Below are 56,079 nucleotides of genomic sequence, written 5' to 3'. Positions count from 1 at the left end.
TCCCCGAACTTGTCCTGCATGGCGGACGAATTACGACGCTCGACACCGGCAAGCCGGCCGCAACCGCAGTGGCCATGGCCGGCGGGCGGTTCACGGCGGTCGGAAGCGACCACGATGTCATGGCGCTGGCTGGATCAGGTACGCGCGTCATCGACCTCAAGGGCCGCTCGGTATTGCCGGGTCTGATCGACAACCACCTGCACATCATTCGCGGCGGCCTCAATTTCAACATGGAGCTGCGCTGGGATGGCGTGCGCTCGCTGGCCGATGCCATGGCCATGTTGCGCCAGCAGGTTGCCATCACGCCACCACCGCAATGGGTGCGTGTCGTGGGCGGGTTCACCGAACACCAGTTCGCGGAGAAGCGGCTGCCAACTATCGATGAGCTCAATGCCGTGGCTCCCGATACGCCGGTGTTCCTGTTGCACCTCTATGATCGTGCCTTGCTCAACGCCGCCGCCTTGCGCGCCGTGGGCTATGCCAAGGACACGCCGGAACCTCCCGGTGGGCAGATCGTACGTGACGGCGACGGCAACCCGACCGGCTTGCTGCTGGCAAAGCCAAACGCGGGCATCTTGTACGCCACGTTGGCGAAAGGGCCCAAGCTGCCGTTCGAATACCAGCTCAATTCGACGCGGCATTTCATGCGCGACCTGAACCGCCTGGGCGTAACCGGCGCGATCGATGCAGGCGGAGGGTTTCAGAACTATCCCGAAGACTACGAAGTCATTCGCCAGCTTTCCCAGGACGGACATCTGACCATCCGGCTCGCCTACAACCTGTTCACGCAAAAGCCCAAGGCCGAGAAAGAGGACTTCCTCAACTGGACGAAGACCTCCAAATACAAGCAGGGCGATGATTATTTCCGGCACAACGGCGCCGGCGAAATGCTGGTGTTCTCGGCGGCGGACTTCGAAGACTTCCGGCAGCCCCGCCCGGACATGCCCTCGTCGATGGAAGGCGAGCTCGAAGATGTGGTGCGCGTGCTGGCGGAGAATCGTTGGCCGTGGCGCATGCATGCGACGTACGACGAAACGATTACACGTGCGCTCAATGTGTTCGAAAGGGTCAACCGTGATATCCCGCTCAAGGGCCTGCATTGGTTCTTCGATCACGCCGAAACCATCACCGAGCGGTCGATGGACCGGATTGCCGCGCTCGGAGGCGGCGTCGCCGTACAGCACCGGATGGCGTATCAGGGCGAATACTTTGTGGAGCGCTACGGTGCGGCCGCTGCGGCCGCCACGCCGCCGGTTGCACGCATGCTGGAAAAAGGCGTTCGCATTTCCGCCGGTACAGACGCGACGCGCGTCGCCTCCTACAACCCCTGGGTATCACTCTCGTGGCTGGTGACGGGCCGGACGGTGGGCGGCATGCGGATCTACCCGCAGCACAACTGTGTCGATCGCGAAACGGCGTTGCGCATGTGGACGCAGTACGTTACCTGGTTCTCCAACGAGGAAGGATCGAAGGGCCAGATCAAGGTGGGGCAGTTGGCCGACCTGATCGTACCGACGCGGGATTTCTTCTCCTGTGCCGAGGCGGACATTGCCGATATCACTTCCGATCTGACCATCGTGGGCGGAAAAGTGGTCTATGGTGCGAACGGGTTCCAGCAGTTCGACGATCGGCCGCTGCCTCCGGCCATGCCGGAATGGTCGCCAGTGCGACGCTACGGTGGCTATGCGGCATGGGGCAATGGCCAGGCGCCCGCTGCGATGAATCAGGTCCATGCCTGCGACTGCGGCGGCTGCGCGATCCATGGCCACAATCATCCACGCGCGTGGTCGACGAACCTGCCGATCGCCGAAGCGGATTTAAAATCCTTCTGGGGCGCCTTGGGCTGTGCCTGCTGGGCGGTATGACATGACGACATCGAGCCTCACTGGCGGTACGCCCGAACTGATCCGCGCCATGCTGGACTGGAAGGGAACGAACGTCCTGGCCAGAATCGGACTGACGCTGCCCTATTGGTGGAGCGGTATCGAAAAGTTGTTCCATCCCATGGCGGCGTTGGCCGAGTTCCAGGCCACCGGGCTGCCGCCCTCATGGGCAATGTATGGCCTGCTGCTGCTGGTGCAGCTGGGCGGCTCGCTGGCGATCATCACTAATCGCCTGGCGTGGCTTGGAGCAGGCGCGTTGGCCGTATTCACCGCCATGGCAACGTACCTCGCTCACGCGTTCTGGAAGCTGGAAGGCGCGCAGCGGTTTGCCGAGATGAATACCTTCATGGAGCACATCGCCCTGATCTCAGGCATGGTTTTCGCGGCGATGTTCTTGCACAAGATCCGGAGCCGCCAGGAACCGGCCCGTCATTCCAACAGTGGGGCATAGCATGTTCACACGATCGTTCAAACTCGGCTTCCCGACAGCCGCCGTGGCCGCCATGGCCTTGTCCATGTCGATCCTTGCACCGGCCAGCGCCAAGGAAGCCTCCGCGCTACAGGGCGTCTCGGTAGGCCCGCAATACGACACCACCCACGTCTACGTGGCGCCCGCCGATTTCGACAGCTTCGTCAACAGCTTTACCGCGACATTTGGCGGCAAGCCGTCCAAACGGGGCACGACCAATGTGCTGCCCGTGCCCAGCAACGCGGATCTGCAGTACGTCTGGACGCCCGCAGGCACGCTTTCGACATTCGGTTTCCTGACGCCGATTCCTTATCCGTTCGGTCAGGAGCGTACCGGCTATCTCGTTACGGACATGGATGAAGCGATCAAGCAGGCGCGCGACGCCGGTGCGGAAGTCATCGTCGACAAATTCAAGGATCCCATCGGCCTGGATACGGTGATCCAGTGGCCCGGTGGCGTAAAAATGCAGCTGTATTGGCACTTCACGGCTCCGCACTACGACCCGCTTCAGACCGTGCCTGACAATCGCGTCTATGTTTCGGCGGATGAGGCGGACCGCTTCGTGAAGGATTTTTTGCGTTTCTCGCACGGCAAGGTCGTATCCGACGATCGCAAGGCGGATGCCGTCGAAATCGGCAAGGCCGGTCAAACCTACCGGCGCATTCGTATCGTGTCCGGCTTCGGCAAGATGCAGGTGAACGTGACCGATGGGCATCTGCCGTATCCCTACGGCCATGAGATCTCTGGTTACGAAGTGAGCGATCTCGATGCGACGCTCGCCAAAGCGACAGCGGCCGGCGCCAAGATCCTGGTGCCTCGTTACGAGGCTGCTGACCGCAGCGCGGCCATGGTGCAATTTCCGGGTGGTTACATCGCCGAGATTCACGCCTCCAAGACGCATTGAGCAGCTTCCAGGCGTTGCAGGCTTGCCGGAGCCGGCGCGTTCCCAGCGTGCCGGCTTTTGTAGGCTGGGATGACAATCCCAGCTTCCATGTGGCCTTCCAGAGCTGGGATTGTCATCCCAGCCTACTCACTTGGAGAGATTCGTGGGAATGGGGTGCCTGCTACTGCTGACCATGGCGTGCGCCAATGGCGATAGCCCGTTCACCCTCGGTCAGGTACCCCAGGCCGCCGAAGTCCAGCCTGTGCCACTGCGTCCGGCGATTGCCTTCTATCGATGGGAAGAGGATTGGTCCGTACTGGCCGATCCTCGCGTTCCGCGGCAGCCAGGAGATGCCCTGAAATACCTGCCGCTGGCGGCCGCCGATCCGTACCGCTACCTGTCGTTCGGGCTGACCCTGCGCGAGCGATTCGTGAGCACCGATCCGCCGCTGTTCGGTGTTACGCACGGCCGGCATCAGGACTACCTGCTGCACCGCCTGGAGTTGCATGCCGATGCTCACATCACGACCGATACGCGCGTGTTCCTGCAACTGGAAAATGCCCTGGCGCCCTGGCTCTCACGGCCATCGCCGGTCGATGCCAACCGTCTGGACCTGCGCTTGCTGTTCCTGGATACGCGGGCAAAGCTGGGCGATGGCGCGTTGAAGTTGAGAATCGGACGACAGGAAATTGCGTTCGACCTGCAACGATTCGTGTCCGTCAGGGATGGCCCGAATGTACGGCAGGCCTATGACGCTATTTGGATGGACTACGAAAACAAGGACTGGCGCTTCACGGGATTCACCAGCCAGCCCGTGCAGTATCGCAATCAAACCGCCTTCGATGACTTCAGTAATCGCCACCTGACTTTCAGCGGTGTTCGTGTGCAGCATCGCATGAGCGCCACGAGTGAATTGAGCGTCAGCTATTCCCAATTCAAACAAGACAACGTGCACTTCCTCGCAGGCTCGGGCAATGAGACCCGGCAAAGCGTCGACCTGCACTACAACGGCAACTATCGAGGGCTGGATTGGGATATCGAAGGCATGCGCCAGGGCGGAAGCATCGGCTCCAGGGACGTGGATGCCTGGGCGTTCGGGTCGCTGGCCGGCTATACCTTTTCAGGCCTGGGCTGGACGCCGCGACTTGGGCTGCAATGGGACGCCGCATCCGGCGACCGCAACCTGTCCGACCGGCATATAGGCACCTTCAATCCGCTCTTCCCGAACGGGTACTACGTAACCTTGTCCGGCTATACCGGCTACACGAATTTCATCCACGTCAAACCCTCCATCACGCTCAATCCACGGCAGCCGTTGAAGCTGATCGCTGCCATCGGCTTGCTGTGGCGCCAGACGACGCACGACGCCATCTACGCGCAACCGGATATCCCGGTACCTGGTACGGCGGGGAAGGGTGGAAAACGCAGCAGTACCTACGTACAACTGCAGGCGAGCTGGACCGTCTCGCGCAGCCTTTCGTTCGACGCTGAATGGGATCGCTACTGGGTGGCCCAGGCGCTCAGACAGAGCGGCGGACACGACTCCCATTACCTGGAACTTGAACTTCGCTGGGGATGGTGATGAAGGAGAAACCATGTTGAAAATGCCAAAGCTTCCAACCGTGCTCAGCTTCAATGCCGGTTACATCGATACGGCCGGATTTCTGGCGCTGCACGGGCTCTTTACTGCGCACGTAACCGGCAACTTCGTGACGCTGGGGGCCGCGCTCGTGTTTCGATCGAGCGGCACGCTGGCGAAAATATTGGCGTTGCCCGTCTTTTGCATCGTGGTGTTGGGCGTGCGCCTGCTGCACTACAAGCTGGCAGAATTGGGCCGGCCTATCCTGCGTACGCTGTTTCTGTTGGAGTGGCTGCTGCTGATCGTGGGAGCGTCGCTGGCGTGGACGCTCGGTCCTTTCCCTGCCGCAGATGAATTCGGGACGGTCGCCGTCGGCATGATCTTCGTCACCGCCATGGCGGTGCAGAATGCGGTCCATCGGGTCCATCTGTCCTACGCGCCGCCGTCTACGCTGATGACCGGAACCACCACGCAAATCATGCTGGACCTGGCGGACAAATGGCATGGAGGCCTGAGCGCGGAGCAAAGGTCGGCGATCGATGCCCGCCTGATCAGTTTCAGCTTCAATGTTGCCGTGTTCGCGCTGGGCTGCGGTTGCGGCGCGCTGCTGTTTGCCATCTTCAGCGTCAAGTGCTTCGTGCTGCTCCCGCTCACTGCGACCTTGGCCTATCTGCACAACGAAGCAAAAACAAAATAATGACAAGACAGTGACCAGGCCGGTTCCGGTTAGACGGCTTCGGGTGGCGGCACAATCGTTCTCACGGTGATGGTTTCGTCCAATACGGCAATCGACCTTCGCGGCATGGTAGCGGCACAGCCCTGAGCGCCTGTACCCGAAGGAGAAGTGACATGTCCCCTAACAAGCCCATCCGCCGGGTTGCGATCATCGGCACGGGGGTGATTGGCGCCAGTTGGGCAGCACTCTTCCTTGCCAAAGGTCTGGATGTGGTAGCGACAGACGTTGCACCGGATGCAGAAGCAGCGTTGAAGCGCTTCATTGCAGCAGCTTGGCCGGTGCTGCAGCGGCTTGGACTGGCCGCGGACGCTTCGCAGAGCAGAGTGTCGTTCACGGCCAACCTTGCTGATGCCATCAAGGACGTCGATCTGGTGCAGGAGAACGGACCGGAGAGAATCGAGTTCAAGAAGACGCTCTATCGCCAGCTGGATGAGTTGTTGCATCCCGGTGTCATCATCGCCTCAAGCTCGTCGGGCTTGACCATGAGCGAAATCCAGTCGGCGTGCGAAAAGCATCCTGAACGTTGCGTCATCGCGCATCCCTTCAATCCGCCGCATCTGGTTCCCCTGGTCGAGATCGTCGGCGGTGCAAAGACATCCCGAGAGACGATCGAGCGCGTGGCCGAATTCTATACGAGCCTTGGCAAGCGAACCGTCCGCTTGAACAAGGAAGTGCCCGGGCACGTAGCGAATCGCTTGCAGGCCGCGCTGGCGCGGGAGGTCTACCACCTTGTCGCCGATGGCGTCGTCAGCGTTGCGGACGTCGATACTGCCTTGTGCTGGGGCCCTGGTCTGCGCTGGGGCATCATGGGCCAGGTGCTGCTCAATCATCTCGGTGGCGGCCAAGGCGGCATCGAGCACTTCTTCCAGCAATTCACCGGGCCGATGACCGCCTGGTGGAAAGTGCTGGGGTCCCCGGAGCTCACGCCTGACGTCCAACAGAAGCTGATCGACGGCCTGCATGCCGAGATCGGTTCGCGTTCGATCGACGAACTTGCGTCGGAGCGCGATGAAGTGCTGCTCGGACTGCTTGAGCTGCGCAACAAGGTTGAGAAGTCTAGCCAAATGAAATCGGCGGCGCCGGTCACGTGAGGCTGAGTGTTGGCGCACGTTCGATCACACGTTTTCACTTTTTCCGGCTAGCGAGCCGAAGAAATCGGAGTCTGAAATGTCTACAGCAGCAACTGCAGCAAGCAAGGACGGCGGCGCGAAGCCCATACCGATACCGAACGGCGATTTCTATCTGCTGGTCGAGCTTCTCACGGCGGAGGAGCGGGCCATCGTCAAAAAAGTGCGGACGTACATGGAGACCAAGGTCCGCCCGATCATCAACAAGTATTGGTCGGATGATGCATTTCCGTTCGAACTGCTGCCTTCGTTCAAGGAACTGGGCATCGGCGGGCTTGGCTATGAAGGCTATGGCTGCGCAGGCGGCAGCCAGAAGCTGTTCGGTTACGTTGCGATGGAACTGGCGCGCACCGATGCATCGATGTGCACGTTTTTCGGCGTGCACAGCGGCCTTGCGATGGGCTCGATCTACCTGGACGGATCGGAAGAGCAGAAACAGAAGTGGCTGCCGCCGATGGCGCGGTGGGAGAAAATCGGTTGCTTCGGGCTGACCGAGCCCTTGGTCGGGTCGGGAACGGCTGGCGGCATGACCACTACGGCGAAGCGCAACGGCGACTGTTGGGTTCTCAATGGCCAGAAGCGATGGATCGGCAACTCGCCATGGTGCGACATTTCTATCATCTGGGCGCGCGACGTGGACGACAACCAGGTCAAGGGTTTCATCGTCGAGAACAAGACCACGCCGGGCTTCAGTGTGGAGAAGATGGAGCACAAGATCGCGCTGAAGGTGGTCCAGAACGGACAGATCACGTTAAAAGACGTACGTGTGCCGGAGGCGAACCGCCTGCAGGGCGGCAACTCGTTCCGCGATACGGCGCGCGTGCTGCGGATGACTCGCTACATGGTGGGTTGGGCTTCCACCGGCATCCAGATGGGCGCGTTCGAGGCAACGCTCAAATACACCCAGGAAAGATTGCAGTTCGGCAAGCCGATCGCTTCCTTCCAGATGGTGCAGGACATGCTTGCAAAGATGCTCGCCAACGTGACGGCTTGCCAGTGCCTGATGTTGCGGCTTGCGCAACTCGATGACGAAGGGAAACTCAGCGATCACCAGGCGGCGCTTGCGAAGGCCTTCTGCACGTCCAAATCGCGCGAAACCGTCGCGTGGGGGCGCGAGTTGCTAGGTGGCAACGGCATTCTCGCCGACTACGACGTTGGCCGTTTCTTCGCTGACGCTGAGGCACTCTATTCGTATGAAGGCACGTATCAAATGCAGAACCTGATCGTCGGTAAAGCCATCACCGGTTATGGCGCCTTTGTTTGATGCGCGCCGCGGCAAGCAGACAAGAAAATCCAGGGAGAGGGAAATGCAGGAGATCGTGACCGACTTGGAAAGGCGCCAGCCCGAGTTCATTAGGTTCAAAGCTGCAGCTGGAGGATCCTTGCAATGACCTCTCCCCTATCCGCCTCGACACCCGAGCCATCTCCAGCGACAGGGTTGAGCCTCCAAAACGTTCTGTACGAGAAGAAGGATTCGATCGCCTACGTAACGGTCAATCGTCCCAAGGTGCTCAACGCACTGAATACGTCGACATGGGCCGATTTGCAGACGGCATTCGAGGATGCGAAGGCTGACACCTCGGTGCGCGGCGTGATCCTTACCGGCGCAGGCGACAAGTCATTCATTGCCGGCGCCGACATCAGCGAACTCGCGCATTTGGGTGCCTACGAGGCAGAGCAATCCAGCCGGCTCGGGCAGCGTGTGCTGGATCTGGTGGAAAATCTCGGCAAACCGGTGATCGCGGCGATCAATGGCTTTGCGCTGGGCGGCGGCTGCGAGACGGCCATGGCCTGCACGATGCGGATTGCCACGGAACACGCCAAATTCGGGCAGCCGGAAGTGAAGCTGGGTCTGCTGCCCGGTGGTGGCGGAACGCAACGTTTGCCTCGCCTGGTAGGCAAGGGCCGCGCTTTGCAGCTGATACTCACGGGTGAAACGATTTCTGCGCAGGAGGCCTATCGCATGAGCCTCGTCAACGAAGTTGTTGCTGCGGATGGCCTGATGGAACGCGCCGAGGCCATCCTCAGGCAGATTGTGGCCAACGCGCCGATCGCCGTGAAGTATTCCTTGGATGCCGTGAACAAGGGGTTGGAAGCCGGCCAGAGCGATGGCCTTGCGTTGGAAGCTGCCTACTTCGGCATCTGCGCTGCCACCGAAGACAAGCAGGAAGGTACTTCCGCCTTCCTGGAGAAACGTGCGCCTCACTTTCGAGGGCACTGAAGTCGCCACCTGCATCGAATCAGAAGAGACGGATATGGCTAGCGAAAACATTTTTTCCGGACTGAAAGTGGTGGATTTGGCGAGCTTCATTGCAGGTCCCAGTGCTGCGGTGATCCTGTCCGACTTCGGCGCCGATGTGATCAAGGTGGAGCCGCCGAACGGTGACCTGTGGCGACACGCGAATAACATCCCGCCGCAACCGGTCGCCGAAGATGCCTATCCTTGGCACCTGGCCAACCGCAACAAGCGGGGCATGGCGCTGGACCTGAAATCACCCGACGCCAGGCAGGTGATCGAAAAGCTGGTCAAATGGGCCGACGTCCTGATCGTCAATACACCGCATCCGGCACGCGCGCGACTGAAGCTTGAATATGAGGATGTGGTGGGCTGGAACCCGCGGCTGATTTATGCGGACCTTACGGGTTTTGGCGAGAATGGGCCCGACGCGGATCTTCCGGGCTTCGACATCACTGCATACTGGGCTCGCAGCGGTTTGCTGTCGATGACGCGCGATGCCGGCGCACCACCGACCTGGCCGGTGGCGGGCAGTGGCGACAATGCGACCGCAGTCGGTCTGTATTCGGCGATTGTCACTGCCCTGTATCGCCGCGAGCGTACGGGGGAGGGTGCACGTGTCACGACCTCGCTGCTTGCCGAAGGCATCTGGTCCGCCAGCGTTTCGATCCAGGCTGCCCTGTGCGACGCAAAATTCTTTGCGCTGCACGACCGCAGAAATCCGGCGAATGCGGCAATGAACGTCTATCGTGCCGCCGATGACACCTGGTTCGTCCTGGTCGTCACATCCGACAAATTGGAGGCCGTGGCCAAGGCGATCGGCCGCCCCGATCTGCTCACCGATCCAAGATTCTCCGATCCCGCGCAGTTGCTGGAGAACAGACCGCAACTCACGGCCATCCTGGACGAGCTTTTCGGCGCGCAGCCGATGGAGTATTGGTACAAGGTGTTCAGCGGCGTCCACGTGACATTCGGTGCGGTGCGTAACCCGCAAGAGGTCATCGCGGATCCTCAGCTGCGTGCCAATGACATCGTCGTACCGCTCGAGGGCGCAGGCGGCAAGTTGACTTCCACCATCAGCAGTCCGATGCAGGTCCACGGCGTCGCCAAGGTGGCCGCCAAGCGCGCTCCAAACATTGGCGAACACAACGATGAGATTCTGCAGCAGCTCGGATTCAGCGCAAGCGAAATCGATGGTTTGCGTGAGAGTGGCGCCATTCCGAAAGTCAAGGAAGCCGCCGTCTAGCCGAACGCCATCCCGGTGGAATGATTCGGCGGAAAGTGTGAGGTTTGCCGTTGGTGCCCGGAGCGGGACTCGAACCCGCACAGCCTTGCGGCCGAGGGATTTTAAGTCCCTTGCGTCTACCTGTTTCGCCATCCGGGCGGGGAGGACTGCCGAATGACCGGCTACAGGCGCGCGGATCGTAACATGCGCCTTACGAAAACGGAGCCGTCGGCTCCGTTTTGTTTGGACGAGTTTGTTTGGACGAGGATCAGGCCACCGCGCTTTGTATCGGTAGTACCTGTCCCGGATGCGCGTATTGCGCCAGCCGGATGGTGGACGCGGGGCCGGGCATTTCCACGCAGGTGCTGCGGCCTGAGCGGTTGTACTCGTCGCGGGCGGTTTCACGCGCCAGTTGAATGGCGGGACCGAGGCGCAGCTGGCTGAACAGCGTGGCCGAATCCCTTCGAATGCTCCAATCTCCATCTGGCGACTGTCTAAGCGAGTAGATCACCATCGATACGCTCCCAAGGCAGGGGTGGGCGAAACACCTGACTTACCACTTCCACTTGAACTACTTTCCCAATAATGGCACCAAAATGGGGACGCGTATGTAGGCATTTTCCTACGAGGCCTGTGAGGATTGGCCCAAGATGAAAAAACCTTACCAGACTGAGGGTTATCGACTTGCAATGTGCCGACGACGCGCCTACTTTGCGGGGGCATTGTTTCCAACCAAGGAGGGCGCTAGATGATTGACGTGGTACTAGTGGATGACCATGAGCTGGTCAGGACCGGCTTCCGGATGATCCTGCAGCAGCCGGACATCCGCGTTTGTGGCGAAGCAGCCAACGCCGAAGACGGCTTGCGCGTGATCCGGACCAGCAAGCCGCACATCGCGCTGGTCGACGTGCACATGCCGGGCATGAGCGGCATCGAGCTGACCGAGCGGATCGTGCGCGCAAAGCTGCGTACGCACGTGATCGTGGTGACGGTGGTGGAGGATGCCCGCTTTCCGAAGCGCCTGCTGGATGCCGGTGCACACGGCTATCTCACCAAGAGCTGCGCCGCCGAGGAACTGCTCAATGCGGTGCGCCAGGTGGCCGGCGGCCGCCGCTACCTGGCGCCGGCGGTGGCGCAGCAGCTGGCGTTGGCAACGCTTGACGGCGAAGGCTCCCCCTTCGATACGCTGTCCAGCCGTGAGCTGGAAGTTGCCATGATGCTGGTGCGCGGCAAGGCGCTTACCGCGATAGGGGAGCAGCTCAGCCTGAGCCCCAAGACGGTTTCCACCTACAAGCAGCGGTTGATGGAGAAGCTGCAGGTGGATCACGTGATCAGCCTGGCCCACCTGATGACCGTGCACGGCCTGCTGGATACGCACAATAACCAGGTCGGCAACTAAGCAAAAAAGCTTTCCTCAAAGGTTTGCAAAAGCAAAAGGGCCGGACGTGATGTCCAGCCCTTTTGCTTGCCTAGGCTTCGCGAACCGCTAGTGCATCAGGAAAGCCTTCCGTCACGCTGCTGGTTCAGGTGTAGCTCGTCGTCTTCCACTGCCGGCGACTTGGTCTGGGCATGCTCCTCGCCATGACCATGCAGCGGTGCAGTCGACGCATGCTGATGCAACGGCGTGGAGAGCAGGTCGCCTTGTTCGGGCTGATGGATGATCGGCGCAGGCGTCACCACTACCGGCTGCTCTTCGTGCGCAGGAGCGGTTGCCGAGGGTTCGACCAGCACGGGTTCGTTCGCGTGTTTGACCTCGGCGATCACGCTCGATTCGGTCACAACGCTGGTTTCGTTGGCCGCTGGCGCTACCTCGTGCGGCACCTTCACGGTGACCACCTCGGCGTGGGCTACCGAAATCTCGTCGTGCTGATGAGGCGGCGCAACAATTTCCTCGGCAGTGACGAGTGATTCGGCTTCGACCACGGCTTCGCGTACCGGAATGGGCGGAAGCACGGGCAGGTTGAACGATGACGGTACCGGCGCCGGAGTAACGATCGGTGGGGCGGCGGCATGGCTATCTTCGATGGCCACGGCAGCTTCCGGCTCGATCGTAGCCTGCTTGGCCGGGGCCGCCTCGGCGATCGCCGGCTTCACCGTCGCGGGTGCGTGGTTTTCAGTCGGCGCGGCGGCGTGCATCACGGCCGGTGCGGCAGGAACGTGCGAAACGGTGGGAGCGGATACATCCGGCTTTGTCCCAAGCGTTTCGGCTTGCTCTTCGGGCGCGTCAACGTCATCACGATCTTCGTCATCCAGGTCCAGCGCGTTGGCCTGGTCATGCTGGCTGGCATCGGCGGCGGTCGCGCCTTCATGGCGACGACGGCGACGGCCACCGCGGCGGCCACGACGGCGGCGCGACTGACCACTGCTTTCTGCCGCTGCGGCGGCTTCGGCTTCGGCAATGACACCCTCAGCTTCGGTTGCTGCGACGGGTACGTCAGGTTCTGCGGCCGGCTTTGGCGCTTCCACCGGCTTGCTGGCCGGCGGGTTTACCGGTTGCTGGGGCTGGCGTTCCGCTTGCGGTTGGCGCTGGCGTTCCGGCTGAGGCTGCTTGGCGGGTTCGGCCGTTTGCTGCTTGTTACGCTGCTCGGCTGCCGCCGCTTCGTTGGCCTGCGCAGCCTTCGGCTGGCGTGGCTGCTGCTCTTGCTTGCCCTGCTGCTGGCGCGGCTGCTGCTCCTGCCGATCTTGCCGCTCCTGGCGCTGGCGTTGCTGATTCTGGCCCTTGGGCTGTTGCTGCTGCTGCGCCGCGCCGCGGCCTTCACGCTGTGGCTGGTTCTGGCGCTGCTGTTGATTCTCGCCACGCGCACGCTGCTGTTCGCCGCGGCGGTTGTCTTGCGGCTTGTTGCGCGAGGTTTCCTGCCGCGCCGCCACCGGGGCCGGGGCAGGGGCGGGCGCCGGAGTCGCGGCGCCGTTGCCGCGGAACAGACCAAACAGCTTGCTCAGGAAGCCGCCCTGCGCCACCGCCGGGGTGGGCGCGGCAGCCGGCGCCGGCGCCGGCTGGCGTTGCTGCTTGGCGACCGGTGCGGCGGCCGCTGGTTCTTCTTCACGCAGCGGGGCCGGGCTGCTGGGCACGATGCCGGTGACCGCAGGCTGCTCGCTGCTGCCGAGCATCTGGCCCATCTTGCGCACCACGTTCGCTTCTTCGGCGGTGAGGCGCTCGTAGCTGGGCTTGCTGTGCTCGCCCATTTCCGATTCGCGGATGCGCTGGATCTCGATGTGCGGCGTGTCGAGCTTGTCGTCCGCCACGATCACCACGTGCACCTTGTTGCGCAGCTCGATCTCGACCACGCTGGCGCGCTTTTCGTTGAGCATGAAGTTTGCCACGCTGGCCGGCGCCTGCACCAGCACCTGGCCGGTGTTGTCCTTCATGGCGTGCTCTTCGATCAGGCGCAGGGTCGACAGCGAGAGCGATTCCACGCTGCGGATATGGCCGTGGCCTTCGCAACGCGGGCAGACGATCTGCGTGGCTTCACCCAGCGAAGGGCGTAGGCGCTGGCGCGACATCTCCATCAAGCCGAAGCGCGAGATGCGGCCGATCTGGATGCGTGCGCGGTCGAGCTTGGCGGCGTCCTTCAGGCGTTCTTCGACTTCCCGCTGGTGCTTGGGGCTGTCCATGTCGATGAAGTCGATCACGATCAGGCCGCCCGCGTCGCGGATGCGCAGCTGGCGGGCGATCTCGGTCGCCGCTTCAAGATTGGTGTTGAACGCGGTCTCCTCGATATCGCCGCCCTTGGTGGCCTTGGAGGAGTTGATGTCGACGGCGGTGAGCGCTTCGGTCTGGTCGATCACGATCGAGCCGCCGGAGGGCAGGCGCACGGTGCGGTCGAAGGCGCTCTCGATCTGGGTTTCGATCTGGTAGCGCGAGAACAGCGGGGTGTCGTCCTTGTACAGCTTCAGCTTGCGCAGGGCGTTGGGCATCACCTGCTGCATGAAGTCGCGGGCGTCCTGGAAGAGGGACTCCTCGTCGATCAGGATCTCGCCGATGTCGTTGCGCAGGTAGTCGCGCAGGGCGCGGATGAACAGCTTCGATTCCTGGTAGATCAGGAACGGCGCCTTCTGCGCCTGGGCCGCCTGGGAGATCGCCTTCCACAGCTGCAGCAGGTAGTCGAGGTCCCATTGCAGCTCTTCGGCGTCGCGGCCCATGCCGGCGGTGCGCACGATCAGGCCCATGTCGTCCGGGACGCTCAGATGCTCCAGTGCTTCCTTCAGTGCCTGCCGGTCTTCGCCCTCGATGCGACGCGAAACGCCACCCGCCTTCGGGTTGTTCGGCATCAGCACCATGTAGCGGCCGGCCAGGCTGATGAAGGTGGTCAGCGCCGCGCCCTTGTTGCCGCGCTCTTCCTTCTCCACCTGCACCACCACTTCCTGGCCTTCCTTGAGCAGGTCGCGGATGTTGGACTTGTAGGGGTCGTGGCCCGATGCGAAGTACTCGCGGGCGATTTCCTTCAGGGGGAGGAAGCCATGGCGTTCGGCGCCGTAGTCGATAAAGCAGGCTTCGAGGGAGGGTTCGACGCGGGTGATGCGGCCCTTGTAGATGTTGGCTTTTTTCTGTTCGCGGGAAGGGATTTCAATATCAAGGTCGTACAAGGTTTGGCCATCCACGATGGCCACACGCAACTCTTCACGCTGAGTTGCGTTGATCAACATTCTTTTCATTGTGATTCCTCGGCTTGGCCGCGCGTCGCGCGCCGCGGGGGCGCCTGGTGTGGCGGCCTCTCCGGGGATCGCGCCGCTGCGGTAAAGCGGCAAAAATGAACGGTAACGTTCCCGATACCGGGATGATTCGATGCACGCACGCCACTGTGTCAGGCAAGAAAACCGGACAAGCGGCTACCCGAACCGTTACGATGAAAGGGTGTTTGCAACCGGCTGCCAAGACGGCCGACCGGAGCGAACCTTGCCGGCGTAACAGGCGGGCGCCTGATCCTCAACGGATGTCGGTGGACCGGGCTGAGCGCCAGGCGAGTATCCTCTCAACCCAGGTTTTTTTCAATGCAGACGGCAACTTCCCCCGATGTACCTCAAGGGGTGCGTCAAGTAGAGATTGGTCCGGAGCGCGACGGCCAGCGCATCGACAACGCCCTCATGACCCTGCTCAAGGGCGTACCCAAGAGCATGATTTACCGGCTCCTGCGCACCGGCCAGGTGCGCGTGAACGGCAAGCGCGCCAAGCCGGATACCCGTCTCAGCCAGGGCGATATGCTACGTATTCCCCCGGTGCGGGTCGCCGAGCGTCCGGCCGAAGAGGGGGCTCCCCAGGCGGCTATCGCCGCCGTCGAGGCGGCGGTGATCTTCGAGGACAAGCATTTCCTGGTCATCGACAAGCCGGCCGGCATGGCCAGCCATGGCGGCAGCGGGGTGAGTTTCGGGGCGATCGAACTGCTTCGGCAGGCGCGGCCCAAGGAGCATCTGGAGCTGGTGCATCGCCTGGATCGCGATACCAGCGGGGTGCTGGTGTTCGCCCGTACCCGCGCCGGGCTGACCGGTCTGCAGGCTGCGATCCGCGCCGGCGAGGTCACCAAACAATACCTGTGCCTGATGGTGGGGCACCCGCAAAAGGCCAAGTTCGACGTCAACGCATCGTTGAAGAAGTCGGTCTTGCAGGGCGGCGAGCGGATGGTGCGGGTGGCGGACGACGGCAAACCCTCGCTGACTTTTTTTCGCGAGATGGAGCATTACTCCGGCGCGCGCCTGATGCAGGCCACCCTGGGCACCGGCCGCACGCACCAGATCCGTGTGCATGCCGCGCACGTCGGCCATCCGCTGGCGGGGGACGCCAAGTACGGTGACAAGGAGGCGAACAAGCGCTTCCGTGAGCGGGGGCTGCATCGGTTGTTCCTGCATGCCTCGCACCTGTCGTTTGAACTGGACGGCCGGTCCTATGGGTTCTCGGCGCCGTTGCCGGATGACTTGAGGTCCGTGCTGGATGCGCTGCGCCCTCAAGAAAAAAGCAGAAAGCGCTGAGATAGTAGGCTGGGATGACAATCCCAGCTTTTTGCTGCCCTCGATGCTCGGATCGTCATCCCAGCGATTACAAATAGAAGCGCGCGCTGACTTCCAGCGAGCGCAGAAGCGGTCCGCCCGCCAGGGCGGCCTCCACCAGCAAGGCGCAAAGCGCGTGCGCCAGCGCGATCGGCAACACGCTGCGCGAGCGCAGAAAACACCACGCCCAGCCCAGCTCACTGAGGAGGCACAGCTGCATCAGCGTCCCGTTGGGTGTGTGCAGCAGGGCGAACACTATCGCCACCGGCACGATCGCCCAGGCCGGCCGATGCACGATCTGCTCGAAGCGGTGCTGCAGCACGACTAGCATCAGCCATTGCTGTAGCCAGGCCCAGGCGAAATAGGCGATGACGTGGCCGGCCGGCAACGGATGCAGCGTGTGGCCAAAGACCAGGACCAAGCCCATCGCGAGCGGCAGCATCGCCAGCGGCCACAGCCAGTGCGAGCCGGCTTCGGGCCAGCGCCATAGCCGCGGCAGGTGGCGGCGCTCGATCGCCAGGGCGTACGCCAAACCGCCAGCAAACGCCAGCAAGCCCAGCGGGGCAGGGCGCAGCCCCCAATTCAGACCCATGATCAGCCAACCGGGGCCGAGCAGGCAGCCGGCGATTTCGATCCAGGGCCGCAAGGGGCTTTGGACCGGGCGCAGCGCCAGCCACAACAGGGCCAGCAGATAGACGATGCAGCCGAACCAGGCCGTGGTGGGAGGCGCAGAGCTCGCCTGCTCGGCTTGCGGTGTCGTGCCGGCGGGAACGATCAAGGCAGCCGGCCACTGCGCGCGCAATCGATCGCGTAGCGCGAGCATGGCTTCCGCGCTGATGCCGGCGGGCAGGCGGAACAGCGGCATCGGCCAGCCTTGCGCTCGCTCGCTGACGCGTTCGATGTCCCGCGGCGTGGCGTCTTGCGGGAGGTTGATCGCCGCGTCTTGCGGGTGTGGCATGGGCTCGGTGGTCAGCAATGCCGCCGAGGCAATGCGCAAGCTCGCGCCACGCGGCAGCAGTACGCGCAGCCGCAACATTTGCGCGATGCCCGGTTTCGCACACGCTGCCTGTTCGGCGCCGGTCCAGCTCAGATCGCGCAAATCGATGCGCAGGCTGTTGGTGTCCGGCGTCAGGGCATGCGCCACCAGCACGACGCAGGCCGGTGCCTGGCTGCCTTGCCACACCAGGCCCAGCTTGCCCGGTGCGCTGCTTTGCAATTGCAGCTGCAGGATCGGCCAATGCCGCAGGTCCAGCGACCATGCGATCGGCAGGCCCAGCTCGAACGGTGCGCCATCATTGCTGCTGATGCGCAAGCTGCCGTCATCACTTGCTACCCTGGCGTTGCCGAAAGCGCGGCCCGCGATCAGGTCGCGCGGTTTACGCAACTGCCATTGCCATAGCGGCTGGTCGGCCTGCACCCTTGCGAGCTGCTGCTGGGCCTGGTCAAGCAATTGCGTGGCAGTCAGGTGAGCTGCCAGGCGGCCAAGCGCCAGGCAGACGACGACTGCAACCAGCACGTAGCCGGCGCAGGTCAACGCCGTTTGCAGGCGCCGGTTTTCGCTCAACGTTCGAGCAGGGCGTCGACGCGCGCGGCGCAGATGAAATCGTTCAGCGACAAGCCACCCACATCATGCGTGGACCAGCGCAGCTTGCAATGGCCGTAGCCCGCCTCGATATCCGGATGGTGGTCCTCATGGTTGGCCATGTAGCCCACCGCATTGATGAAGCCCAGCGTGTGATGAAAGTTCTCGAAGCGGAAATCCTTCACCAGCGCATCCCCTTGTGCGCTGAGCTTCCAGCCGGGCACCAACGGCATCAATGCGCCGATGGCGGCCTCGTCGAGCGCGTGTTCCTTGCCCTTGCGCGGCAAGCAATGCTGGGCGGATAGCGGAAGGGCAGTCATGGCGATCTCCATCGTTCGCTCAAACGGTGGCACTGTACGCGAAAACGGTCCGTTCGGACATTCAGCTGAAACAGGACTAAAATGGTTCGGTATCGCGGCGTAGGCGGGGATGACAATCCCAGCATTGCCGCATCGCGTGGCAGCTGGGATTGTCATCCCGGCCTACACGCAGACGTAGAGACGGTAAGAGCAAACAGGTGGACCCGGAGCAGGCATGATCGAAATTTCCGAACGCGCGCAGCAGCATTTCCTGCGCCTACTCGCCCAGCAAGGCATCGACGGGCTGGGCATTCGCTTGCGCGTCACCGCACCGGGCACGCCTGCGGCCGACTGCGAGCTGGAATTCTGCGAAGCGCAGGAACTCACCGGCGGGGAATGGACGGTGGAATGCCAGGGCTTCAACTTCTACATTGAGGGCGACAGCGCGTCCTGGCTGCAAAACGCCAGCATCGATTACGAGCCAAGCCAGACCGGCGGCCAGCTGAACATCCGCGCCCCCAAAATCAAGGGCGAACTGCCGGGCGCGGAGGCCGGGCTGGTCGAGCGGGTGCGCTACGTGCTCGAAGCGGAAGTGAATCCGCGCATCGCCGCACATGGCGGGCGCGTGAGCCTGCTTGAAGTGGATGCCGACGGCGTCGTGCTGCTGCAGTTCGGCGGCGGTTGCCATGGTTGCGGCATGGTCGACGTGACGCTGAAGAACGGCGTGGAAAAGACTTTGCGCGAGCGCGTGCCGGAAATCACTGCCGTGCGCGACGCCACCGACCACAAGGGCGGTGCCAATCCGTACTACCGTAAGAAGGAAGGCCAGTCAGCCATGGGCTGACGGCCATGACATAGCGGGCGTAATCAATCGCCCTGCACGTGTCCCTTCAGCGTGCTCAGTTCGTCGGGCTTTTCCAACTGCGTGGGCAGCGTGGAAAAGTAGTCGGCAAGCTGCTTGATATCGTCCGGAGACAGGTTGCTGACCTGCGGCTTCATGATTGGATTGTCGCGCTCACCATTCTGGTATTCGTGCACGACATGCTGGATGTATTCGTTGTACTGGCCAGCCAGGCGGGGAAATTGCGGAGCGGTGCCGGTACCGTCGTTGCCATGGCAGGACACGCACTTGCTGGCCAGCTTGCCTGCGTCCGATTGCGTAAGCAGATCCTTGGCCTTCTTCACCTGCGCGTCCGAGTCTTTCGGTGCCGCGGGAGCAAGGCTGGACAGATAGGCGGCGATGTCTTCGATCTCCTGATCGGACAGGCTCTGCGCTTGCGCCGTCATGGTCGGATGCGCACGCTGGCCAGCCTTGTAGGCGTGCAGCGCATCGAGCAGGTATTGCTCGTTCTGCCCTGCGATCTTCGGCACCGGGTATTGCGGATACGCATTGCTGCTGCCGGGAACACCATGGCAACCGTTGCAGGTATAGACGAGCGAACGGCCGTTTTTCTTGTCGCCCGTGGCATGGGCGGGGCTGGAACAAAGCACAACAGCGGCCACAGTGGCCAGGCCAAACAATTGCAGTCGAATCATCAAAAGGATCCCCAGGGTTCCAGCGGATGCGTGCAACTTACTCGACCGAGTATAGAGGTTGCCGCGCGGCCGTCACAATGGGAGTGGGGGAGCGACAAAAAGCCGCGCATGCGCTGCGCTGACTGTAGGCTGGGATGAAAATCCCAGCTTTCCATGCCGCGTCTTGGTGCCGGGATTGCCATCCAGGCCTACGCGCCATTCAGAACAGGCTTTTGAGGATGTGGATGCCTGCGGCGTACTCGCCGACGATGGTGCCCAGGCTCACCAGGAAGAAATTGAGCAACGTGCGCGCCACGCGGTTGGTCCACCATCCGCTCCAGTGCACGATGTCGTCGCGCAGGCTTTCGAAATCCGCCACGCGCGGACGGCGTATCCAGACCTCCGCCATCGCACTGATGCCGCCGGCGGGAATGCCGGGCCGGAACGGCTTGATCGGCGCGGCAATGAATGCGGCGACGATGCTCAACGGATGCGCACGCGCAATCAGTGCGCCCAGGGCGGCGAAGCCCCCGGTATACAGCACCCAATCGCGCAAGGCTTGCGCACCCAGCGCCGTATTGCGATGAAACGCGTAAGCGATCACAGCAAAGATCAACAGCACCACGCCGACCGCCAGCCACTTCGGCCATTGCGCCTTGGACGGCAGTTTGGCCAGTTCCTCCACCGTCGCGCTCGGGTCCGCCTGCTGGATGCGAAGGTGCTCGCACAGGCCTTTCAGATGCCCCGCGCCGATCACCACCAGCACCTTGCACGGATTGGCGGTCACCGAGCGCCCGGCTTCCTCGCGCAGGCGTGCGGCCATGTAGGCATCGCGTTCGGCGATCAGGCTGCGGTACAGCGGTTCGGATTCATTGGCGAATTCGCTGAAAGCGCTTTCCAGCATGTCGCCCTGCTTGAGCTTCTCGATTTCCTTCTCGTCGATCGTCTGGCGCTCGAACACGCTGGCCAGCATGCCGCCGAGCAGGCCGAAGCGCTGCCAGAAGCCCACGCTGTGCCAGGCACGCTTGAGCGTGGTGCCCACTTCCCGATCGACCAGCCACAACGGCACCTTCAGTTCGGCGGCGCCGTCCATCGCCGCCTTCATTTCGGCGCCGGGCTGAATGCCGTACTGGTCGGCCAGGCGCTTCTGGAAGGTCGACAGCACCAGGCTTGCCGCCACCATGCCGGCCTTGCCTTCGCGGATCACGCGGAACAGGTCCATCTGCTTGAAGGCTTCCGGATCGCGCATGCCCTGGGCGCGGCTTTCGCACAGCTCTACCGCGATGGCGTCGAAAGACTCGCTGGCCAGCAAGGCCTTGACCGCGTCCACACTGCTGCGTGACACATGCGCCGTGCCCAGCACCACGTATTCCACGCCGTCGCGCTGCACGCGCTCGATTGGCTGCCCGCTGAGGTCAGGCTTGGCGGAAAGGCGGGTTTCGGGGACGCTCATGGAGATAGTGCAGGGTAGGGGGGAGACACCCAGCATGGAGACTAGATCCATTCAGCGCAAGCTTGAATTTGTAGGCTGGGATGACCATCCCAGCTTCCTCCAGCCCCATTCCCGCTGGGATGGTCATCCCAGCTTGCAAAAGTCAGTCGCGGAAGCGTTTCAACAGATCCGCGTAGGCGTCGATGCGCCGGTCGCGCAGGAACGGCCAGATGCGCCGCACGTGCTCGCTGCGCACCATGTCGATTTCGCTGATCAGCAATTCGCGCGACCCTGTGCTCGCCTGGGCCAGGAATTCGCCTTGCGGACCGGCCACGAAGCTGCTGCCCCAGAATTGGATGCCGGCACCCACGCCGGCCGGATCGGGTTCGTAGCCGGTACGATTACACGACAGCAAGGGAATCCCGTTCGCGACAGCGTGAGCGCGCTGCACCGTGATCCACGCGTCGCGCTGACGATCCTTCTCGGCCTGCGCGTCGTTCGGATCCCAGCCGATCGCGGTGGGATAGAGCAGCAGTTCGGCACCGGCCAGCGCCATCAGGCGCGCCGCTTCCGGGTACCACTGGTCCCAGCACACCAGCACGCCGAGGCGGCCCACCGAGGTATCGATCGGCTCGAAGCCCAGGTCGCCCGGTGTGAAATAGAATTTTTCGTAGAAGGCCGGATCGTCCGGAATGTGCATCTTGCGATACTTGCCGGCGATCGTGGCGGAGCGGTCGAACACCACTGCAGTGTTGTGGTACAGCCCGGCCGCACGCTTTTCGAACAGCGAAGCCACCACCACCAGTTTCAGCTCCTCGGCCAGCTTGCCCAGGCGCTCGGTGCTGTGGCCGGGAATGCTCTCGGCGTGGTCGAACTCATCGACTGATTCGTGCTGACAGAAATACGGGCCGTTGTGCAGTTCCTGCAGCAGTACGAGCTCGGCGCCGGCCGCGGCGGCTTCGCGCAGTCCGGCTTCGATCGCGTCCAGATTGGCGTCGCGGCTGCCGCGGTGGGTTTCCTGCAGCAGCGCCACCTTGAGAGTCTTGCGGGTCATGGGGCGTTTCCTGATCGCCGTTCGGCGACAAACGCGTATTGTAAGGGAATGGGGTGCAGACGTAGGTTGCAGCAGGGCCTGCGTCAGCCCAGCAATCCGGCCGGCAACTGCATGGTGATGCAATGCAGGCTGCCGTTCTGCCAGATCAGCGGGCGGCAGGGGACCTGCACCACCATGCGGCCGGGATGCGCTTCGCCGATGATGCGCGCGGCTTCGTCATCTGCGCCGTCGCCGTAGGCCGGCACCAGCACGGCGCCGTTGACGATCAGGTAATTCGCGTACGACGCCGCCAGCCGGCGGCCTTCGTCGATGATCGGCTTGGCCCATGGCAACCGATACAGAGTGTACGGCTTGCCAGCCGGTGTGCGCAGGGCGGCCAGTTCCTCGCCCATGCGCTGCAACTCGGCGTGGTGGCCATCGTTGGTGTCATCGCAAGCCTGATAGACGATGCGGTCGCCAGGTGCAAAGCGGGCGAGCGTGTCGATATGCGCGTCCGTGTCGTCGCCTTCCAGATAGCCGTAGTCCAGCCAAAGCACACGCTTGGCATGCAGGCTGTCGCGCAGGATGCTGCTCATCTCGTCGCGCGACTGTTCCGGATGCCGCTGCACGAGGCAGCGCCAGGTGGTAAGCACGGTGCCGGCACCATCGCTTTCGATGCCGCCGCCTTCCAGCGCCCAGTCGATGCGCTGGTGCCCGGCCGAGCCGAACACACCGGCTTGCACCAGCCCGGCGATCAGCGCGTCATCCTGTTCCGCACCGAACTTGCCGCCCCAGCCGGTGAAGCGGAAATCGGTGAGCTGGAAGCGCTGGCCATCGCCAAGCAGGGTGATGGGGCCGGAATCGCGCAGCCAGGTGTCGTCGTACGGCAGTTCCACGAAGCGAATGCGTGCGAGATCGGCATTGGCGCTTTGCAGCTTTGCGGTGGCGTGTGCGTGCAGCGTGGCGTCCGCCACGACGATGATCAGCGGCTGGAACCGCGTAACCGCCGCGGCCAGCGCAACATAGGTGGATTCCACTTGTTCGAGCCGTTCGGCCCAATCGGTGCCGGCATGCGGCCAGGCAATCAACACGGCGGCCTGCGGCTCCCATTCGGCCGGCAGGCGCAAGCTGGAATCGGTCATCGGGACTTTCACTCGCGCTAGAGAGGGGCTCGGCGCAGGGCCGGGCAGACAAGCGCGGAAGTTTACGATGTAACCAGTGGTTACGCGAGGCGACTGAGTGCGTAGGCTGGGATGGAAATCCCAGCATTGGATGCCACGCACAAAGCTGGGATTGTCATCCCAGCCTACGCATTATCGTGTGGGAAGCTCAGTTCACCGCTGCAGGATTGCGATTGTTGCCGGCCGGCGTATTCAACACCGAATGGATCACGTGGCTGCGCTCGAAGTACACGATGAAATTCGAGTACTCCCAGCGATTGATCACCGGATGACGCGCCGAATCGCCGCCTTTGGGTGAAAGCTTGCGCTGCGGGGCGCCATATTGCTTCTCCACCTGCGCCATGCTCATGCCGCGCGACGGCAGGTGCATGGTTTTTTCTTCCTGCACGCGCTGGCTTAGCGTCTGTTGGGCGTAGGCGGTCTGCGCTGCGGCCAGCCCGGCGCCGAGGGCGAAGGCAGCCAGCAAGGGCAGGGTATGACGGTGCTTGAACATGATTCCCCTCTCCGCACAAAGCGTTGCCGCGAAGTTTTAGCAGAACCTGGAAGGTCCCGCTACGAGCAAAACCGGCAGATGTGATGCATCAGCCGTTATCATGGCGGGCTTCGGGCGCCCACGCCCGGCCTCAAGCCCATTTCACATGATTGCGTTCCGCCACTTCGCCCTGCGCCGCGGCAGCCGGCTGCTGCTTTCCGATATCGACCTCGTCATCCAGAGCGGTTGGCGCCTGGGTGTGGTGGGCCGCAACGGCTGCGGCAAATCCAGCCTGTTCGCCACCCTGCAGGGGCAGCTGGAGGCCGACGCGGGCGAGCTGGACATGCCGGCCAAGCTGCGGCTGGCCTCGGTGGCGCAGGAAACCCCGGCCTTGCCCGACCCGGCCATCGACTACGTGATGGGCGGCGACGTGGAACTGGCCACGGCCATCCGCGACGAAGCGGATGCGCAGGCGCGCGGGGATACCGAAGCGATGGCACGCGCTCATCACCGCATCGAAGAGCTGCACGGCTACGACGCCCGCGCGCGCGCCGGCCGTCTGCTGCATGGCCTGGGCTTCAGCCCGGAGACGCACGAACGAGCGGTCTTCGAGTTCTCCGGCGGCTGGCGCGTGCGCCTGAACCTGGCCCGCGCGCTGATGGCGCCTTCCGATCTGCTGCTGCTCGACGAGCCTACCAACCACCTGGACCTGGATGCGGTGCTGTGGCTGGAGGAATGGCTGCGCCGCTACCAGGGCACCTTGCTGGTGATTTCGCACGACCGCGAATTCCTCGACGGCGTGATCACCCACACCCTGCATCTGAATGAGGGCAGGGCGAAGCTTTACGCCGGCAACTACAGTGCCTTCGAACGCCAGCGCGCCGAGCAGTTGCGCCTGCAGCAGATCGCCCACGAGCGCGAGCAGACCGAGCGCGCGCATCTGCAATCCTTCATCGACCGCTTCAAGGCCAAGGCCAGCAAGGCCAAGCAGGCGCAGTCGCGCATGAAGCGGCTGGAAAAAATGGCGGGAACGGAGGCGGTGCGGGCGGAGCGTCCCTTCCGCTTCCAGTTCGCCGTACCCGAGCGCCTGCCCGATTCGATGCTGCAACTGGAAGAAGTGGAAGCCGGCTATGCCGGCGAAGAAGGCCAGCCGCCGGCGGTCATTCTTCGCGACGTTCGTTTCCGCCTGGAAGCCGGCGAGCGCGTCGGCCTGCTTGGCCCCAACGGCGCCGGCAAATCCACCTTGGTGAAAACCCTGGTCGGCGAACTGCCCGTGCTTGGCGGCGAGCGCAAGACACACAAGGACCTGAAGATCGGTTACTTCGCCCAGCATACGGTGGAAAGCCTGCGCGAAGGCGCCAGTCCCTTCGATCACCTGCAGGACAAGGCACCCGGCGTCGCTGCGCAGGCACTGCGGGATTTTCTCGGTGGCTGGAATTTTGCGGGCGATCGCGCCTTCGAATCGGTCGACGGATTTTCCGGCGGCGAACGCGCACGCCTGGCGCTGGCGCTGATCGCCTGGGACAAGCCTAACCTGCTGCTGCTCGACGAGCCGACCAACCACCTTGATCTGGACATGCGCGAGGCCCTGGCCGATGCGCTGGCCGATTTCGATGGCGCGCTGGTGCTCGTCTCGCACGACCGCCATCTGCTCGGCATGGTGTGTGACAGCTTCTGGCGCGTAGCCGACCACAAGATGGAAGCCTTCGACGGCGATCTGGACGATTACGCACGCTGGCTGCGTCAGCGTGGTAGTGCACCGAAGAAAACCGAAGCGGAAGCGAAGCCGGTCGAATCCGCCGCGGACCGTCGCCGCGCTGCCGCCGCGCAGCGCGAAAACGAAAAAGCTTCGCGCCAGCGCGTGAAGAAGATCGAAACCCGCGTCGCGGCGATCGACGAGGAACTGCTCAAGCTGGAACAGAAACTCGCCGACCCCGAAACCTACCACGGCCCGACCGCCGAACTGATGAAGCTCGGCCAGCGCCAGGCGGAGCTGCGCAAGGAAAAGGAAACGCTCGAGGCCGAATGGCTCCAGTTGTACGAGCTGCTCGAAGCCTGAGCCATGACCGATAGCGCTCCCCGAACCCTGCAGTGCTGGCTACCCGCCTGGCAGCGCTTCGATCGCACCCATCCCTTACGCGTGCTGCTGCAGCGGGCGGATCATCTTTCCACCGGCGCCGAGGGCTACCTCGGTGGCCTCGCCGCCTATTTTGTGTGCGAGGGCGGCATGGCGGCGGCGGCGCTGACCCGCGACTACCTGGCCGGCGACGCCGGCGATGCCTGCTGGCTCAGTGCCGATCCGGCCTGGGTGCAGCCGGATATGACCGGGGCACGGCTGCTGGCCTGTGGCCAATTGCCGTTGGGGCTGGACGAAGCCGAGGAGCTGGCCGAGCCGTTGCAGGCGATGTTTGCCGAGGAAGGCATGCGGTTGGAAGTCTCTTCGGCGCATCGTTGGCATCTGCGCTTGCCGGCGCAAAGCGCCTTGCCCGAATTCGCGGCGCCGGAGACTGCGCTGGGCGAAGACCTGTATGAGCACTTGCCGCAAGGCGCTCAGGCGCGCCGCTGGCGCGTGCTGTTCAACGAAGTGCAAGTGCTGTTGCATCAGCATCCGCTCAATGCCCAGCGGCGTGAACGCGGACTGCCGCCGATCAACAGCCTGTGGTTCTGGGGCGGCGGCGTGCTGCCGTCTCGCGTCGATACCGCATTGCGGGGTGTGATCGGCGACGACTTGCTGTTGCTTGCGTTGGCCAAGCGGGCCGGCATTCCTGTGCAGCGGCATGCGCGACTGGATTCGACCCAGCCAGGCTGGCTGATCGACCTGCAAGATCAGCCCGCCGACGCGATCGCTTCGGAGTGGTGGCCCGGCCTGCAGAAACTGTGCAAGCGCGAGCCGATCCAGTTCGCTTTCGCCAGTGGCGAGCGCTACCTGCATCGCCCCTGGCACCGCCTGCGTTGGTGGCGGCGGAGCAAGGCATGACGCGCCAGCTATTGCGGCGGCGTCCGCTGCTGGGGGAGCCGGCCGGCTGGAGCGATGCAGTGCATCCGGTGCTGCAACGTATCTATGCGGCGCGCGGGGTGTTGAGCCCCGAACAGGCCGAGCATCGTTTGAACCGTTTGCTGTCGCCTCAGCACTTGAACGGCATGCAGCAAGCAGTGTCATTGTTGGCGGAAGCGATTCGCGACGACATGTCGATCGTGATCGCTGGTGACTACGACTGCGATGGCGCTACCGGCGCGGCGGTAGCCGTGCGCGGCCTGCGCATGCTTGGCGCCCTGCGCGTGGATTACGTGGTACCCAATCGTTTCGTGCATGGCTACGGGCTTACCCCGGAGCTGGTGGCTGCGCTGCCGGCGCATGCGCAATGGATCGTAACCGTCGACAACGGCATTGCCAGCGTTGCCGGTGTCGCTGCCGCGCGCGCGCGCGGCATGCGCGTGATCGTGACGGATCACCATCTGCCCGGCGATCAGCTGCCGCAGGCGGACGCCATAGTCAATCCCAACCTGCACGGCGATGGCTTTCCCAGCAAGGCCCTGGCCGGCGTGGGTGTGATGTTCTACGTGCTGCTGGCGTTGCGCGCACATTTGCGCGAGCAGGGCTGGTTTGCCGAAAAGCCCGAGCCGGACCTGTCCGTGCTGCTGGACCTGGTCGCGCTGGGTACGGTGGCCGACCTGGTGCCGCTGGACTACAACAATCGCGTGCTGGTGGAAGCAGGAATGAAGCGCCTGCGCAGCGGTCGAGGTTGCGCCGGCATTCTGGCCTTGATCGAAGCGAGCCAACGCAGCATTGCATCGTTGTGCGCCAGCGATTTTGCTTACGCCGTAGGGCCGCGCCTGAACGCCGCCGGCCGGCTGGAGGACATGCGGCTGGGCGTGGAATGCCTGCTCACCGATGACGCCCGGCAAGCGCGCCATTACGCCGAGCTGTTGGGTTCCATCAATCAGGAGCGGCGCGACTTGCAGGCATCCATGGTTGCCGAAGCGGAAGGGATGGTGGCAAGCGCGGCGAATGTCGATGCGCAGACCGTAGGCGTCACGCTGTTCGAGCCAAGCTGGCATGCCGGCGTAGTAGGACTAGTGGCATCCAAGCTGAAGGAGCGACTGCATCGCCCGGTGATCGCTTTTGCGCCGGCGGGTGAAGACGATCCCGATCAGCTGCGCGGTTCGGCACGCTCGATCGCCGGCTTTCATATTCGCGATGCCCTGGCGGTGGTGGATGCGCGCCATCCTGGCCTGATCGAGCGCTTCGGCGGCCATGCCATGGCCGCAGGCTTGAGTTTGCGCACCCATCACTATGCCCGTTTTGCCGAAGCCTTCGATGCGGTGGCGCGCGAATGGCTGAGCGAAGAGCAATTGCAGGCCGTGCTCTATACCGACGGCGACATGCCGGCCGGCCTGTTCACCCTGGAAATGGCGCGCATGTTGCGCTTCGCCGGGCCGTGGGGACAGGCGTTCCCGGAGCCGGTGTTCGAAAACCGCTTTGAGTGCTTCAGCTGGCGCACGATGGGCGAGCGGCATTTGCGCCTGAGCCTGCGCGATCCGCGCGACGATACGCTGCACGATGCGGTGATGTTCAACGCCTACGACGGCAAGCCGCCGCCGAGCGTGATGCGCGCGGCTTTCGAGCTGACCATCAACGATTGGCAGGGCCGGGAATCGCCGCGGCTCTTGTTGCGCTATATGGAGCCGGCGTAATCCGCTCTGCTCCCTCCCCTGGCAGGGGAGGGCTGGGGTGGGGTGGAGCAACCTCGCGGTGAATTCACTTGTGTCGCAAGCGCATGCAACCCCACCCCAACCCTCCCCTGTGCAAGCAGGGGAGGGAGCGCGTCTCGTTTTCCTGCACTTGCATCCCCGCTCAATTGGCGCTTGGATAACCCCACCCCGCACCAAGGAGCGCTGCCATGATCGAGCAACTCCCTACGCTGCCGGCCGGCGTCCTCGGCTTTCGCATGCGCGGACTGGTGACCGCGCGGGACTACGAGGACGTGATGGTGCCGGATATCGAAGCCGCCTTCGCGTTGAACCCCAAGCTGCGCCTGCTGATCCATATCGGCGACGATTTCACCGGCTTCGCGCCCGGCGCGATGTGGGATGACGTGAAGCTCGGCTTCCGCCATATCAGTGGCTGGGAACGCACCGCGCTGGTCACCGACGTGGGCTGGGTCCGCGTGATGTCCAGCATGTTCGGCTTCGCCATGCCCACCCATTTCAGGCTGTTTGCCGATGCCGAACTCGATGAAGCCATGCGCTGGGCTTCTTCAGCCTGAGCCGGGGTGCTGGTAACCGCTGCAACCGTTGCGTGCGGTTCGGACTTGTGCTTAAGTCGGCCTCATGCACACCTGCCTCGCCAGCCAGTTCACTAGCCACGCCGCCTTCGCGGCGCGTGCTGCTTCGGCTGCAGCAGTCCTGAATAACAACGCCAATAACAACAACCGCAACCGCGGACGGGCCGGCGTGTAGACGAGAGCAGCAAACAGACACACGCAAAAGGGCCCGCCAAGTGCGGGCCCTTTTTTTTCAGCGTTTCATCCCACCAGCGAACCCAAGGAAATCCATCAATGTGCGCGATCTTCGGAATGTTCGACCTGCAGCCGGGCGACGACCTGGCTGCGTTACGCCTGCAGGCCCTGGAACTGTCGCAGCGACAGCGTCACCGCGGACCCGACTGGAGCGGGGTGTTCGTGGATGCCGGAGTCATCCTGGTGCACGAGCGCCTCGCCATCGTCGACCCGGCCAGCGGCGCGCAACCCCTGCGCTCGCGCGATGGCCATCTGGCGCTGGCGGTGAACGGTGAGATCTACAACCATCGCGAGCTGCGTGCGCACAGCGGCTACGATTTCACCACCGGCTCGGACTGCGAAGTGATCAACGCGCTCTACCGCGAACAGGGTGCGGATTTCCTCAGCCGGCTCAATGGCATTTTTGCGTTCGCCCTGTGGGATGGCGACGCCAGGCGCTACCTGGTTGCACGCGATCCGATCGGCGTGTGTCCCTTGTATTGGGGCCACGATGCGCAGGGCCGCTTGTGCGTGGCCTCGGAAATGAAGGCGCTGGTCGGTGTATGCGCCGACGTGGCGCCGTTCCCGCCGGGGCATGTGTACGACAGCGCCAGCGGCGAGTTGCAGCGTTATTACCAGCGTCCATGGCGGGATTACTCCGCTACCCAAGGCCACGGCCCGGGTGAGTTGCGCCAGGCGTTCGAGCAGGCAGTGCATCGCCAGCTGATGACCGACGTGCCGTACGGCGTATTGCTTTCGGGAGGGCTGGATTCTTCGCTCGTTGCCGCTTGCGCCGCACGCTTCGCACGCGAACGCGTGGAAGACGATGATCGCAGCGAAGCCTGGTGGCCGCGCCTGCATTCCTTCGCCATCGGCCTGGAAGGTTCGCCCGACCTGGCCGCCGCCAAAGTGGTGGCCGACGCATTGGGCACCGTGCACCACGGTTTCGTCTACAACTTCTGGGAAGGGCTGGATGCGCTGCCGGAAGTGATCCGCCACATCGAAACCTACGACGTCACCACCATCCGCGCCTCCACGCCGATGTACCTGCTGGCCCGCCGCATCAAGGCGATGGGCGTGAAGATGGTGCTGTCCGGCGAAGGCTCGGACGAAATCTTCGGCGGCTACCTGTATTTCCACAAAGCGCCCTCGGCGGAAGCCTTCCACGAGGAAACCGTGCGCAAGCTCGACGCGCTGCACAGCTACGACTGCCTGCGCGCGAACAAGTCGATGATGGCCTGGGGCGTGGAAGCGCGTGTGCCGTTCCTGGACCTGGAGTTCATGGAAGCGGCGATGAGCATGGATGCCGCCCACAAGATGGCCGGCAACGGTCGCATCGAAAAAGCCGTGCTGCGCGAAGCCTTCGCCGGTGCCTTGCCGGAATCGATCCTGTGGCGGCAAAAAGAGCAGTTCAGCGATGGCGTGGGCTACGGCTGGATCGACGGCTTGAAAGCGCACGCCGAGCAGGCGGTGAGCGATCGCGAATTCACCGCCGCCGCCTCGCGCTATCCCTTCAACACGCCCGCCACCAAGGAGGCGTATCTGTATCGCCGCATCTTCGAGAAATTCTTCCCCGGCGAAGCCTGCGCCGCGACGGTGCCGGGCGGCAAGTCGATCGCCTGTTCGTCGCCCGCGGCGCTGGCGTGGGATCCGGCGTTTGCCGCCATGGCCGATCCCTCTGGGCGCGCGGTACGTGGCGTGCATGCGAATGCGCTCGCGTAGGAGCAGGACGAGTCTTGATGCTTGCGGTGATGCGCTCCCCTCCCTGCGTGCAGGGGAGGGCTGGGGTGGGGTTGCTTGAGTTTGCCGCGTGCCATGAATTCAACGCGAGGTTGCTTCACCCCACCCCAACCCTCCCCTACTCCACGTAGGGGAGGGAGCCGATTGCGACGAGGTCAAAAATCCACCCGCGTATAAACCACCATCCGCAATCCCGGCGTTCCCTCTACGGCGAACGCAGTATGCTCATAGCACGTCACGCTGCCATCTTCCTGGCGATATCGCTTCACGCCATGCTCGCGCGACTTCACGTCCTGCTGCGGCCACCACTGGGCAAACTCGTGGCTGCCGCGCAGCAACTCGTCAAGCAGGGCGGCGAAGCGCGGATCGTCACCGGCACTGGCGGCATCCAGCCGGAACATCGCGATCGCGATGCGCGCGTGGTGCTCCCAATGGAGCAGAGTTGCCTTGCAGCGCGGATCCAGAAATACGTACAGCATGGTGTTGCGCTGTTCCGGCGCCATGACGCCGAAATCGGTCAGCAAGGTTTTCGCGGTGGCGTTCCACGCCAGCACGTCCCAATGCATGTCGAGCAGGTAGGCCGGCTGCGGGGTGCCGTCCAGCATGCGCTGTAGAACGGGCGACACTTGCGGCTTGACTGGAGGGGAACGTTCTTGCGCCAAGGCGAACAGATACTCGCGCTCGGCCGGGTTCAAGCGCAGCGCCTTGGCGAGATTGTCCAGAAATGCGCCGGACACTTGAATGTCGCGCGCCTGCTCCAGCCAGGTGTACCAGGTCAGCCCGATGCCTGCGATCTGCGCGACTTCCTCGCGCCGCAAGCCGCGCGTGCGACGGCGGACGCCGGGAGGCAAACCTACGTCCTGCGGCTGCAGGCGCGCGCGGCGTTCGCGCAGAAAGCTGGCCAGCAATTCGCGGGATGAAAGGGAAGGGAGGGTAGCCATAAGGTGGTGTTGCCAATACCAGGATAAGCCGTGCGCTGCCCGCGCTTTTGTGAGCCTGACATAGTAGGCGTATCGCAACCGCCGAACGAGGGTTTTCATGAAAGCATGGCTGTTTTCTCCCGGTGAAGCCGCGCCGCTGGCGCTAGTCGAGCGCACCCGGCCCACGGCGCGTCCTGGCTCGGTCGTTGTGCGCGTGCACGCCGTGCCACTGCTGAGCTATCTGGGCGACTACGTGCGCGGCGGCCTGGCACGGCACTACCAGTATCCCGACCAGCCCTTCGTGATCGGCACCAATGGCGTGGGCGTTATCGAAGCGGTGGGCGAAGGCGTGCACCACTATCGGCCGGGTCAGGCCGTGCTGGTGCATCCTTACGTGGTAGCCACCGAGAACGTGGAAGATCCCGCCGAGGTGCTATCCGGCCTGACCGGAACCGGTCCGCACAGCACCGGACTGTTGAACGATTGGCCCGACGGCAGCTTGAGTGAGTTCGTCAGCGTGCCGGCCACGGTGCCCGTAAGCCTGGAAGGCCTATCGCATTTGCCATGGGAACGGCTTGCCACGCTGGCCAAGTTCGTGGTGCCGTTCGGTGGCCTGCGTCGCGGCCGGCTGGCGGCGGGCGAAACGGTGATCGTCAATGGCGCCAGCGGTTACTTCGGCTCCGCCGCAGTGCTGCTTGCGCTGGCGATGGGCGCCGAGCGCGTGGTTGCAACGGCGCGCAATACGAATGCACTGCAGCCCCTTGCTGCCGTAGACAAACGGGTTCGCACCGTTGCTCTGAGCGGCAATGGCGAGCAGGACGTCGCCGCCTTGCGCGAAGCGACTAGTGGCGGCGCCCACCTGGCCTTCGACATGATCGGCCGCGCGAGCGATGCCGGTTCCACGCTCAGCGCACTCGGCGCATTGCGCCGCCGCGGCAGGCTGGTGCTGATGGGCAGCATGGGCGTGCCGCTGCCGCTCGACTACGGCCAGCTGTTGATCAATCAGTGGGAAGTCATCGGGCATTTCATGTACAGCAACGAGGACAGTCGCCGGCTGCTAGGGCTGTTGCGTGCCGGCCTGCTTGATCTGGAGACCGTGCGCCTGCAGCGCTTTGGTCTGGACGAGCTGCCGCAGGCGATGGATGCCGCGGCACGCATGCGTGGGCTGGATTGCACCGTGGTGGGAATGTCCCCCTGAATCGATCCTCGGCTCGCGTGGCAACAGGGATGTTGTCACGCCCCGCACCCTGGCAGTAGCGTGTATACGGGGTGGGCCAACGGGGGAAGCCGGTGCTTGTGCTCAAGCTCTTGCAATCGGCGGCGCTTACGCTGCTCCTGTTCCTGATGGTCTACCTGCCCGCTTTCCTGATCGTAGGGGCGTTGCATTTGACACCATCGGCGATGGTGCCCGCGGTCATAGCCATCACCCTGGCGATAAGCTGCGTACTGATGGGATGGGTCATCCACCGAGGATGGCTCACACCGTCGGACATGGGTTGGCAGCGGCCGGCCTATCGGCATGTGATCCATGCCTTCGCGCTGGGTGCGTTGCTGGGTACGGTAGTGACCATCGTGCTCCTCCACGTCAACGAACCAGGCATGCCGCAAGGCATGCACCTCGCTCCCTGGCAAGCCTATTTGTGTTTTGCGCTGGGTGCTCCCGTGCAGGAAGAAGTAGTGTTCCGCGGGCTGCTGCAGTCGGCGTTGGCCGGAAGTCTTGCAACGGCGCATGTCCGTATCGCATTGGCCGGTATCGCCGCATCGCTGTCGATTGCCCTGCTGTTCGGGATCATCCACCTGAAGGTGGGGCCGGTGACGGCTTGCGCGGCGTGTGTGCTCGGGGTACTGACCGGTGAATTGAAGCGCCGCAGCGGCAGCCTGCTGCCCGCCATGCTTTGCCATTCGCTGTTCAACCTGGGTGGCCTGCTGCTGGCGTTCGGATGAATCAGCAACAGCCGGAACGGCGAACCCGGTGCGTGGGCCTGGGACGCCGTGCGGGTCGGGAGGGTTTTGTCCGGCGTGAATTCGGCGTAGTGTGATCGCCCAGTTGCGTCCGGTCGTGAAGAGGAGGGCTTCACGTATGGCTAACGGTGCGTGCAACTCCGCTTGTTGTCTGGTCCTGTCGCTGGGTTTGTTGGCGGCGCCAGTGCACGGATACCAGGAAGTAAGGCTGCCAGAGAGGGGCGCGACTTCAACCGTCGTTTGTCCCGGATGCGGCACTGCCACGACCACAGCCACCCTCAACGGTGCGCAAGGTCTGTTGACCGGAGCCAATGGCATTCATAGCGCTACGGTAGTCGACTCTTCGGCACATAGCGCGTCTTCCGCTGCGTCCGGCGATGAGACGCCGGCGCAAAAGGTGGACGAAGCTGACGTCGATCGCGCACTGGACGACGTGCTGCAGCAGCACTTGCAGGTCTTGCCTTTAGCGCGCAAATGGCAGGGGGAGCATTGACCATGCGCCGTGCCGTGATGGTCCTGGCGGCCTTGGCAGGGGTGGCGCTGGCGCAGACGGTTTTGGCGAGTCCGCCCGAACCTTCCCGGCTGGATGCCTTCAATGACTGGGTAAAGCGGCAAACCGTCGATCCATCCCCGATGTGGAAGGTGTGGACGATGGCGGGCGACCATATGGACGTGATTGCGAACGGGGTAAATCACATTCCCGTTGTGGGTCCGCCCGCCGCGGTGGGCTGGGACGCCATCGATTTCGCGCGCAGGACCGGCGAAGCCGCCGTCAACGCTGAGGATAGCGAAAGAACCGACAATCTGAAGATCATCAACGCGGATGCCGCGCTGTTGAAAAACCTGCAGGGGCAGGGCGTGGACATTGCCAGCGACGATCGCGCCACGGCTGCGCGTGCGCGCTTGATTCAAGCCATGCACAACCCGGGCGAGCGGCCCGATGAAGATACCCTGATGCATTTGATGGACGTGATCCACGGCCATATCGGTTATGCGGTATGCCGGGTGGGACTGGAGAATGTCATCAGCAATACCGTGGACGGTTTGTTGGGGGATCGTCTTAAGAGCAGCGCCAAGGAGGAACTGGAGGCCGGCGACAGCGCCTACGATTTCGTCAAGGAGCATTCCCAGCTTGCCGCGCGCGTAAACAAGCTTTCGCTCGGGCTGGCGTGGCATGGTTGGCGGAAGTTTGGTTCGTATGCCGGCATGGCCAGGTATTACGCCGACAGGCTGGCCGACAAGGGCGTTGATCTGGCGGTCGACAAAGTGTTGGACGAGCTGCTGACCGATCACCTCAAGGAAGCCTGGGGCGATGCGCTCTACGAAAAATTCAAAAAAACCATGCAGGAGCACCCGTCTCAACTGCGTCGCGTGGCAGCTGCCGCGCCGGTTCTTCCGGCCGCCGCGTTGATACCCGCAGCTGCGCCCGCGGTGGCAGTTCCGGCGCTTCAAGCGGTACCGGCCCCACCGCCGCCGGCCAGCGATTTGCTGGTCAACGGCATTCGCACGGATGGTTACGAGATGCGGGTAGCGGATAACTACCGGCCGCCGGTGGAACGCTACCCAACGCCGCATGAAGACTCGCCACCTGTACAACAGGAGCAAGAGCAGCAGGACTCGCAAACCACGGCAAGCGATTCATCGGATCATGAGCAGCAAGCGCCAACCGACTGGTCGAGCTTGCGCCAGGCCAGCGCTTGCGCCGGAAGTGGAGGCTGCAGTTTCTATTAGGGCGTTCGTTCCTGTCAGGGGGAAGGCGCATGCGACACAAGCGCGGAATGTGGAAATGGGCAGTCGCCATCGTCGTCATCCTGGTGTCTGTACGCGGCGCGCAATCGTTGCGCGAAGTGCGCCAGGCTTCCACCATCGATGTTCTGGACACGGTGCAGCTCTCCTACGTGCTGCTGCCCGGTGATGCACGCTGGAGCGCGCGGGCTTTTGGCGCCGATTTCGATGTCACACCGACCTCGGCGATGATCTTTCGCCATGGCGATTCGCTGTATGGCGTGAACGAGGACGGCAAGTTCGCCACGCTGCCGGTGCAGGGCACGGTGCCGGCCAGCTTTGCGGTGGACAACCAAGGAACCTTGCTGGTGCAGCGCGAAGGCTACCTGGGCCGGCTGACGGAATCGGGCGCCATCGACGACGCCCTGCCGCTGCCTTACGAGGACATGCGCCTGGCGCATTCCAGCCTGGATGGCATGGTGTACCTGTTCGGCGGCGGCGACGGTGACTATCGGGTGTACAGCTTTGCCGACGATGGCTCGATGCGCATTCTGCTTTCGGTGCCGCAGCCCATCGTCGGTGTTGCCGATTGCGTTGATGCCGTATATGCCGCCACCGACCGGCAGATTTTTCGCATGGGCAAGGACGCCATTCGCCTGGTCCTGAACTTGCCGGAGAATGGCGAAACCATCGTCTCGGTAGCTGCCAGCACGGATGGCAAAGTCGTTTTCTTCTCTACGACGGCCAAGGTCTACGCCCTGCATGGGGCGGGCGCCGTGGCCATCGTCGGCAATAGCGGCGGTGCCTTGCGCTTGCGCAATGACACGCTCTACGTGCTGGACGACGAACGCAAGCTCCTTTACAAGGTACGGCCAGCCACCATGCAGCTTTTTGGGGGGCATTCATCATGAGCAGATACGGGCGCGTGGCCTTATGGATGGCTGGTGCGTTGATCCTTGCGTATGCGGGCTATTCGTACGTGACGCCGCGCCAGGCCGTCATTGCCGACGCGCTGCGAGATCGGCAGATACAAGTGGACGTGAGCGCCAGTGACGCGCAAGCGGCGACCGTCACGTTGAGCCTGCCCGCAGACGGTCCTGACGATCTCACCGTAGTGATTCCCGCGGGCACTCTCATTAGCAATGGCAACGAAGGGGAGCAGTGGCTGATGACTGCGCAGACCATGGTGGTGCACTTGAGCCGTGGCTCACCCACTTCGACACAGCAGGTGGCTACTTATTGCCTGGAGCCCTTCGCACGGCCGCCCGATTCGTCATCGCCGCTGGCATTGAACGCCGCTCCGCGGGAGCCTGGCCAGAGCCTGGAGATACCAGGCACCATCATGGAGGAGCTGGAGCCGGTGCAAAAGCTGTCCAAGTGCCTGGATCAGCCGGATCTGGATCATCAGACGGCGCAGTTTGCCGTATGGCTGGTCGGGGAGAAATGGATCGACCGTTCTTATGGCGACGTGTTGCACGACATGCTGAGCGCATTGAAAGACCAGAACATGCAGGCATGGCGTGAGAGCAGCCTGGAAAAAAAGCTGGATGAGCGCTTGCGGGAAAAATTTCCCCAGCTAAGCGCCGGGCAACGCCGGCAGCAGATCGACCGCTACGAGAAGGAGCGCGACCTGGGCAATCCTGACGCCAAGATCTACAACGACCTGTCCGTGCAGCAACTGAATCTGCTGGTCCAGCGAACGCCTGCATTGCTGGAGCAGTGCGGCATGCATACGGCGGACATGGCGTTCTTCAAGAGCGTGCCCCCGGCGGGTTGACGGCGCATAGGCTGGGATGACAATCCCAGCTTTCCATGTGGCATCCGGATGCTGGGATTATCATCCCAGCCTACGCTCTCTGTGCGCGGCCACCGGGCGCCGGCAAGGCGCGGGGCTCCGCCCGCGTGGCTAGGCTCGGCCAGCCGTAATTTGCTAAGATAACCGTTTGCCTCGCGCCCCCCGGGCGCCATCCCATCAGGGTTCAGCCACACATGATCGAGACCAATCCGATCCTTGCGCAGATCGCGGACCTCAAGGCCCGCATCGAGTCGCTTAGGGGGTATCTTTGACTACGACGCCAAGCGTGAGCGTCTGGAAGAAGTAAGCCGCGAACTGGAAAGCCCCACCGTCTGGGACGATCCGCCGCGCGCGCAGGAACTGGGCCGCGAACGCGCCCGCCTCGATACCATCGTCAGCGGCATCGACCGCATCACCTCGGGCCTCGACGATGCCGGCGAGCTGCTGGAAATGGCCGCCGCCGATGGGGACGACGACACCGTGCAATCCGTGCAGGCCGACGTCGCCAAGCTCGAAGGCGCGGTGGGCAAGCTGGAATTCCAGCGCATGTTCTCCGGCAAGATGGACTCGGCCAACGCCTTCGTCGACATCCAGGCCGGTGCCGGCGGCACCGAAGCCCAGGACTGGGCCGAAATGCTGCTGCGCATGTACCTGCGCTGGTGCGAGTCGCGCGGCTGGAAGACCGAGCTGATGGAAGCGAGCGCCGGCGACGTGGCCGGCATCAAGTCCGCCACCTTCCGTGTCGAGGGCGACTACGCCTACGGCTGGCTGAAAACCGAAATCGGCGTGCACCGCCTGGTGCGCAAGAGCCCGTTCGACTCCGACAACCGCCGCCACACCAGCTTCACATCGGTGTTCGTGTCGCCGGAAGTCGACGACGATATCGACATCGAGATCAACCCGGCCGACCTCAAGACCGACGTGTACCGTTCGTCCGGCGCAGGCGGCCAGCACGTGAACAAGACCGAATCGGCCGTGCGTATCACGCACATCCCGTCCGGCGTGGTGGTGGCGTGCCAGACCGAACGCAGCCAGCACGCCAACCGCGACCGCGCCATGAAAATGCTGGCGGCCAAGCTGTACGAACTGGAGATGCAGAAGCGCAACGCCGAAAAGGATGCGCTGGAAGCCACCAAGTCCGACATCGGCTGGGGCAGCCAGATCCGCAACTATGTGCTGGACCAGAGCCGCATCAAGGACCTGCGTACCGGCGTGGAGCGCACCGATACCCAGAAGGTGCTGGACGGCGACCTGGATGATTTCATCGAGGCAAGCCTGAAATCGGGACTGGATGCCGGCGCCAAGCGGGTGGATGCCTGATCATCGACCGAGGAGTCGCAGCATGAATCGCAAGACGATCTACGCCGTTGTGTTTGCATGCGCCAGCGTGATGTTCGCCAGTCATGTCGCGAACGCGGCTGGGCAGGGCATCAAGCAGGATACGAAAGACGCCGGACACGCCATCGGCAACGGTGCGCGCGATGTGGGGCATGCCACGGCGCATGCCGCAAAAACGGTCGGCCACGGCGCCAAGGAAGCCGGCGTGGGCATCGGGCATGGCGCGAAGAAAGCCGGGCAGGGGATTGGCCACGGCGCACGCGAGGGCTGGGATGCCACCAAGCACGCCGTCAAGCATGTGTTCGGCAAAGACAATTGACGCGCAACGCAGTTGCGCCCCAAGACCATCCTGACCTCGCCCCGCAGCGATAAATAACCAAAAGAAGCCGTTGGCACTCCATGAGCGAACCTACCGACCACCTGCCCGTTGACGAAAACAAGCTGATCGCCGAGCGCCGCGAAAAACTCAAGGCGCTGCGCGAGCAGGGCATTGCTTTTCCGAACGACTTCAAGGTGGACGCCTTTGCCGGCGACCTGCAGGCCGAGCTGGCCGACAAGGAGCAGCACAGCGCCGAAGCGATCGAAGCCGCCGCTCGCCGCGTGAAAGTAGCCGGTCGCATCGTGCTCAAGCGCGTGCAGGGCAAGGTGAGCTTCGTGCAGATGCAGGATTTCACCGGCCGCATCCAGCTGTTCATCCACCAAGGTACGGTGGGCGAGGCCACCTACGAAGCGTTCAAGAGCTGGGATGCGGGTGACGTCGTCGGCGCCGAAGGCCTGCTGATGCGCACCAAGACCGGCGAGCTGTCGGTAAAGGTGCAAACCCTGCGCCTGCTCACCAAGAGCCTGCGCCCGCTGCCGGACAAGTGGCACGGCCTGGCCGACGTGGAACAGCGCTATCGCCAGCGCTACGTCGACCTGATCGTCACCGAGGAAGCGCGCCGCACCTTCCTGCTGCGCTCGAAGATCATCGGCTACATCCGCAAGTGGCTGGAGGCCGAGCCGTACCGCTTCATGGAAGTGGAAACGCCGATGATGCACATCATTCCCGGCGGAGCCACGGCACGCCCGTTCATTACCCATCACAACGCGCTGGATATGGACCTGTATTTGCGCGTGGCGCCGGAGCTGTACCTCAAGCGCCTGGTCGTCGGCGGCTTCGACCGCGTCTACGAGATCAACCGCAACTTCCGCAACGAGGGCGTGTCCACGCGGCACAACCCCGAATTCACCATGCTGGAGCTGTACCAGGCCTACGCCACCTATCACGAGATCATGGACCTGACCGAGTCGATGATCCGCGACACCGCGAAGAACGTGCTGGGCACCACCAAGCTGGACTGGGAAGGCGCCGAGATCGATGTCGGCCCGGCCTTCCGCCGCTGGCGCATGGAAGACGCGGTGCTGGAGCTGAACCCGGAAATCAAGCGCGAGCACCTGCGCGACCGCGAGGCCATGGCCGCGCATGCGCAGCGCCTGGGCCTGCAGGTGAAGCCCGCTTACGGCTGGGGCAAGCTGTTGCTGGAAATCTTCGAGAAGACGGTGGAGCACACCCTCGTGCAACCCACCTTCATCATCGACCACCCGGTGGAAGTGTCGCCGCTGGCGCGCGAGAACGACGTCGACAAGGGCATCACCGACCGCTTCGAGCTGTTCGTCAACGGCAAGGAATTCGCCAACGGCTTCTCCGAATTGAACGATCCGGAAGACCAGGCGGCGCGTTTCCAGGCCCAGGTGGACGCGAAGGCATCCGGCGACGACGAAGCCATGCACTTCGACGCGGACTACATCCGCGCGCTGGAAGTGGGCTTGCCGCCGACCGGCGGGCTGGGCGTGGGCATCGATCGATTGGTGATGCTGCTGACCAACTCGGCGTCGATCCGCGACGTGCTGCTGTTCCCGTACATGCGCCCCGAGGCGTAGAGGGCGTAGGCTGGGATGACAATCCCAGCACCCTGCCGGCCACCGAAGCTGGGATTGTCATCCCAGCCTACGTTTCATCAATGCACCAAGCGGCGTCAGCCTCCCTGGTTGACCGTGCCGTCCTGGATTTGCAAACGAAACGCGTCCTGGTCCATTTCGACGTCGGCTTCGATATCGACAAAGTAATTGTGTCCCGCTTTTGCGGCGGCCTGCACACCCTCGATGGTGTCAGGATCGAATTCCAGAGCGGTGATTTTCTTGCCGGCCTCAAAATCGATTTTGCCGAAGTGACGGGACTTGAGTAGGGCCAATACGCGATTGATGAGTTCATCACTCGCAAAGTGGCTTCTGAAGATATACGAATGATCGGCCGGCATGGTCTCGGTGGCCGGCGTATCTTCTGCGTTCAACCAGGTGGTCACGCCCAGTTCGGCCTGCGGGAGAAACCATGCGGGATAGCGGGTGGGAGCCTTGTGGTTGTAGGCATTGAGGTCGTTATTGTCGGCGCGGGTCGGCGACGATACCGCCAGCAGGGCAACACCGAGCACCAAAGCAGTGAAGGGGATGGAGCGCGATACAAACATGGGTGTCCTTACGTTGTTGTTCTTAAGAGTATAGAGAGAGTGGCCTTTGCCGTGCTGCTCGAACGCTTGCCGCAGTCCCATCGCGTCGTGTCAAAACTCCAGCTCCTGCGCCGCGCACAGATAATCGATCATCGGCGCCAGCCGCTTGTAGCTGGCCAGCATGAACGGCAGCAGCTCCGCCGAACACGCCAACGCTTCGTCGAACTGCTCGCCCGCCGCGAAATCCTTGCGCTTGAGGTCTTCGATCAGCTCATGCTCCGGATCGAACCCGCGCGGCGGCCGCGTCAGCGCCTCACCCCAGAACGTAAAGCGATCGGCGAACGCCTTGCTCTGCGTGGCGCGTTTCCAGGCGGCTGGGTTGTCCGCTAGGAAAGACCGAAGGCGTTTCAGCGCATCCGCCTCCGGATGCCACATGCCGCCGCCGAGAAAGCATTCGCCCGGCTGTATGTGCAGGTAGAACGAAGGCGCCGGAATCTCGTGCCGCCGCTCGTGGAAAAAACGCGCACCGGCCCAGGGCTTGTACGGCTCCTTGTCGTTCGAAAAGCGCGTATCGCGATGGATGCGGAACAGCGAGCCGCCCATCTTGCGCGGATCGGCGCGGAAGTGCGAGCTGATCTTCGCCAGCGGCGCCTGCATGTCGCTGATCAGTTCCAGGAAGGGATCGCGTACGTCGCGTTCGTAGTCGGCCTTGTGCTTCTGGAACCACTCGCGGTTGTTGTTGCGGGCCAGGCTTTTGAAGAAGCGGAACGTGGCGGGCGAGAAATAGGCGCGTGGCATGAGGGTTCAAGTAGGTAGGTTGGGGAACGACGCAATGGTCGCATACAAGGCGATATCAGACTCCCTCCCCTACGTGTAGTAGGGGAGGGTTGGGGTGGGGTGAAGCAACCTCGCGATGAACTTGAACATTGCGGCAAGCTCGTACAACCCCACCCCGGCCCTCCCCTGCAAGCAGGGGAGGGAGTATTCAGACCGTCGCCACGCCAGCTTCCGCTGCGAGCTGCTCGCCCCACGCTTGCAACTGATCGAGCACCGCGCCCTTGTCACGCCCCAGCGGATCACTGCGCAGCAAATCCAGTCGGGCGAAATAGTCCGGCAGGGTGAGCGTCGTAAGCGCAGTTGGGCGCGTCAACCGCGCAACACGAAACGCTTCCCAGCGCTCCCTTTCCTCCGCTGTCAGCGTCTCGGGCCAATTGCGCGCCCGATAGCGGAACAACAGGTCCGGGTAGCGCGCATCGCGAAAACCGAACTTGCGCAGACCCAACTGCTCTGGCGGGGTAGCGCGTACCTCGCGCAGCAGGCGCTTGTCGGCATCCGGCAGAAAGCCGCCGTAAAGCGCTAGTTCCGGATCTTCCGGCGGCGGCAGCTCGGCCGCGTGGCGGAAAACCCGGCGCAACTTGTCGCCCAGACCGGTGGCTCCGCGCAGCTGGTCGGCATGCGCCAGGCAGCGGTCCAGATCCAGTTGCAGCCGTTGCAGGTCGACACCCTTCAGTGCGGAAAGCGGCGCCAGTGCCGGCGAGCGGTTCGCATGCACGGTGCGTAGCGCAATGCGTTCCACCCCTTCGGGCAGATCGGCGCGCGCAGTGAAGATGCGATCGGCGATGTCCTCGGCCTCCAGCTCCAGCAGGTCGCGGGGATCCTGCGCCAGGTCGTAAACGATGATTTCGCCCGAGCGGGCCGGATGCACCGCCAGCGGCAGGATCACCGCGAGGCAGCGACGGCTGGCCGGATAGCGTGACGACACGTGCACCAGCGGTGTCATGGCCTGGATGTCGAGCAGTTCGAACACGCGTTGCTTGCGGCGTAGCGCGAAATACCATTCCCACAAGCGCGGCTGCCGCACGCGGATCAGGCGTGCCAGGTCGATCAAGGCATGCACGTCCGACAAAGCATCGTGCGCGCGTTCCTGCCGCAAGTGATTGGCCGCGGCCAGGTGTTCCAGCTTGAAGCTGGGCGTGCCGTCTTCATGCGTAGGCCACACGATGCCTTCGGGGCGCAGCGCGGCGCACAGGCGCACCAGGTCGATCAGGTCCCAGCGCGAATTGCTGTTCTCCCACTCGCGCGCGTACGGCTCGAAAAAATTGCGGTAAAGCAGCTGGCGCGTGAATTCGTCGTCGAAGCGCAGCGAGTTGTAGCCTACGCCGCAGGTACCCGGTGCGGCGAGCTGCTCGTGCACGCGCGCGGCGAAGTCGGCCTCGCTCACCCCTTCGCGCTCCGCCTGCTGGGGGGGGATGCCGGTGATCAGGCAGGCCTCCGGGCTGGGCGGCGAGTCCCGCGGCGGCTTGCCGTAGAACATCACCGGTTCATCGACGATTTCCAGCTCCAGGTTGGTGCGGATGCCGGCGAACTGGATCGGGCGATCCCGGCGCGTATCGGTGCCGAATGTCTCGTAGTCGTGCCAGAAGAGCGTTTGCATGGGCCGATGATAGGGGCTCCAGGCAGGCAGCGGGGCATGGGGAAGTCGCCTGCCTCTTGCTAAACTCCCCGGCCAGGAGGGCGCATGAGCCAAGCGAACGAAGACAACCTCATCTGGATCGACCTGGAAATGACCGGTCTGGATACCGCCAACGATTCGATCCTCGAGATCGCCACCATCGTCACCGACAAGGATCTGCTCGTTCTGGCCGAAGGCCCCGCGTTCGCGGTGCAGCACCCGGTGGAGCGGCTGGAGGCCATGGATGCCTGGAACCGCAACCAGCATCGCCGTTCCGGCCTGTGGGACCAGGTGACGGCCTCCACCATCACGCACGCCGAAGCGGAGCGGGCCACGCTGGACTTCCTCAAGCAGTGGCTGCCGCCGGGCAAGTCGCCGATGTGCGGCAATTCGATCTGCCAGGACCGTCGCTTCCTGCACCGGCAGATGCCGCAGTTGGAGCGCTTCTTCCATTACCGCAACCTCGACGTGTCCACACTGAAGGAACTGGCGCGGCGCTGGGCGCCGGCGATCGGCCGCGGCTTCTCCAAGGAATCGGCGCATACCGCCCTGTCCGACATCCGCGATTCGATCGATGAGCTGCGCTACTACCGGCAGTTCATGGGCGCGCTGGGCGGCGTGGAGCAGAGTGCATGACGACGGACCTGTTCGCCACGGTGCTGGATTGCAACGGCCGGCCGCTGACGCTGGATCGTCCGCGCGTGGTGGGCATCATCAACGTCACGCCCGATTCGTTCTCCGACGGCGGCCAGTTTTCCAGCACTGCAGCGGCGGTGGAACATGGTTTGCGCCTGGCCGATGAGGGCGCGGACATGCTCGACATCGGCGGCGAATCCACGCGCCCCGGCGCGGTGGACGTGCCGGTCGAAGAGGAACTTCAGCGCGTCATCCCGGTGATCGAGCAGCTCATTGCCCGCACCTCGCTGCCCATTGCCATCGATACCTCCAAGCCGGAAGTGATGCGTGCGGCGGTCGCTGCCGGCGCCGGCATGATCAACGACGTTCGTGCCTTGCGCAGTGAAGGTGCGATGGACGCGGCCTCGGAATTGCGCGTACCGATCTGCCTGATGCACATGCAAGGCGAGCCGCGCAGCATGCAGGACGAGCCGCATTACGACGACGTAGTCGGCGAAGTGCACCGCTTTCTCACCGATCGCCTGTTCGCCTGCGAAATGGCCGGCATCGACCGGCGCAAGGTGATGGTCGACCCCGGTTTCGGCTTCGGCAAGGCGCTGGAACACAACCTTGCGCTGCTACGCAAGCTGCAACGTTTTGCCGATCTGGGCAGCGGCGTTTATGTGGGACTGTCGCGCAAGTCGATGATCGGCACACTCACCGGTCGCCAAGAGCATGCCGAACGTGCCGCCGGCTCGGTGGCTGCCGCGTTGATCGCCGTGCAACGCGGCGCACGCATGGTGCGCGTACATGACGTGGCGCCCACGGTGGATGCACTGAAGGTGTGGCATGCCGTGCAAGCCGGCGATACGCCGGAGCGGCGCGACAAGCCGAAAATGCCCAGCTGGCCGGATGATGATTAACCCCAGATCGGCTCCCTCGCTGGCGTAGGCTGGGTTGCGGAACCCAGCATTGCCATGTTGCAGCTCACGCGATGCTGGGATTGTCATCCCAGCCTACGTGCCACACGCGGTGCAGCAAGTCCAAACGACCGACTGCAAGCAGGGGAGGGAGCACATCTGGCCATAGCCCACCGGTGTAGGATTCACGCCCTACAGACGCCGGAATCCGGCTCTTCCCCATTCCCCTTTGGACCGATCTCCATGAACCAACGCAAATACTTCGGTACCGACGGCATCCGTGGCCGCGTGGGCCAATGGCCCATCAGTGCGGATTTCATGCTGCGCCTGGGACGCGGGCTCGGGGTCGTGCTGGGCCGCGAAAGAAAGAAGCAGCAGGGCCGCCCGCTGGTCCTGATCGGCAAGGACACCCGCGCTTCCGGCTACATGTTCGAATCGGCCCTGGAAGCCGGCCTGACCGCGGCAGGGGCAGACGTGCGTCTGTTCGGCCCGATGCCCACGCCGGCAGTGGCCTACCTCACCCGCAGCTTGCGTGCGGATGCGGGCATCGTGATCAGCGCCTCGCACAACCCGCACTACGACAACGGCATCAAGTTCTTCTCCACCCACGGCGAAAAACTTTCCGACGAGATCGAGGCCGCGATCGAGGCCGAAACCGATGCGCCGTTCGCTACCGTGGATTCGGAGCATCTGGGCAAGGTGATCCGCGTCACCGACGCCATCACGCGCTATGCGGAATTCTGCAAGGCCACCGTGCCGGAAGATTTCAGCCTGGCCGGCATGAAGATCGTGCTCGATTGCGCGCATGGCGCCACCTACCAGGTCGCCCCCAAGGTGTTCGGCGAACTGGGCGCGGAGCTGCACCTGATCGGCGACCGGCCGGACGGTTTCAACATCAATCGCGATGTCGGCTCGACGCATCCGCAGGCGCTGCAGCGCGCCGTCATGGAGCATCAGGCCGACATCGGCTTTGCCTTCGACGGCGATGGCGACCGTGTGCAGGTAGTGGATGCCAACGGCGTGCTCGGCGACGGCGACGACATGCTCTACGTGCTGGCGCGCAGCTGGCACATGCGTGGCCAGTTGAAAGGCCCGGTGGTCGGCACCCTGATGAGCAACTACGGCCTGCAGCAGGCCTTGGCGAAGATTGGCGTGGAACTGATCCGCGCCAACGTGGGCGACCGTTTCGTGTTGCAAAAACTCAAGGAGCACGGCGGCGTGCTGGGCGGCGAAACCTCCGGCCACCTGCTGTGCCTGGACCGGGCCACCACCGGCGATGGCGTCGTGGCGGCGCTGGCGCTGCTCGAAGCGCTCAAGCTGTCCGGCCAGGACCTGGCCAGCGCGCGCCATGGCCTGAAGAAAATGCCGCAGGTGATGATCAATGTGCGCGCTGCCGGCGCGCGCGAAGCGCTGAACAGCGACGTGGTGCGCAAGGCCCTGGCCGATACCGAGCAGGCCCTGCTCGGGCGTGGCCGGGTGGTGCTGCGTGCCTCCGGTACCGAGCCGCTGGTGCGCGTGACGGTGGAGGCCGCCGACGAGGCCGAAGTACGGCAGATGGCCGAACGCCTTGCGGACGTCGTAAAATCCGCCACCGAACGCTCGTGAACCAGTAGCGCTGTCTTTGCGGCAGCGCTACGAACAGATGCCAGGTCGCCATGGAGGGGAGCCTGTCTGGTGTTATGCAGACAAGCTCCTTAAGGCCCGACGTGCACCGCCCCTGCGGTGGCGGACAACTAGACCGCACGCCTATACAAGGACAACGTTATGGATACATCTGCCCGTACACAGCCCAAGCAAGTTCCTACCCTCGACATCCGCCGCTATGACACCGACCGCGCGGCGTTCGTCGCCGAGCTCGGCGCGGCCTATCGTGAATTCGGCTTTTGCTGCATCAGCGGCCACGGCATCACCCCGCAATTGATCGATGGCGCGTACGACGCCTTCCAGCGCTTTTTCGCGCTGCCTGCCGAAGCCAAGATGAAGTACCACGTGCCGGGCTCCGGCGGCGCGCGCGGCTACACGCCCTTCAAAGTGGAAACCGCCAAGGACAGCCGTTATCCGGACCTGAAAGAGTTCTGGCATATCGGCCGCGAGATCGATCGCAACTCGCGTTTCGCCGAACTGATGCCGTCCAACCTGTGGCCGGCCGAAGTGCCGGGCTTTCGCGAATACGGCTACGAGTTGTACCAGGCGCTGGACTTGCTCGGCAGTCGTGTGCTGCGCGCGTTGGCCCTGCATATCGATCTGCCGGAGGACTACTTCGAAGACAAGATCGACCAGGGCAATTCCATCCTGCGCCCGATCCATTACCCGCCGATCATTGAAGCAAACATCCCCAACGTGCGTGCCGGTGCGCATGAGGACATCAACTTCATCACCCTGCTGGTGGGCGCCAGCGCCGAAGGCCTGGAAGTGCTCACGCGCGAAGGCGAGTGGCTACCCATCACCACTGCGGGCGATGCGATCGTGGTGAACATCGGCGACATGCTGCAGCGCCTGAGCAACCATGTTTATCCTTCCACCACCCACCGCGTGGTGAACCCGCCGAACGCCAACGCCCGCAAGCCGCGCTATTCGGTGCCGTACTTCCTGCATCCCAATCCCGACGTGGTGCTCGATCCGCTGCCGCAGTGCATTACGCCGGACAACCCTCGCCGCTACGACACCTCGCTCAGCTCGCACGAGTACCTCATGCAGCGCTTGCGCGAGATCAAGCTGATCTGATCAAAGGCTTTGGTAGGCTGGGATGACAATCCCAGCATTGCCATGCATGGCTAAATCGTGGTGCTGGGATTGTCATCCCAGCCTACGTGCTTAAGGCCGTCATTCCCGGTTGCGCGGAAATGCGTGTACGTCTCATTGCCCCGGTCCCTGCACACAACCGGCTAAAGTCTCCCCGCCATCCGGGAGTCATCGCATGTCCGCCGCCCACCGTCATCCCCATCAGGAACGCCATTTCGCCGCCTCCGAAACCGTCCGTGACATCGTCCTGGGCATGGCCGATGGTCTTACCGTACCGTTCGCGCTCGCCGCGGGCCTGTCCGCCGCCAACGTAGCCAGCCGCGTAGTGGTCGTCGCCGGCGTGGCGGAGATTGCTGCCGGCGCCATCGCCATGGGCCTTGGCGGCTATCTCGCCGCGCGCGGTGAAGCCGATCACTACCACTCCGAACGCCGCCGCGAGTTCCACGAAGTGCGCAACCTGCAGCGCGAAGAAGAACGCGAGATCGTGGACATCTTCAAAGGCTACGGCCTGGATCGTGCAGCCTGCGAACCCATCCTCGAACACTTCCGCAAGGACCACGAGGCCTGGGTGGATTTCATGATGCGCTTCGAACTGGGCCTGGACACGCCCGAACCCGGCCGCGCCTTGCGCAGCGCGTTCACCATTGGCGGCGCTTACATCGTCGGCGGTTTGGTGCCGCTGGTGCCGTACATGCTGATCGATCAATTGAAGCCGGCGCTGCTGCTGTCGGTCGTGTGCACCGGCGCGGCGCTGGCGATCTTCGGCGCGGCCAAGAGCCGCTTCACCGGTGTAAGCGGCTGGCGCAGTGCATTGCAGACGGTGCTGATCGGCGGCTTGGCCTCGGCAACTGCCTTTCTGCTCGCCCACTGGATCGGCGGCGGTTCTCCGTAACGATCGGCTCCCTCCCCTACGTGTAGTAGGGGAGGGCTGGGGTGGGGTGAAGCAACCTCGCGATGAACTCAAACAATGCGGCAAGCTCGTACAACCCCACCCCGACCCTCCCCTGCAAGCAGGGGAGGGAGTGAACGTCATTGCGCCCGATACCGCTTTGACTGCTGCGCCGACATCTTCAATGCCATCCGGTCCGGCATCAGCTTGAACAAGCTCTTCACCGTTCGATTGAATCGCCCCGTTACATGCACGGCCTCACCACGCTCCACCGCAGCGATGCCCTCCTGCACCACCGCCTCCGCACGCTGCCACATGAAACCCGGCATCTTGCTCACCAGCGCGCGCGTTCCGGTCACGTCGTGAAACTCCGAATACGTAAAGCCAGGACATAACGCACACACATTCACGTCCAGGCCCAGATTCTCCAGCGCCAGCGACTGCGAGAACTTGATCATGTACGCCTTACTCGCCGCATACAGCGTATGCCCCGCGCTGCCGGGCACATGGCCAGCCAGCGAAGCCACATTCACAATACGCCCGTAACCCCGCTCGCGCATGCCACGCACCAAACGCCAGGCCAGCTCCGTCGGTGCCGTGACCAGCACGCGCAAAAAATCTGCATGCACCGGCCAATCGCTTTGATCGAAACGCCCAGGCACGCCATAGCCGGCGTTGTTGACCAGCCAATCCACCTGCAAACCACGTTCATCCAACGCTGCGCACAACTGCTCAACACCGTGCGGATCGGCAAGATCGTTGGTCAACACCGTTGCGTTCACCCGATGCTGATCACGCAGTTCGCCCGCCAAGGCTTCCAGGCGATCAGTGCGCCGTGCCGTCAGCACCAGATCATGCCCTCGTGCTGCAAGTGCACGAGCGAAAGCGGCGCCGATGCCGGCGGATGCACCGGTGATCAGGCTGAGCGGTCGGGCTTGGGTCATGGGCTTTTTCCTAGCTAGATCGATATAAATGAAAATGCCTTCAGCAGGCGCGTTGCCGTGCCTCAGGTCGCTGGTTAAGCTTGCCAGCTTTCATTTGCAACGGACGCGGGCATGCGTAAAAAACTCGTCGCCGCTAACTGGAAAATGCACGGTAGCCGCTCGATGGCCGATGGCTTGATGGAAGACCTCATCAAGGCCAATCCTGCCGAAGGCGTCGATGTGCTGGTCTTGCCGCCGTATCCCTATCTCGCTCAATTGGTCGACAAGTACGGTGGATCCGGTGTCGGCTTTGGCGCGCAGGATGTGAGCGAGCACCAGGGGCAGGGCGCTTATACCGGTGAGGTGTCCGCCCCGATGGTGGCCGATATCGGCTGTCGCTGGGCGCTGGTGGGCCATTCCGAGCGCCGCCATCACCACACTGAAAGCAACGAAAAAGTGGCGCGCAAGTTCGCCGCGGCACTCGCTGCCGGGCTCACCCCCATCCTCTGCGTGGGCGAGACCCTGCACCAGCGCGAGGCCGGGCAGACCATGGAAGTGATCCAGCAGCAAATGCACGCTGTGCTGGCGCTGAACGGGATTGCCTGTTTCGACACTGCCGTGATCGCCTATGAGCCGGTCTGGGCCATCGGTACGGGCCAAACCGCCACCCCGGAGCAGGCCCAGGAAGTGCACGCCTTCATCCGTAGCCAACTGGCGCAACAGGATGCTATGATTGCCCGTCTGACCCGGCTGCTTTACGGCGGCAGCGTCAAGGCGGCGAACGCTGCAGAGCTTTTTGCGCAGCCGGACGTGGATGGGGGGTTGATCGGTGGCGCATCGCTCGTAGCTTCCGAATTTCTTGCCATCTGCCACGCCGCCCGTTGAGCGACACTAGAACCCTACGCGAGACCTCATGTTCGTCATCTTCAGCGTGTTCTACATCCTGATCGCTGCTGCGATGATCGTGCTGATCCTCATGCAGCGCGGCGCAGGCGCGGACGCCGGTTCCGGCTTCGGCGCCGGTGCATCGGCCACGGTCTTTGGTGCCCGCGGCTCGGCCAACTTCTTGTCGCGCTCCACCGCCGTGCTCGCCGCGCTGTTTTTTGCGCTCAGCATCGGCATGGGCATCTACCTGAAGGCGAACGGCGGTGCGATCCGCCAGCAGCAGGCGAATAACAGCCTCGGCGTGATGGCGGGTCTTGGCAACAAGCCCGCCAGCGCGCAAAATGCGCAACCCGCGACCCCGGCCCAGCCGAAGGCAGCGGTGCCGGCGCCAGCTGCTCCGGCAGGCAACGGCGAAGTTCCCGCCGCCCAGCCGGCCCCGGTCAAGGCACAGCAGGGCGAAGTCCCCGCCGCCACGGCCCCGGCAGCAGCAGCGACGAGCAAGCACTAAAAAACGAGCAACATCAGCCCAGGTGGCGGAATTGGTAGACGCACTACCTTGAGGTGGTAGCGACGCAAGTCGTGGGGGTTCGAGTCCCCCCTTGGGCACCAATCGAAGGCTACCGAAGACCTGCAAAGGATTCGGTAGCCAAAACAAGAAACCCGCCGCTGGCGGGTTTTTTTGTGTCTATGGCGCTCGGTCTGAGTCCGTGTAGCCACGGAACCCTCATGGACACCATCGTACATGGACACCATCGTAGCTCCTACGGCTGTCACCTTAGGCCTGGTGGCCATCGTAAGCCTTATGGTCGCGACCATAATCTCCAGGGCCGTCATTCCCGCGAAAGCGGGAATCCATCTTGCGCTTCGCTACAGCGAAAAATAGAGGGGCCGGCATTCGCCGTTGACAGGCGCCGCCACCTTCGCAGGAATGACGGCCCCGCGTAGGCTGGGATGCAAATCCCAGCAATACGAAACTCAAGGAGAGCCGCTGGAACTATCATCCAAGCCAGCTCATTGAGACATCGACTATGGCCAAGAAACAACTGCCTCCCATCCATCCCGGCGAAATGCTCTGTCAGGACTTCATGGTGCCGCTGGGCTTGTCGGGCAATGCACTGGCTTCGGCCCTTGGGGTTACTGCTGCGCGCATCAATGAGATCGTGCAAGAAAAGCGTGGCATTACGGCAGATACGGCGCTACGTCTTTCCCGCTACTTTGGTAATTCCCCCGAATTTTGGCTCAATCTCCAGCAGCGTTATGAGCTGGAATGCGCGCGCCGGGATTTGGGTGACACGCTCAAAGAAATTCATCCTCGTGCGGCATAGATCCGGACTTTCCCGCAACCCATACCCGGCCTGTGCCAACGCGTTCTCTAACCCACTTTTCCAGGTCGGCAGCCCCACGTAGGCTGGGATGCAAATCCCAGCAATCGGGATCACAGGCCCAATCTACTCGCTGCGACAGAAGTTGGATGGCGCTTGGGCTCGCCCCCCCCTTTGTTGCCTGCCTGGCAGGTATATATTTGGCAGGCAGCAAGACGCCGATCACATAAACCTTAGGACCGAGGTAAGTAAAGCGCTGCTCGCCCCATTGGCAAAGCTATTAGAAAAGGATGTTTCATATGGAAATTGACAACTCATGGCTGCCGACGCTGTTGTGCGCATTGAATGACGGCATCAAGTACAACGACCGGCTTAAGCATAGCGAGACGGTGAAGGACCCAGAGGGCATCGAGGAATGGATACTCCAGATGCATCGGCTCAAACAATATTTACGTGAGCAGCTGAGTGCAAAGCCGGAACTGCTTGAGCAGTATGCTGAGTATCTGCACGACTAAGAGGATGGGTGAAGAATGCTTTGTCATTTCTTTCAAATTGAACCAGAACTCTGAACATTCTGAAAAAATGGTGCAAGCATCAATCGCTCTCGACCCCGATGACCACACCAATCACCGCAAGCAATCCACCTTCCAACGAGGACAAGGCCCGCGCCCGTCGTTTCCGGGACTTCTTGGTGGACATCCTAGACCCGCTGCTCATCGGCGGACACTTACGCGATGGATTGGCGTGCAGGGCGTCCGTCGAGGCCCTAATCGCACTGCAACGTGACGAGGCGCCGGCCGGGCACCCCTGGGACGAGCGCCATCCGCTGTGGGTTTCCCACCAAGGTCTTCAGAATTGGCAAGCCACTAGCCTGGCATGCGCTCGCTCATTCGGTGCGGAGTTTGCAGACAGGGACAAGTGGTCCCCTGATGCGCATGAATATATGTTCGTTGGCAACGATCGGCTTGCACTTATTGGGCTGGAGGCCCGCTGCAAAGACCTCCGTGGCCGATTGGAGCTATGACGCCTTGGGTAGCCTCACCGATGAGATCTGCTGACTACCCTACACGTCGTCATTCGCGGCGACTTGCAGGTCGAGTACGGCAGAGCCGAATCCGAGCATCACGGTACCGGGTGGTGCCAGCCTTTGCGCAACCAGTTCCACAGGCCGATGCCAAGTGTAATTCTTGTCATAGTCGGGGAGTGTGCGGTGACGGAACATACCCCCAGTGCAGTTGCTGCCGCCCTTATGCGCGTCATTCCCTCGTAAGCAGGAATCCATTTTTCTCGTCTCCAAAACAAAGGGCGGAACAACTGCGGCGTTGACATAATGTATCCATATGGATACATTATGCGGCATGTACGCGATCCAGCAATCGGACGAATTCGCGGCTTGGCTTAAAGGTCTGCGGGATCAGACCACGAAGGCTAAGGTTATCGTGCGCATCAAGCGTCTTGCCGCGGGCAACCTCGGTGACGCGAAGCATTTCGATGGCATTGCGGAGTTGCGCATCGACTACGGCCCGGGGTATCGGGTCTATACAGCCAAGAAGGGCAAAACGCTCTATTTGCTGCTGTGCGGCGGTGACAAATCGAGCCAAAGCAAAGACATTGCAAAGGCAAAGAAGATACTCGCGGCGAGTGAGTCGTGAGAGCCTTAGCAGGATTCAAGAGACGCAGATGAAAGGTGAAGCCATGTCCACGAAATTTTCGGCCTTCGACCCTGCCGAATATCTCGACAGCGATGAAGCCATTGCAGCCTACATGAACGAAGTGATTGCGACAGGCGATGATGACCTTTTCCTGTCTGCGCTGTCTGACATTGCACGTGCGCGTGGCATGTCAGAAATAGCGCAAGCGAGCGGGTTAGGGCGCGAAAGCCTTTACAAGGCACTCAAGCCGGGAGCCAAGCCGGGATTTTTTACCATTGCAAAGGTTGTTGCGGCGTTGGGGGTGAATCTCCGGGTGGCTGTGAAGGGCGCAAAGCCCGAGGCTAAGAAGACGGCAAAGACAGGCGGCAAAACAAAGGGAAAGGTCACGAATTCCGCGCGAAGCCCAGCGCACAAGCGCGCGGCTTGATGTCAAATGGGCAAGGAGGCTTGGGCTATGACGAAAAGTTGGTGGTTACGCTTCAGCTCTATGCAAATCCAAACAAGGGGGCAAATTCTGAGGTATCCCCAAGTTTTTTAGCCTGGATCCCGCCAAAGTTGGTATCACAGGGATCCTCTTTCAGAGCGAATTGTCATTCCGGTGAAGCGCCTCGGCCTTCGCCGGAATGACCAGCAAAAACATCAGGCATCGCTGCAATAAGCTAACTTTCTGATGTACTGATGGTTCTTGATTGAAAAACGTTGGGATAGCTCAGGGGCAAATTCCTTTTTTCCGGTTCCGTTCACCGATACAGGAATCTGATTTCTTACTGCTGGCAACCCTATGACCACGCCAATCACCGCAAGCAATCCACCCTCCAACGAAGACAAGGCTCGCGCCCGTCTTTTCCGGGACTTCTTGGTGGACATCCTGGACCCGCTGCTCATCGGCGGACACTTACGCGATGGATTGGCGTGCAGGGCATCCGTCGAGGCCTTGATCGCACTGCAACGTGACGAGGCGCCGGCCGGGCACCCCTGGGACGAGCGCCATCCGCTTTGGGTTTCCCACCAAGGTCTTCAGAATTGGCAAGCCACTAGCCTGGCATGCGCGCGCTCATTCGGTGCGGAGTTTGCAGACAGGGACAAGTGGTCCCCTGATGCGCATGAATATATGTTCGTTGGCAACGATCGGCTTGCACTTATTGGGCTGGAGGCCCGCTGCAAAGACCTCCGTGGCCGATTGGAGTTATGACGCCTTGGGTAGCATCACCGATGAGATCTGCTGACTACCCTACACGTCGTCATTCGCGGCGACTTGCAGGTCGAGTATGGCAGAGCCGAATCCGAGCATCCCGGTACCGGGTGGTACCAGCCTTTGCGCAACCAGTTCCACAGGCCGATGCCAAGTGTAATTCTTGTCGTAGTCGGGGAGTGTGGGGTGACGGAACATACCCTCCCACCAGTGTGCGGCTGCTTCCGGGAGTGAGCGATTTTTGTAAGCGAAATGATCGAAGCTTTCCAACTTCAGTCGGTTCATCGAACCAAGCAAGCTGCGATCACGCGTATTGGCCAAGACGGGAGCAGTTTCCCAGGCGAGCAATTCCTGCGTGCAATGGGGCCACTCTGGATCAAAGCCGTAGTGCATGAGTAGTTTGAAGAACTGTTGCCCGGCGTGGATATGCAGTTGCTTGAGAAATGCTGCGCGTCCGGGCAAAACCATAGCGGCACCGGTGGTGGCGTTCAGCAGCACCACAAACGGCTCGCGGTCGATGAAGGCGATGTCCGCATACCACTCGCCCAAGGGATTGGTGGGTGTGGGAGGCTCCGCCAGTTTGACCGGTTGACGCATCCGCTTGAGTAGTCGGGAGGTGCAGCGCAAAACAATCATGGGTCTCGATGGAAGTTCGGGCAGGGAAAATATAGTGGATTCATGTCTTCAAACGTCAAGAAATGTAGTCAGGTTCACTTTCGTTGATAAGGAACTGAACCTGGATCCGTTTTCAAAGAAGATACTCGCTGGGAGTAAGCCGTGAAAGGGCGCCGGCGAGTCATTTGCTTCTAAGCTTTATTAAACAGGGAGGGGATATGGATAAGCCACACCAGCAAGCGGCAGGAGCGATGCGTGTTGCGCTTGCAGCGCCAGCCAGCGTCGGAGCGCCACCAGCGAAAACAACGACGAGTACGTTCGTCATTCAGATCGAGCAACCTAAGCCGAACGGAAGTGATGCGAATGGGATGCTTCCAGCGTGGCTCGCCTTGGTGGGCGTGATTGTCACTCTAATCGGAAAGTGGATTGCTGACAGGTTTCAGCGTCGATATGAATTACGGCGACAGCTTTACCTTGATCTAGTTGAAGCAGTGCTGATGGCCAATAATTGCATAGGAAGGCTATGCGACCCGTCCATTCCATTGCCTGCAACGTCCGAGCGTTTCCAGAATTCTGCGCCAGCCATCGCAAAAGTCGAAGTCACTGCGCCGAAGGCATTGTCGCAAGCGCTTGCGCAATATAAGGACGCGAGCGGCGCGGCGTTTGTGAAATTGATGGCCATGCGTGTAATGACCCAGTGATTTTCTGCTCAGGTGTAATCTTCACTTAGGAGACACCGATGAGCACGACGATGGACGAAGAGATTAAACGCTGGACAGC

The 56,079-nt window shown here is 62.7% G+C and carries 55 protein-coding genes, 2 tRNA genes and 1 pseudogene (1 of these 58 only partly in view); 39 read left to right on the top strand and 19 right to left on the bottom strand.

The genetic code is table 11. From position 1 onward, the window contains the following. The 9 genes from EKH80_RS17415 to EKH80_RS17375 all read left to right on the top strand — a co-directional run. Positions 1-1,865, top strand: the 3' portion of a protein-coding gene (locus EKH80_RS17415; protein WP_126686060.1) for an amidohydrolase. 19 nt of this gene lie to the left of the window's left edge; the window shows 1,865 of its 1,884 coding nt (coding positions 20-1,884); its start codon lies beyond the left edge, outside the window; the stop codon is at positions 1,863-1,865. A gap of 1 nt (position 1,866) precedes the next feature. Continuing rightward, positions 1,867-2,334 (top strand): DoxX family protein, encoded by a 468-nt coding sequence (locus EKH80_RS17410; RefSeq protein ID WP_230473773.1) that lies wholly within the window; start codon positions 1,867-1,869, stop codon positions 2,332-2,334. A 1-nt stretch (position 2,335) separates the two neighbouring features. Beyond that, complete coding sequence (locus tag EKH80_RS17405; protein WP_126686059.1) at positions 2,336-3,256, top strand: VOC family protein; 921 nt, start codon at positions 2,336-2,338, stop codon at positions 3,254-3,256. Positions 3,257-3,404: 148 nt separating this feature from the next. Next, the gene (locus EKH80_RS17400; RefSeq protein WP_230473771.1) at positions 3,405-4,817 is read left to right on the top strand and encodes an alginate export family protein; all 1,413 of its coding nucleotides are present in this window, start codon (positions 3,405-3,407) and stop codon (positions 4,815-4,817) included. A 13-nt stretch (positions 4,818-4,830) separates the two neighbouring features. Continuing rightward, entirely contained in the window at positions 4,831-5,511 is a 681-nt protein-coding gene (locus EKH80_RS17395; RefSeq protein WP_230473770.1) for a YoaK family protein, read from the top strand. Positions 5,512-5,663: 152 nt separating this feature from the next. Next, positions 5,664-6,641, top strand: a complete 978-nt coding sequence (locus EKH80_RS17390) for a 3-hydroxyacyl-CoA dehydrogenase NAD-binding domain-containing protein (RefSeq protein ID WP_126686058.1) — start codon at positions 5,664-5,666, stop codon at positions 6,639-6,641. Positions 6,642-6,717: 76 nt separating this feature from the next. Continuing rightward, a complete protein-coding gene (locus tag EKH80_RS17385; RefSeq protein WP_126686057.1) occupies positions 6,718-7,941 on the top strand; it encodes an acyl-CoA dehydrogenase family protein in 1,224 nt (407 codons plus the stop codon). A gap of 174 nt (positions 7,942-8,115) precedes the next feature. Continuing rightward, positions 8,116-8,898, top strand: coding sequence for an enoyl-CoA hydratase-related protein (locus tag EKH80_RS17380; RefSeq protein ID WP_425481161.1), 783 nt, complete (start codon positions 8,116-8,118; stop codon positions 8,896-8,898). Between the two features lie 34 nt (positions 8,899-8,932). Then, the gene (locus tag EKH80_RS17375; RefSeq protein ID WP_126686055.1) at positions 8,933-10,159 is read left to right on the top strand and encodes a CaiB/BaiF CoA transferase family protein; all 1,227 of its coding nucleotides are present in this window, start codon (positions 8,933-8,935) and stop codon (positions 10,157-10,159) included. A gap of 51 nt (positions 10,160-10,210) precedes the next feature. Here the strand turns inward: EKH80_RS17375 and EKH80_RS17370 are convergent. Continuing rightward, positions 10,211-10,297, bottom strand: a tRNA-Leu gene (locus EKH80_RS17370). 109 nt (positions 10,298-10,406) lie between these two features. Beyond that, the gene (locus EKH80_RS17365) at positions 10,407-10,652 is read right to left on the bottom strand and encodes a hypothetical protein (protein WP_126686054.1); all 246 of its coding nucleotides are present in this window, start codon (positions 10,650-10,652) and stop codon (positions 10,407-10,409) included. Between the two features lie 234 nt (positions 10,653-10,886). On the opposite strand from EKH80_RS17365, the gene EKH80_RS17360 reads away from it, so the two are divergent. After that, positions 10,887-11,537 carry a response regulator gene (locus tag EKH80_RS17360; protein ID WP_126686053.1) on the top strand — a complete coding sequence of 217 codons (651 nt, stop codon included), beginning with the start codon at positions 10,887-10,889 and terminating at the stop codon, positions 11,535-11,537. A gap of 95 nt (positions 11,538-11,632) precedes the next feature. On the opposite strand, the gene rne is transcribed toward EKH80_RS17360, so the two are convergent. Then, complete coding sequence (gene rne, locus EKH80_RS17355) at positions 11,633-14,782, bottom strand: ribonuclease E (RefSeq protein WP_425481160.1); 3,150 nt, start codon at positions 14,780-14,782, stop codon at positions 11,633-11,635. Positions 14,783-15,127: 345 nt separating this feature from the next. Here rne and EKH80_RS17350 point away from each other — a divergent pair, with 345 nt between their 5' ends. Further along, positions 15,128-16,099: an RluA family pseudouridine synthase gene (locus EKH80_RS17350; RefSeq protein ID WP_126686051.1), complete on the top strand. Its 972-nt coding sequence runs from the start codon at positions 15,128-15,130 to the stop codon at positions 16,097-16,099. Positions 16,100-16,166: 67 nt separating this feature from the next. Here the strand turns inward: EKH80_RS17350 and EKH80_RS17345 are convergent, their stop codons facing one another. Beyond that, on the bottom strand, positions 16,167-17,681 hold the full coding sequence (locus EKH80_RS17345; protein WP_126686050.1) for a CPBP family glutamic-type intramembrane protease: 1,515 nt from the start codon (positions 17,679-17,681) through the stop codon (positions 16,167-16,169). After that, entirely contained in the window at positions 17,678-18,019 is a 342-nt protein-coding gene (locus tag EKH80_RS17340) for a 4a-hydroxytetrahydrobiopterin dehydratase (protein WP_126686049.1), read from the bottom strand. The genes EKH80_RS17345 and EKH80_RS17340 overlap by 4 nt, the downstream gene beginning before the upstream one ends. 214 nt (positions 18,020-18,233) lie before the next feature. On the opposite strand from EKH80_RS17340, the gene EKH80_RS17335 reads away from it, so the two are divergent. After that, complete coding sequence (locus tag EKH80_RS17335; protein ID WP_126686048.1) at positions 18,234-18,842, top strand: NfuA family Fe-S biogenesis protein; 609 nt, start codon at positions 18,234-18,236, stop codon at positions 18,840-18,842. A gap of 23 nt (positions 18,843-18,865) precedes the next feature. Here the strand turns inward: EKH80_RS17335 and EKH80_RS24465 are convergent, their stop codons facing one another. The 6 genes and pseudogenes from EKH80_RS24465 to EKH80_RS17310 form a co-directional block, all read right to left on the bottom strand. Beyond that, the gene (locus tag EKH80_RS24465; protein ID WP_425481159.1) at positions 18,866-19,240 is read right to left on the bottom strand and encodes a c-type cytochrome; all 375 of its coding nucleotides are present in this window, start codon (positions 19,238-19,240) and stop codon (positions 18,866-18,868) included. After that, positions 19,217-19,534 (bottom strand): annotated as a pseudogene (locus EKH80_RS24460) (c-type cytochrome); the annotation flags it as partial. The gene EKH80_RS24465 and the pseudogene EKH80_RS24460, both read right to left, overlap by 24 nt. Positions 19,535-19,733: 199 nt before the next feature. Continuing rightward, positions 19,734-20,966 (bottom strand): TraB/GumN family protein, encoded by a 1,233-nt coding sequence (locus tag EKH80_RS17325; protein ID WP_126686047.1) that lies wholly within the window; start codon positions 20,964-20,966, stop codon positions 19,734-19,736. A gap of 142 nt (positions 20,967-21,108) precedes the next feature. Next, positions 21,109-21,999: a carbon-nitrogen hydrolase gene (locus tag EKH80_RS17320; protein WP_126686046.1), complete on the bottom strand. Its 891-nt coding sequence runs from the start codon at positions 21,997-21,999 to the stop codon at positions 21,109-21,111. Positions 22,000-22,082: 83 nt separating this feature from the next. After that, positions 22,083-23,120 (bottom strand): agmatine deiminase family protein, encoded by a 1,038-nt coding sequence (locus EKH80_RS17315; protein WP_126686045.1) that lies wholly within the window; start codon positions 23,118-23,120, stop codon positions 22,083-22,085. Positions 23,121-23,307: 187 nt separating this feature from the next. Further along, entirely contained in the window at positions 23,308-23,652 is a 345-nt protein-coding gene (locus tag EKH80_RS17310; protein WP_126686044.1) for a hypothetical protein, read from the bottom strand. Between the two features lie 145 nt (positions 23,653-23,797). Here EKH80_RS17310 and EKH80_RS17305 point away from each other — a divergent pair, with 145 nt between their 5' ends. The 5 genes from EKH80_RS17305 to asnB all read left to right on the top strand — a co-directional run bounded on the left by EKH80_RS17305 (position 23,798) and on the right by asnB (position 30,851). Further along, a complete protein-coding gene (locus tag EKH80_RS17305; protein ID WP_126686043.1) occupies positions 23,798-25,690 on the top strand; it encodes an ABC-F family ATP-binding cassette domain-containing protein in 1,893 nt (630 codons plus the stop codon). A gap of 3 nt (positions 25,691-25,693) precedes the next feature. After that, complete coding sequence (locus EKH80_RS17300) at positions 25,694-26,608, top strand: phosphoglycerate mutase (RefSeq protein WP_126686042.1); 915 nt, start codon at positions 25,694-25,696, stop codon at positions 26,606-26,608. After that, positions 26,605-28,326, top strand: coding sequence for a single-stranded-DNA-specific exonuclease RecJ (gene recJ, locus EKH80_RS17295; protein WP_126686041.1), 1,722 nt, complete (start codon positions 26,605-26,607; stop codon positions 28,324-28,326). The genes EKH80_RS17300 and recJ overlap by 4 nt, the downstream gene beginning before the upstream one ends. Before the next feature lie 206 nt (positions 28,327-28,532). Beyond that, a complete protein-coding gene (locus EKH80_RS17290; RefSeq protein WP_126686040.1) occupies positions 28,533-28,898 on the top strand; it encodes a SpoIIAA family protein in 366 nt (121 codons plus the stop codon). A 291-nt stretch (positions 28,899-29,189) separates the two neighbouring features. Next, positions 29,190-30,851 (top strand): asparagine synthase B, encoded by a 1,662-nt coding sequence (gene asnB / locus EKH80_RS17285; RefSeq protein ID WP_126686039.1) that lies wholly within the window; start codon positions 29,190-29,192, stop codon positions 30,849-30,851. A gap of 173 nt (positions 30,852-31,024) precedes the next feature. On the opposite strand, the gene EKH80_RS17280 is transcribed toward asnB, so the two are convergent. Further along, positions 31,025-31,810, bottom strand: coding sequence for a helix-turn-helix transcriptional regulator (locus EKH80_RS17280; RefSeq protein WP_126686038.1), 786 nt, complete (start codon positions 31,808-31,810; stop codon positions 31,025-31,027). Between the two features lie 97 nt (positions 31,811-31,907). Here EKH80_RS17280 and EKH80_RS17275 point away from each other — a divergent pair, with 97 nt between their 5' ends. The 9 genes from EKH80_RS17275 to lysS all read left to right on the top strand — a co-directional run bounded on the left by EKH80_RS17275 (position 31,908) and on the right by lysS (position 40,529). Beyond that, a complete protein-coding gene (locus EKH80_RS17275) occupies positions 31,908-32,987 on the top strand; it encodes a quinone oxidoreductase family protein (protein ID WP_126686037.1) in 1,080 nt (359 codons plus the stop codon). 98 nt (positions 32,988-33,085) lie between these two features. Continuing rightward, positions 33,086-33,733 (top strand): CPBP family intramembrane glutamic endopeptidase, encoded by a 648-nt coding sequence (locus EKH80_RS17270; RefSeq protein ID WP_126686036.1) that lies wholly within the window; start codon positions 33,086-33,088, stop codon positions 33,731-33,733. Positions 33,734-33,869: 136 nt separating this feature from the next. Continuing rightward, entirely contained in the window at positions 33,870-34,244 is a 375-nt protein-coding gene (locus tag EKH80_RS17265) for a hypothetical protein (RefSeq protein ID WP_126686035.1), read from the top strand. A gap of 2 nt (positions 34,245-34,246) precedes the next feature. Continuing rightward, positions 34,247-35,482, top strand: a complete 1,236-nt coding sequence (locus tag EKH80_RS17260; protein WP_126686034.1) for a hypothetical protein — start codon at positions 34,247-34,249, stop codon at positions 35,480-35,482. A gap of 29 nt (positions 35,483-35,511) precedes the next feature. Next, positions 35,512-36,387 (top strand): hypothetical protein, encoded by an 876-nt coding sequence (locus tag EKH80_RS17255; RefSeq protein WP_126686033.1) that lies wholly within the window; start codon positions 35,512-35,514, stop codon positions 36,385-36,387. Beyond that, positions 36,384-37,253, top strand: a complete 870-nt coding sequence (locus EKH80_RS17250) for a hypothetical protein (protein ID WP_126686032.1) — start codon at positions 36,384-36,386, stop codon at positions 37,251-37,253. The genes EKH80_RS17255 and EKH80_RS17250 overlap by 4 nt, the downstream gene beginning before the upstream one ends. A 212-nt stretch (positions 37,254-37,465) precedes the next feature. Continuing rightward, a protein-coding gene (gene prfB / locus EKH80_RS17245) for a peptide chain release factor 2 (protein ID WP_126686031.1) occupies positions 37,466-38,591 on the top strand; the annotation gives its coding sequence in 2 pieces (ribosomal slippage) (positions 37,466-37,540 and positions 37,542-38,591; 1,125 coding nt in all). A 22-nt stretch (positions 38,592-38,613) separates the two neighbouring features. Beyond that, positions 38,614-38,928, top strand: coding sequence for a hypothetical protein (locus EKH80_RS17240; RefSeq protein WP_126686030.1), 315 nt, complete (start codon positions 38,614-38,616; stop codon positions 38,926-38,928). 80 nt (positions 38,929-39,008) lie between these two features. Then, positions 39,009-40,529 carry a lysine--tRNA ligase gene (gene lysS, locus EKH80_RS17235; protein ID WP_126686029.1) on the top strand — a complete coding sequence of 507 codons (1,521 nt, stop codon included), beginning with the start codon at positions 39,009-39,011 and terminating at the stop codon, positions 40,527-40,529. A 95-nt stretch (positions 40,530-40,624) separates the two neighbouring features. Here lysS and EKH80_RS17230 read toward each other — a convergent pair whose 3' ends face one another. From EKH80_RS17230 to sbcB, 3 genes are all read right to left on the bottom strand, one after another. Beyond that, positions 40,625-41,194 carry a hypothetical protein gene (locus tag EKH80_RS17230; RefSeq protein ID WP_126686028.1) on the bottom strand — a complete coding sequence of 190 codons (570 nt, stop codon included), beginning with the start codon at positions 41,192-41,194 and terminating at the stop codon, positions 40,625-40,627. Between the two features lie 9 nt (positions 41,195-41,203). Then, complete coding sequence (locus EKH80_RS17225; RefSeq protein ID WP_126686027.1) at positions 41,204-41,890, bottom strand: DUF2461 domain-containing protein; 687 nt, start codon at positions 41,888-41,890, stop codon at positions 41,204-41,206. Positions 41,891-42,077: 187 nt separating this feature from the next. Continuing rightward, positions 42,078-43,526 carry an exodeoxyribonuclease I gene (gene sbcB / locus EKH80_RS17220; protein ID WP_126686026.1) on the bottom strand — a complete coding sequence of 483 codons (1,449 nt, stop codon included), beginning with the start codon at positions 43,524-43,526 and terminating at the stop codon, positions 42,078-42,080. 84 nt (positions 43,527-43,610) lie between these two features. Between sbcB and orn the strand changes: the two genes are divergently transcribed. The 5 genes from orn (at position 43,611) to EKH80_RS17195 (ending at position 48,713) form a co-directional block, all read left to right on the top strand. After that, positions 43,611-44,180 carry an oligoribonuclease gene (gene orn / locus EKH80_RS17215; RefSeq protein ID WP_126686025.1) on the top strand — a complete coding sequence of 190 codons (570 nt, stop codon included), beginning with the start codon at positions 43,611-43,613 and terminating at the stop codon, positions 44,178-44,180. Next, positions 44,177-45,082 (top strand): dihydropteroate synthase, encoded by a 906-nt coding sequence (gene folP / locus EKH80_RS17210; protein WP_126686024.1) that lies wholly within the window; start codon positions 44,177-44,179, stop codon positions 45,080-45,082. Before orn ends, folP begins: the two co-directional genes overlap by 4 nt. Positions 45,083-45,322: 240 nt before the next feature. Beyond that, complete coding sequence (glmM, locus tag EKH80_RS17205) at positions 45,323-46,684, top strand: phosphoglucosamine mutase (RefSeq protein ID WP_126686023.1); 1,362 nt, start codon at positions 45,323-45,325, stop codon at positions 46,682-46,684. A 159-nt stretch (positions 46,685-46,843) separates the two neighbouring features. After that, entirely contained in the window at positions 46,844-47,803 is a 960-nt protein-coding gene (locus tag EKH80_RS17200; protein WP_126686022.1) for an isopenicillin N synthase family dioxygenase, read from the top strand. Positions 47,804-47,996: 193 nt separating this feature from the next. Then, complete coding sequence (locus tag EKH80_RS17195) at positions 47,997-48,713, top strand: VIT1/CCC1 transporter family protein (RefSeq protein ID WP_126686021.1); 717 nt, start codon at positions 47,997-47,999, stop codon at positions 48,711-48,713. Positions 48,714-48,850: 137 nt separating this feature from the next. Here the strand turns inward: EKH80_RS17195 and EKH80_RS17190 are convergent, their stop codons facing one another. Next, a complete protein-coding gene (locus EKH80_RS17190; RefSeq protein WP_126686020.1) occupies positions 48,851-49,654 on the bottom strand; it encodes an SDR family NAD(P)-dependent oxidoreductase in 804 nt (267 codons plus the stop codon). Positions 49,655-49,765: 111 nt separating this feature from the next. Here EKH80_RS17190 and tpiA point away from each other — a divergent pair, with 111 nt between their 5' ends. The 5 genes from tpiA to EKH80_RS17165 all read left to right on the top strand — a co-directional run bounded on the left by tpiA (position 49,766) and on the right by EKH80_RS17165 (position 52,355). Next, entirely contained in the window at positions 49,766-50,518 is a 753-nt protein-coding gene (gene tpiA / locus EKH80_RS17185; protein WP_126686019.1) for a triose-phosphate isomerase, read from the top strand. A gap of 28 nt (positions 50,519-50,546) precedes the next feature. Beyond that, positions 50,547-51,026 carry a preprotein translocase subunit SecG gene (gene secG / locus EKH80_RS17180; RefSeq protein WP_126686018.1) on the top strand — a complete coding sequence of 160 codons (480 nt, stop codon included), beginning with the start codon at positions 50,547-50,549 and terminating at the stop codon, positions 51,024-51,026. 16 nt (positions 51,027-51,042) lie between these two features. Then, positions 51,043-51,127: transfer RNA gene (locus EKH80_RS17175), tRNA-Leu, on the top strand. 419 nt (positions 51,128-51,546) lie between these two features. After that, positions 51,547-51,843: a HigA family addiction module antitoxin gene (locus EKH80_RS17170; RefSeq protein ID WP_126686017.1), complete on the top strand. Its 297-nt coding sequence runs from the start codon at positions 51,547-51,549 to the stop codon at positions 51,841-51,843. A gap of 296 nt (positions 51,844-52,139) precedes the next feature. After that, positions 52,140-52,355, top strand: coding sequence for a hypothetical protein (locus tag EKH80_RS17165; RefSeq protein ID WP_126686016.1), 216 nt, complete (start codon positions 52,140-52,142; stop codon positions 52,353-52,355). A gap of 548 nt (positions 52,356-52,903) precedes the next feature. Here EKH80_RS17165 and EKH80_RS23860 read toward each other — a convergent pair. After that, entirely contained in the window at positions 52,904-53,062 is a 159-nt protein-coding gene (locus EKH80_RS23860; RefSeq protein WP_158628870.1) for a hypothetical protein, read from the bottom strand. Between the two features lie 136 nt (positions 53,063-53,198). Here EKH80_RS23860 and EKH80_RS17160 point away from each other — a divergent pair, with 136 nt between their 5' ends. After that, entirely contained in the window at positions 53,199-53,492 is a 294-nt protein-coding gene (locus EKH80_RS17160; protein ID WP_126686015.1) for a type II toxin-antitoxin system RelE/ParE family toxin, read from the top strand. Between the two features lie 28 nt (positions 53,493-53,520). Then, entirely contained in the window at positions 53,521-53,919 is a 399-nt protein-coding gene (locus EKH80_RS17155; protein ID WP_425481158.1) for an addiction module antidote protein, read from the top strand. Between the two features lie 212 nt (positions 53,920-54,131). On the opposite strand, the gene EKH80_RS17150 is transcribed toward EKH80_RS17155, so the two are convergent. Next, entirely contained in the window at positions 54,132-54,359 is a 228-nt protein-coding gene (locus EKH80_RS17150; protein WP_126686014.1) for a hypothetical protein, read from the bottom strand. Between the two features lie 364 nt (positions 54,360-54,723). Further along, a complete protein-coding gene (locus EKH80_RS17145; RefSeq protein ID WP_126686013.1) occupies positions 54,724-55,320 on the bottom strand; it encodes a DUF6933 domain-containing protein in 597 nt (198 codons plus the stop codon). Positions 55,321-55,517: 197 nt separating this feature from the next. Between EKH80_RS17145 and EKH80_RS17140 the strand changes: the two genes are divergently transcribed. Continuing rightward, on the top strand, positions 55,518-56,000 hold the full coding sequence (locus tag EKH80_RS17140) for a hypothetical protein (protein ID WP_126686012.1): 483 nt from the start codon (positions 55,518-55,520) through the stop codon (positions 55,998-56,000). Positions 56,001-56,079 lie beyond the last annotated feature (79 nt).

Source organism: Dyella choica, from assembly GCF_003977665.1.
In the GTDB taxonomy this organism is placed as follows: Bacteria; Pseudomonadota; Gammaproteobacteria; order Xanthomonadales; family Rhodanobacteraceae; genus Dyella_B; species Dyella_B choica.
Note: the sequence above shows the minus strand (reverse complement) of the source record. Positions and strands in the feature narration are given on the sequence as shown.

Coding starts and splice junctions, on each gene's coding strand:
- asnB (WP_126686039.1), top strand. CDS start 29,190: ATGTGCGCGATCTTCGGAATGTTCGACCTGCAGCCGGGCGACGACCTG.
- EKH80_RS17150 (WP_126686014.1), bottom strand. CDS start 54,359: ATGTCCACCAAGAAGTCCCGGAAAAGACGGGCGCGAGCCTTGTCTTCG.
- EKH80_RS17395 (WP_230473770.1), top strand. CDS start 4,831: ATGTTGAAAATGCCAAAGCTTCCAACCGTGCTCAGCTTCAATGCCGGT.
- EKH80_RS17335 (WP_126686048.1), top strand. CDS start 18,234: ATGATCGAAATTTCCGAACGCGCGCAGCAGCATTTCCTGCGCCTACTC.
- EKH80_RS17230 (WP_126686028.1), bottom strand. CDS start 41,194: ATGGGACTGCGGCAAGCGTTCGAGCAGCACGGCAAAGGCCACTCTCTC.
- EKH80_RS17360 (WP_126686053.1), top strand. CDS start 10,887: ATGATTGACGTGGTACTAGTGGATGACCATGAGCTGGTCAGGACCGGC.
- EKH80_RS23860 (WP_158628870.1), bottom strand. CDS start 53,062: ATGTTCCGTCACCGCACACTCCCCGACTATGACAAGAATTACACTTGG.
- EKH80_RS17165 (WP_126686016.1), top strand. CDS start 52,140: ATGGAAATTGACAACTCATGGCTGCCGACGCTGTTGTGCGCATTGAAT.
- EKH80_RS17170 (WP_126686017.1), top strand. CDS start 51,547: ATGGCCAAGAAACAACTGCCTCCCATCCATCCCGGCGAAATGCTCTGT.
- EKH80_RS17140 (WP_126686012.1), top strand. CDS start 55,518: ATGGATAAGCCACACCAGCAAGCGGCAGGAGCGATGCGTGTTGCGCTT.
- EKH80_RS17225 (WP_126686027.1), bottom strand. CDS start 41,890: ATGCCACGCGCCTATTTCTCGCCCGCCACGTTCCGCTTCTTCAAAAGC.
- EKH80_RS17375 (WP_126686055.1), top strand. CDS start 8,933: ATGGCTAGCGAAAACATTTTTTCCGGACTGAAAGTGGTGGATTTGGCG.
- EKH80_RS17195 (WP_126686021.1), top strand. CDS start 47,997: ATGTCCGCCGCCCACCGTCATCCCCATCAGGAACGCCATTTCGCCGCC.
- folP (WP_126686024.1), top strand. CDS start 44,177: ATGACGACGGACCTGTTCGCCACGGTGCTGGATTGCAACGGCCGGCCG.
- EKH80_RS17190 (WP_126686020.1), bottom strand. CDS start 49,654: ATGACCCAAGCCCGACCGCTCAGCCTGATCACCGGTGCATCCGCCGGC.
- EKH80_RS17280 (WP_126686038.1), bottom strand. CDS start 31,810: ATGGCTACCCTCCCTTCCCTTTCATCCCGCGAATTGCTGGCCAGCTTT.
- EKH80_RS17385 (WP_126686057.1), top strand. CDS start 6,718: ATGTCTACAGCAGCAACTGCAGCAAGCAAGGACGGCGGCGCGAAGCCC.
- sbcB (WP_126686026.1), bottom strand. CDS start 43,526: ATGCAAACGCTCTTCTGGCACGACTACGAGACATTCGGCACCGATACG.
- EKH80_RS17320 (WP_126686046.1), bottom strand. CDS start 21,999: ATGACCCGCAAGACTCTCAAGGTGGCGCTGCTGCAGGAAACCCACCGC.
- EKH80_RS17145 (WP_126686013.1), bottom strand. CDS start 55,320: ATGATTGTTTTGCGCTGCACCTCCCGACTACTCAAGCGGATGCGTCAA.
- EKH80_RS17390 (WP_126686058.1), top strand. CDS start 5,664: ATGTCCCCTAACAAGCCCATCCGCCGGGTTGCGATCATCGGCACGGGG.
- EKH80_RS17340 (WP_126686049.1), bottom strand. CDS start 18,019: ATGACTGCCCTTCCGCTATCCGCCCAGCATTGCTTGCCGCGCAAGGGC.
- EKH80_RS17240 (WP_126686030.1), top strand. CDS start 38,614: ATGAATCGCAAGACGATCTACGCCGTTGTGTTTGCATGCGCCAGCGTG.
- EKH80_RS17410 (WP_230473773.1), top strand. CDS start 1,867: ATGACGACATCGAGCCTCACTGGCGGTACGCCCGAACTGATCCGCGCC.
- EKH80_RS17310 (WP_126686044.1), bottom strand. CDS start 23,652: ATGTTCAAGCACCGTCATACCCTGCCCTTGCTGGCTGCCTTCGCCCTC.
- tpiA (WP_126686019.1), top strand. CDS start 49,766: ATGCGTAAAAAACTCGTCGCCGCTAACTGGAAAATGCACGGTAGCCGC.
- orn (WP_126686025.1), top strand. CDS start 43,611: ATGAGCCAAGCGAACGAAGACAACCTCATCTGGATCGACCTGGAAATG.
- EKH80_RS17160 (WP_126686015.1), top strand. CDS start 53,199: ATGTACGCGATCCAGCAATCGGACGAATTCGCGGCTTGGCTTAAAGGT.
- EKH80_RS17315 (WP_126686045.1), bottom strand. CDS start 23,120: ATGACCGATTCCAGCTTGCGCCTGCCGGCCGAATGGGAGCCGCAGGCC.
- EKH80_RS17250 (WP_126686032.1), top strand. CDS start 36,384: ATGAGCAGATACGGGCGCGTGGCCTTATGGATGGCTGGTGCGTTGATC.
- EKH80_RS17365 (WP_126686054.1), bottom strand. CDS start 10,652: ATGGTGATCTACTCGCTTAGACAGTCGCCAGATGGAGATTGGAGCATT.
- EKH80_RS17275 (WP_126686037.1), top strand. CDS start 31,908: ATGAAAGCATGGCTGTTTTCTCCCGGTGAAGCCGCGCCGCTGGCGCTA.
- EKH80_RS17200 (WP_126686022.1), top strand. CDS start 46,844: ATGGATACATCTGCCCGTACACAGCCCAAGCAAGTTCCTACCCTCGAC.
- EKH80_RS17260 (WP_126686034.1), top strand. CDS start 34,247: ATGCGCCGTGCCGTGATGGTCCTGGCGGCCTTGGCAGGGGTGGCGCTG.
- EKH80_RS17255 (WP_126686033.1), top strand. CDS start 35,512: ATGCGACACAAGCGCGGAATGTGGAAATGGGCAGTCGCCATCGTCGTC.
- secG (WP_126686018.1), top strand. CDS start 50,547: ATGTTCGTCATCTTCAGCGTGTTCTACATCCTGATCGCTGCTGCGATG.
- rne (WP_425481160.1), bottom strand. CDS start 14,782: ATGTTGATCAACGCAACTCAGCGTGAAGAGTTGCGTGTGGCCATCGTG.
- glmM (WP_126686023.1), top strand. CDS start 45,323: ATGAACCAACGCAAATACTTCGGTACCGACGGCATCCGTGGCCGCGTG.
- EKH80_RS17350 (WP_126686051.1), top strand. CDS start 15,128: ATGCAGACGGCAACTTCCCCCGATGTACCTCAAGGGGTGCGTCAAGTA.
- EKH80_RS17265 (WP_126686035.1), top strand. CDS start 33,870: ATGGCTAACGGTGCGTGCAACTCCGCTTGTTGTCTGGTCCTGTCGCTG.
- EKH80_RS17405 (WP_126686059.1), top strand. CDS start 2,336: ATGTTCACACGATCGTTCAAACTCGGCTTCCCGACAGCCGCCGTGGCC.
- lysS (WP_126686029.1), top strand. CDS start 39,009: ATGAGCGAACCTACCGACCACCTGCCCGTTGACGAAAACAAGCTGATC.
- EKH80_RS17400 (WP_230473771.1), top strand. CDS start 3,405: ATGGGGTGCCTGCTACTGCTGACCATGGCGTGCGCCAATGGCGATAGC.
- EKH80_RS17155 (WP_425481158.1), top strand. CDS start 53,521: ATGAAAGGTGAAGCCATGTCCACGAAATTTTCGGCCTTCGACCCTGCC.
- recJ (WP_126686041.1), top strand. CDS start 26,605: ATGACGCGCCAGCTATTGCGGCGGCGTCCGCTGCTGGGGGAGCCGGCC.
- EKH80_RS17300 (WP_126686042.1), top strand. CDS start 25,694: ATGACCGATAGCGCTCCCCGAACCCTGCAGTGCTGGCTACCCGCCTGG.
- EKH80_RS17290 (WP_126686040.1), top strand. CDS start 28,533: ATGATCGAGCAACTCCCTACGCTGCCGGCCGGCGTCCTCGGCTTTCGC.
- EKH80_RS17325 (WP_126686047.1), bottom strand. CDS start 20,966: ATGAGCGTCCCCGAAACCCGCCTTTCCGCCAAGCCTGACCTCAGCGGG.
- EKH80_RS17305 (WP_126686043.1), top strand. CDS start 23,798: ATGATTGCGTTCCGCCACTTCGCCCTGCGCCGCGGCAGCCGGCTGCTG.